This is a genomic window from Hydrogenophaga sp. L310 (genome assembly GCF_055703065.1).
Genome location: NZ_JBVPZA010000010.1, coordinates 55,756 through 111,423 on the forward strand (window position 1 = coordinate 55,756; position 55,668 = coordinate 111,423).

General features: G+C 68.0%; 53 protein-coding genes and 1 pseudogene (2 of these 54 cut by a window edge). 29 read left to right on the forward strand and 25 right to left on the reverse strand.

All coding sequences use genetic code 11. The annotated features are described in order from the left end of the window. The 8 genes from AC0GNO_RS16635 to def form a co-directional block, all read right to left on the reverse strand. On the reverse strand, window positions 1-1,391 hold the 5' portion of the coding sequence (locus AC0GNO_RS16635) for an ArnT family glycosyltransferase (RefSeq protein WP_472904760.1). Its footprint begins 382 nt before the window's first position; only the first 1,391 of its 1,773 coding nucleotides appear in the window; it begins with the start codon at window positions 1,389-1,391; its stop codon lies off the left edge, out of view. Further along, window positions 1,381-2,178: a TVP38/TMEM64 family protein gene (locus AC0GNO_RS16640; protein ID WP_472904761.1), complete on the reverse strand. Its 798-nt coding sequence runs from the start codon at window positions 2,176-2,178 to the stop codon at window positions 1,381-1,383. The genes AC0GNO_RS16635 and AC0GNO_RS16640 overlap by 11 nt, the downstream gene beginning before the upstream one ends. Beyond that, on the reverse strand, window positions 2,168-2,971 hold the full coding sequence (locus AC0GNO_RS16645) for a glycosyltransferase family 2 protein (protein WP_472904762.1): 804 nt from the start codon (window positions 2,969-2,971) through the stop codon (window positions 2,168-2,170). Before AC0GNO_RS16645 ends, AC0GNO_RS16640 begins: the two co-directional genes overlap by 11 nt. 121 nt (window positions 2,972-3,092) lie before the next feature. Continuing rightward, window positions 3,093-3,428 carry an AzlD domain-containing protein gene (locus AC0GNO_RS16650; protein WP_305361797.1) on the reverse strand — a complete coding sequence of 112 codons (336 nt, stop codon included), beginning with the start codon at window positions 3,426-3,428 and terminating at the stop codon, window positions 3,093-3,095. Further along, complete coding sequence (locus tag AC0GNO_RS16655; RefSeq protein WP_472904763.1) at window positions 3,421-4,164, reverse strand: AzlC family ABC transporter permease; 744 nt, start codon at window positions 4,162-4,164, stop codon at window positions 3,421-3,423. The genes AC0GNO_RS16650 and AC0GNO_RS16655 overlap by 8 nt, the downstream gene beginning before the upstream one ends. Next, entirely contained in the window at window positions 4,164-5,147 is a 984-nt protein-coding gene (fmt, locus tag AC0GNO_RS16660) for a methionyl-tRNA formyltransferase (RefSeq protein ID WP_472904764.1), read from the reverse strand. The genes AC0GNO_RS16655 and fmt overlap by 1 nt, the downstream gene beginning before the upstream one ends. 52 nt (window positions 5,148-5,199) lie before the next feature. Next, complete coding sequence (locus tag AC0GNO_RS16665; protein WP_472904765.1) at window positions 5,200-5,700, reverse strand: hypothetical protein; 501 nt, start codon at window positions 5,698-5,700, stop codon at window positions 5,200-5,202. Continuing rightward, a complete protein-coding gene (gene def / locus AC0GNO_RS16670) occupies window positions 5,697-6,218 on the reverse strand; it encodes a peptide deformylase (protein ID WP_472904766.1) in 522 nt (173 codons plus the stop codon). Before def ends, AC0GNO_RS16665 begins: the two co-directional genes overlap by 4 nt. Before the next feature lie 267 nt (window positions 6,219-6,485). On the opposite strand from def, the gene AC0GNO_RS16675 reads away from it, so the two are divergent. Continuing rightward, the gene (locus AC0GNO_RS16675) at window positions 6,486-7,742 is read left to right on the forward strand and encodes a LysM peptidoglycan-binding domain-containing protein (RefSeq protein ID WP_472904767.1); all 1,257 of its coding nucleotides are present in this window, start codon (window positions 6,486-6,488) and stop codon (window positions 7,740-7,742) included. Window positions 7,743-7,748: 6 nt separating this feature from the next. Further along, complete coding sequence (gene dprA / locus AC0GNO_RS16680; RefSeq protein WP_472904768.1) at window positions 7,749-8,843, forward strand: DNA-processing protein DprA; 1,095 nt, start codon at window positions 7,749-7,751, stop codon at window positions 8,841-8,843. 45 nt (window positions 8,844-8,888) lie between these two features. Here dprA and AC0GNO_RS16685 read toward each other — a convergent pair whose 3' ends face one another. The 5 genes from AC0GNO_RS16685 to AC0GNO_RS16705 form a co-directional block, all read right to left on the reverse strand. Next, window positions 8,889-11,276, reverse strand: a complete 2,388-nt coding sequence (locus AC0GNO_RS16685) for a DUF1631 family protein (RefSeq protein ID WP_472904769.1) — start codon at window positions 11,274-11,276, stop codon at window positions 8,889-8,891. Between the two features lie 72 nt (window positions 11,277-11,348). After that, window positions 11,349-12,305: a protein translocase subunit SecF gene (gene secF / locus AC0GNO_RS16690; protein ID WP_472904770.1), complete on the reverse strand. Its 957-nt coding sequence runs from the start codon at window positions 12,303-12,305 to the stop codon at window positions 11,349-11,351. A gap of 24 nt (window positions 12,306-12,329) precedes the next feature. Further along, entirely contained in the window at window positions 12,330-14,210 is a 1,881-nt protein-coding gene (gene secD / locus AC0GNO_RS16695) for a protein translocase subunit SecD (RefSeq protein ID WP_472904771.1), read from the reverse strand. A gap of 125 nt (window positions 14,211-14,335) precedes the next feature. Then, a complete protein-coding gene (yajC, locus tag AC0GNO_RS16700; protein WP_472904772.1) occupies window positions 14,336-14,656 on the reverse strand; it encodes a preprotein translocase subunit YajC in 321 nt (106 codons plus the stop codon). Between the two features lie 156 nt (window positions 14,657-14,812). Next, the gene (locus AC0GNO_RS16705) at window positions 14,813-18,403 is read right to left on the reverse strand and encodes an indolepyruvate ferredoxin oxidoreductase family protein (protein ID WP_472904773.1); all 3,591 of its coding nucleotides are present in this window, start codon (window positions 18,401-18,403) and stop codon (window positions 14,813-14,815) included. 366 nt (window positions 18,404-18,769) lie between these two features. On the opposite strand from AC0GNO_RS16705, the gene AC0GNO_RS16710 reads away from it, so the two are divergent. From AC0GNO_RS16710 to AC0GNO_RS16740, 7 genes are all read left to right on the forward strand, one after another. Beyond that, a complete protein-coding gene (locus tag AC0GNO_RS16710) occupies window positions 18,770-20,053 on the forward strand; it encodes a glycosyltransferase family 2 protein (protein ID WP_472904774.1) in 1,284 nt (427 codons plus the stop codon). Further along, entirely contained in the window at window positions 20,031-20,540 is a 510-nt protein-coding gene (locus AC0GNO_RS16715) for an Lrp/AsnC family transcriptional regulator (protein ID WP_472904775.1), read from the forward strand. Before AC0GNO_RS16710 ends, AC0GNO_RS16715 begins: the two co-directional genes overlap by 23 nt. Before the next feature lie 195 nt (window positions 20,541-20,735). Then, window positions 20,736-21,308 (forward strand): hypothetical protein, encoded by a 573-nt coding sequence (locus tag AC0GNO_RS16720; RefSeq protein ID WP_472904776.1) that lies wholly within the window; start codon window positions 20,736-20,738, stop codon window positions 21,306-21,308. Between the two features lie 143 nt (window positions 21,309-21,451). After that, complete coding sequence (locus tag AC0GNO_RS16725; RefSeq protein WP_472904777.1) at window positions 21,452-22,087, forward strand: hypothetical protein; 636 nt, start codon at window positions 21,452-21,454, stop codon at window positions 22,085-22,087. Next, window positions 22,084-22,569, forward strand: a complete 486-nt coding sequence (locus tag AC0GNO_RS16730) for a hypothetical protein (protein ID WP_472904778.1) — start codon at window positions 22,084-22,086, stop codon at window positions 22,567-22,569. The genes AC0GNO_RS16725 and AC0GNO_RS16730 overlap by 4 nt, the downstream gene beginning before the upstream one ends. Next, window positions 22,566-22,985, forward strand: coding sequence for a hypothetical protein (locus AC0GNO_RS16735; protein WP_472904779.1), 420 nt, complete (start codon window positions 22,566-22,568; stop codon window positions 22,983-22,985). The genes AC0GNO_RS16730 and AC0GNO_RS16735 overlap by 4 nt, the downstream gene beginning before the upstream one ends. Further along, entirely contained in the window at window positions 22,982-23,386 is a 405-nt protein-coding gene (locus AC0GNO_RS16740; RefSeq protein WP_472904780.1) for a hypothetical protein, read from the forward strand. Before AC0GNO_RS16735 ends, AC0GNO_RS16740 begins: the two co-directional genes overlap by 4 nt. Window positions 23,387-23,461: 75 nt before the next feature. On the opposite strand, the pseudogene AC0GNO_RS16745 reads toward AC0GNO_RS16740, so the two are convergent. Beyond that, a pseudogene (locus AC0GNO_RS16745) lies at window positions 23,462-23,608 on the reverse strand (type II toxin-antitoxin system RelE/ParE family toxin); the annotation flags it as partial. A 6-nt stretch (window positions 23,609-23,614) separates the two neighbouring features. Further along, window positions 23,615-23,884: a ribbon-helix-helix domain-containing protein gene (locus AC0GNO_RS16750; RefSeq protein ID WP_472904781.1), complete on the reverse strand. Its 270-nt coding sequence runs from the start codon at window positions 23,882-23,884 to the stop codon at window positions 23,615-23,617. A 116-nt stretch (window positions 23,885-24,000) separates the two neighbouring features. On the opposite strand from AC0GNO_RS16750, the gene AC0GNO_RS16755 reads away from it, so the two are divergent. Then, on the forward strand, window positions 24,001-25,035 hold the full coding sequence (locus AC0GNO_RS16755) for a GSU2403 family nucleotidyltransferase fold protein (protein WP_472904782.1): 1,035 nt from the start codon (window positions 24,001-24,003) through the stop codon (window positions 25,033-25,035). Window positions 25,036-25,045: 10 nt separating this feature from the next. Here AC0GNO_RS16755 and AC0GNO_RS16760 read toward each other — a convergent pair whose 3' ends face one another. Further along, a complete protein-coding gene (locus AC0GNO_RS16760; RefSeq protein ID WP_472904783.1) occupies window positions 25,046-25,378 on the reverse strand; it encodes a helix-turn-helix domain-containing protein in 333 nt (110 codons plus the stop codon). Next, the gene (locus AC0GNO_RS16765) at window positions 25,359-25,754 is read right to left on the reverse strand and encodes a type II toxin-antitoxin system RelE/ParE family toxin (RefSeq protein ID WP_472904784.1); all 396 of its coding nucleotides are present in this window, start codon (window positions 25,752-25,754) and stop codon (window positions 25,359-25,361) included. Before AC0GNO_RS16765 ends, AC0GNO_RS16760 begins: the two co-directional genes overlap by 20 nt. Before the next feature lie 148 nt (window positions 25,755-25,902). Between AC0GNO_RS16765 and galE the strand changes: the two genes are divergently transcribed. From galE to AC0GNO_RS16780, 3 genes are read left to right on the forward strand one after another with little or no spacing between them, the layout of a single operon-like run. Next, window positions 25,903-26,886, forward strand: a complete 984-nt coding sequence (gene galE / locus AC0GNO_RS16770; RefSeq protein ID WP_472904785.1) for a UDP-glucose 4-epimerase GalE — start codon at window positions 25,903-25,905, stop codon at window positions 26,884-26,886. Between the two features lie 42 nt (window positions 26,887-26,928). Then, window positions 26,929-27,204, forward strand: a complete 276-nt coding sequence (locus AC0GNO_RS16775; RefSeq protein WP_472888660.1) for a type II toxin-antitoxin system Phd/YefM family antitoxin — start codon at window positions 26,929-26,931, stop codon at window positions 27,202-27,204. Beyond that, the gene (locus AC0GNO_RS16780; RefSeq protein ID WP_472904786.1) at window positions 27,204-27,545 is read left to right on the forward strand and encodes a type II toxin-antitoxin system RelE/ParE family toxin; all 342 of its coding nucleotides are present in this window, start codon (window positions 27,204-27,206) and stop codon (window positions 27,543-27,545) included. The genes AC0GNO_RS16775 and AC0GNO_RS16780 overlap by 1 nt, the downstream gene beginning before the upstream one ends. A 7-nt stretch (window positions 27,546-27,552) precedes the next feature. On the opposite strand, the gene mltA is transcribed toward AC0GNO_RS16780, so the two are convergent. Next, window positions 27,553-28,776 carry a murein transglycosylase A gene (gene mltA, locus AC0GNO_RS16785; RefSeq protein ID WP_472904787.1) on the reverse strand — a complete coding sequence of 408 codons (1,224 nt, stop codon included), beginning with the start codon at window positions 28,774-28,776 and terminating at the stop codon, window positions 27,553-27,555. On the opposite strand from mltA, the gene AC0GNO_RS16790 reads away from it, so the two are divergent. Beyond that, complete coding sequence (locus AC0GNO_RS16790) at window positions 28,709-28,855, forward strand: hypothetical protein (protein ID WP_472904788.1); 147 nt, start codon at window positions 28,709-28,711, stop codon at window positions 28,853-28,855. The genes mltA and AC0GNO_RS16790 overlap by 68 nt on opposite strands. Window positions 28,856-28,877: 22 nt before the next feature. Here the strand turns inward: AC0GNO_RS16790 and AC0GNO_RS16795 are convergent, their stop codons facing one another. The 4 genes from AC0GNO_RS16795 to AC0GNO_RS16810 all read right to left on the reverse strand — a co-directional run bounded on the left by AC0GNO_RS16795 (window position 28,878) and on the right by AC0GNO_RS16810 (window position 36,838). Further along, window positions 28,878-29,507 (reverse strand): response regulator transcription factor, encoded by a 630-nt coding sequence (locus tag AC0GNO_RS16795; RefSeq protein WP_472888656.1) that lies wholly within the window; start codon window positions 29,505-29,507, stop codon window positions 28,878-28,880. A gap of 61 nt (window positions 29,508-29,568) precedes the next feature. Next, a complete protein-coding gene (locus AC0GNO_RS16800) occupies window positions 29,569-31,653 on the reverse strand; it encodes a two-component system sensor histidine kinase NtrB (RefSeq protein WP_472904789.1) in 2,085 nt (694 codons plus the stop codon). Between the two features lie 103 nt (window positions 31,654-31,756). Continuing rightward, a complete protein-coding gene (locus tag AC0GNO_RS16805; RefSeq protein ID WP_472904790.1) occupies window positions 31,757-32,563 on the reverse strand; it encodes a carbon-nitrogen hydrolase family protein in 807 nt (268 codons plus the stop codon). Between the two features lie 165 nt (window positions 32,564-32,728). After that, window positions 32,729-36,838, reverse strand: coding sequence for a YhdP family protein (locus AC0GNO_RS16810; protein WP_472904791.1), 4,110 nt, complete (start codon window positions 36,836-36,838; stop codon window positions 32,729-32,731). 71 nt (window positions 36,839-36,909) lie between these two features. Here AC0GNO_RS16810 and glnE point away from each other — a divergent pair, with 71 nt between their 5' ends. The 10 genes from glnE (at window position 36,910) to AC0GNO_RS16860 (ending at window position 48,064) form a co-directional block, all read left to right on the forward strand. Beyond that, on the forward strand, window positions 36,910-39,726 hold the full coding sequence (glnE, locus tag AC0GNO_RS16815) for a bifunctional [glutamate--ammonia ligase]-adenylyl-L-tyrosine phosphorylase/[glutamate--ammonia-ligase] adenylyltransferase (protein ID WP_472904792.1): 2,817 nt from the start codon (window positions 36,910-36,912) through the stop codon (window positions 39,724-39,726). Further along, a complete protein-coding gene (locus tag AC0GNO_RS16820) occupies window positions 39,723-40,352 on the forward strand; it encodes a rhomboid family intramembrane serine protease (RefSeq protein ID WP_472904793.1) in 630 nt (209 codons plus the stop codon). The genes glnE and AC0GNO_RS16820 overlap by 4 nt, the downstream gene beginning before the upstream one ends. 409 nt (window positions 40,353-40,761) lie before the next feature. Then, window positions 40,762-42,177 carry an NAD(P)/FAD-dependent oxidoreductase gene (locus tag AC0GNO_RS16825; RefSeq protein ID WP_472904794.1) on the forward strand — a complete coding sequence of 472 codons (1,416 nt, stop codon included), beginning with the start codon at window positions 40,762-40,764 and terminating at the stop codon, window positions 42,175-42,177. Then, on the forward strand, window positions 42,174-42,983 hold the full coding sequence (locus tag AC0GNO_RS16830; RefSeq protein WP_472904795.1) for a DUF1365 domain-containing protein: 810 nt from the start codon (window positions 42,174-42,176) through the stop codon (window positions 42,981-42,983). The genes AC0GNO_RS16825 and AC0GNO_RS16830 overlap by 4 nt, the downstream gene beginning before the upstream one ends. Window positions 42,984-43,008: 25 nt before the next feature. Next, window positions 43,009-44,232, forward strand: a complete 1,224-nt coding sequence (locus AC0GNO_RS16835) for a class I SAM-dependent methyltransferase (RefSeq protein ID WP_472904796.1) — start codon at window positions 43,009-43,011, stop codon at window positions 44,230-44,232. Between the two features lie 5 nt (window positions 44,233-44,237). Next, a complete protein-coding gene (locus AC0GNO_RS16840; protein ID WP_472904797.1) occupies window positions 44,238-44,825 on the forward strand; it encodes a chalcone isomerase family protein in 588 nt (195 codons plus the stop codon). Next, on the forward strand, window positions 44,822-46,186 hold the full coding sequence (locus AC0GNO_RS16845; RefSeq protein WP_472904798.1) for an MFS transporter: 1,365 nt from the start codon (window positions 44,822-44,824) through the stop codon (window positions 46,184-46,186). The genes AC0GNO_RS16840 and AC0GNO_RS16845 overlap by 4 nt, the downstream gene beginning before the upstream one ends. Further along, window positions 46,183-46,716 carry a DUF3833 domain-containing protein gene (locus AC0GNO_RS16850; protein ID WP_472888643.1) on the forward strand — a complete coding sequence of 178 codons (534 nt, stop codon included), beginning with the start codon at window positions 46,183-46,185 and terminating at the stop codon, window positions 46,714-46,716. Before AC0GNO_RS16845 ends, AC0GNO_RS16850 begins: the two co-directional genes overlap by 4 nt. Window positions 46,717-46,741: 25 nt before the next feature. Then, window positions 46,742-47,614, forward strand: coding sequence for an SDR family NAD(P)-dependent oxidoreductase (locus tag AC0GNO_RS16855; RefSeq protein ID WP_472904799.1), 873 nt, complete (start codon window positions 46,742-46,744; stop codon window positions 47,612-47,614). A gap of 6 nt (window positions 47,615-47,620) precedes the next feature. Continuing rightward, window positions 47,621-48,064: a nuclear transport factor 2 family protein gene (locus tag AC0GNO_RS16860; protein ID WP_472904800.1), complete on the forward strand. Its 444-nt coding sequence runs from the start codon at window positions 47,621-47,623 to the stop codon at window positions 48,062-48,064. 107 nt (window positions 48,065-48,171) lie between these two features. Here AC0GNO_RS16860 and AC0GNO_RS16865 read toward each other — a convergent pair whose 3' ends face one another. Continuing rightward, complete coding sequence (locus AC0GNO_RS16865; protein ID WP_472904801.1) at window positions 48,172-48,786, reverse strand: glutathione S-transferase N-terminal domain-containing protein; 615 nt, start codon at window positions 48,784-48,786, stop codon at window positions 48,172-48,174. 168 nt (window positions 48,787-48,954) lie between these two features. On the opposite strand from AC0GNO_RS16865, the gene purB reads away from it, so the two are divergent. Both purB and AC0GNO_RS16875 read left to right on the forward strand, forming a co-directional pair. Then, window positions 48,955-50,382 (forward strand): adenylosuccinate lyase, encoded by a 1,428-nt coding sequence (gene purB / locus AC0GNO_RS16870; RefSeq protein ID WP_472904802.1) that lies wholly within the window; start codon window positions 48,955-48,957, stop codon window positions 50,380-50,382. Between the two features lie 233 nt (window positions 50,383-50,615). Continuing rightward, window positions 50,616-51,383, forward strand: coding sequence for an oxygen-binding di-iron domain-containing protein (locus AC0GNO_RS16875; protein ID WP_472904803.1), 768 nt, complete (start codon window positions 50,616-50,618; stop codon window positions 51,381-51,383). On the opposite strand, the gene AC0GNO_RS16880 is transcribed toward AC0GNO_RS16875, so the two are convergent. Then, window positions 51,372-51,791 carry a DUF3717 domain-containing protein gene (locus AC0GNO_RS16880; RefSeq protein ID WP_472904804.1) on the reverse strand — a complete coding sequence of 140 codons (420 nt, stop codon included), beginning with the start codon at window positions 51,789-51,791 and terminating at the stop codon, window positions 51,372-51,374. The genes AC0GNO_RS16875 and AC0GNO_RS16880 overlap by 12 nt on opposite strands. 370 nt (window positions 51,792-52,161) lie before the next feature. Between AC0GNO_RS16880 and AC0GNO_RS16885 the strand changes: the two genes are divergently transcribed. Together AC0GNO_RS16885 and AC0GNO_RS16890 are read left to right on the forward strand one after the other, a co-directional pair. After that, window positions 52,162-52,881, forward strand: coding sequence for a TerC family protein (locus AC0GNO_RS16885; RefSeq protein ID WP_472904805.1), 720 nt, complete (start codon window positions 52,162-52,164; stop codon window positions 52,879-52,881). Between the two features lie 87 nt (window positions 52,882-52,968). Further along, window positions 52,969-53,319, forward strand: a complete 351-nt coding sequence (locus AC0GNO_RS16890) for a phage holin family protein (RefSeq protein WP_472888635.1) — start codon at window positions 52,969-52,971, stop codon at window positions 53,317-53,319. Between the two features lie 34 nt (window positions 53,320-53,353). On the opposite strand, the gene AC0GNO_RS16895 is transcribed toward AC0GNO_RS16890, so the two are convergent. After that, window positions 53,354-55,111: a M48 family metalloprotease gene (locus AC0GNO_RS16895; RefSeq protein ID WP_472904806.1), complete on the reverse strand. Its 1,758-nt coding sequence runs from the start codon at window positions 55,109-55,111 to the stop codon at window positions 53,354-53,356. Window positions 55,112-55,169: 58 nt separating this feature from the next. On the opposite strand from AC0GNO_RS16895, the gene moaC reads away from it, so the two are divergent. After that, window positions 55,170-55,668, forward strand: partial view of a cyclic pyranopterin monophosphate synthase MoaC gene (gene moaC, locus AC0GNO_RS16900; RefSeq protein WP_472904807.1) — the 5' portion only. 2 nt of this gene lie beyond the right edge of the window; the window shows 499 of its 501 coding nt (coding positions 1-499); its start codon is at window positions 55,170-55,172; only part of the stop codon is in view: it crosses the right edge, with 1 base visible at window position 55,668.

Consider the following 55,668-nt stretch of genomic DNA (forward strand, 5'->3'; position numbering starts at 1 on the left):
TCCACCCTCGGCCAGACCAGCAGCGCGACGAACAGCCAGCCCACCAGGCTGGCAGCGGCCAGACGGACAAACAGGTCGGAGCGGCGCAGCCACAAGAGCACGACGATCAGGGTCACGCCAAGCCCCGTGAGGGGCACGGCGACAGCGCTCACGATGTCGGTGTAGTCCTGCAGCTTGCCGGGCAAGCGCTCGGGTGCCAGCCACATCATCAAACCCAGACCGGTCAGCAAGGCGGCGATGCCCGGCATCAACCAGCGGAAAAACCCGTCCAGCTTCTTCGCCAGCGGGAGCTCCCGGCCGTTCGCCCACAGCACCGCCACCACCAGCGACAACATGGGCAGCGCGGGGAAGATGTAGACCTCGCGCTTGCCCGAGCTGAGCGAGAAAAACAGCAGCACCAGCCCCACCCAGGCCAGCAGCACCCGCAGCTTGGCATCCTGGCGCAGCAGCGCCACCAGGGGCCTGATCAGCACCAGCATGATGATCGGCAAGGGGAACCACACCACCGGGATCGCCTGGGTGAAGAAGTAGTGCCAGGGTTTGACGTGGTGCCAGGCATTGACGAAGCGCTCACCGGTCTGTCGGAACAGCAGGTCGTTGCGGTAGGCCAGCATCGTGTCGGTGCCAACGCTGTGCACCTGCCAGAGCATCGGCCCCAGCCAGAGCGCGATCACCGCCAGCATCACCGGCACACCGAGCAGCAGACGCCAGCTCCAGCACGCACCACGGAACCGGCTTTGCCGGGCCGCAGGTGCGGTCCCCCCTTCGGGGGGAAGACGCGGAGCGGCGCAGGGGGGAGCATGGCTCCACAGGCCCAGCGGCAGCAGCATCAGCAGCGGCAGGAAACCCACGCCCTTGGTCATGATGCCCAGGCCCATGGCCACCCAGCTCACGAAATACCAGCGCCAGTGCGGACCGGTCAGGAAATGGCGCAGCAGGCCGTAGCAGCCCAGCGTGATCCAGAACGTGACCAATGCGTCAATCTGGGCCGCCTTGCCCTGCAACAGGAACTGCGGCGTGAAGGCCAGCACCAGCACGGCGAACAGCGCCGTCTGCGGATTCCACAAGCGGCGCCCGAGGTCGTGCACCAGCCAGAGCGTGCCCATCGAGGCCAGCGCGCTGGGCAACAGGAACGACAGCCTGAGGTCACCGACGAGCTGGAAAAACAGCGCGCTCAGCCACATGAACACGGGTGGCTTGTCGGGGTAGTACTCGCCGCCGCGGGTCGGGAACAGCCACTGGCCGCTCTCCACCATCTCGCGCGCGATCTGCGCAAACCGCGGCTCGTCGGCCGGCCAGGGGTACCGCAGGCCGATGCCGGCCAGCAGCACGAGGGCCATGGCCACCAGCCAGAACAGCGTCTGGCGGCGCACGGTGGCGTCAGAAGTCATGGGTGTTTCGCTCCATCAGGTCCGTTGCACCCGCTTCCCGAGGCAGCCGCGGAACCGGCGTTGCCGGGCCGCTGGCTGCGCCCCCTGGAGGGGGTGACGCCGCAGGCGGCACAGGGGTGGCTTTGAACTGCTGCATCCGCTGCTTGAAACCATGGTGGTAGAGGTACCAGGCCAGCACGCTGGAGCCCACCAGCAGGGCAAAACTCATCCAGATCTTCGAGCTGTCCTGCAGCGCCACGCCACGGCCGGCGTAACTGAACAGCAACGACTGCGGCAGGTAACCCAGCAGGCTGCCCAGGAACACGCCGCGGCGGCTCAGGCCGGCGAGCGCGGCGGCCACGTTGGTCGCCAGATTGCTGCCCACCGGCATGAGCCGGACGATGCAGATCCACAGCCAGGTGTCTTCGGCCAGCACCCGACGCAAGAACTCGATCCGGTCACCGTGACGCTGGCGCATCCAGTGCATCCCCATCTGACGCACCACGGCCATGGTCAGCAGCGCCCCGAATCCGGTGAGCAGGGCACTGACCGCCCCACCCACAAAACCACCCATGAGGTAGCCACAGCTGAAGGCCAGCACCTGGCGCGGGCCGCCCACGGCCGTGTAGAGGATGCCCCCCAGGGCGAACGCCGGCCAGGCGACGGCCCAGTGTTGCTGGAACAGCTGGCGCAGCAGGTCTTCTTCGGTGAAGGAGCCCCACCAGCCGAAATGCAGGGAGACAAAGGCCAGCGTCAGCACAGCCGTCAGCCCCAGCGGCTTGACGAGCAGTTTGGCGCTAGATTTCACCGACGGTTTCCACCCGTTCCAGCACCGGCTGCTTGCTGCGCTGGACCAGCCAGCGCACGCCAAACAGGTCGACGATGCCCACCCACACCCGGTTCCAGGCGGTGTATTTGGACACCCCGGCCGTGCGGTGGCGGTGGTTCACCGGCACCACGGCGATGCGGCCACCCGCGCGACGCACCAGGGCCGGGATGTAGCGGTGCATGTGATCAAAATAGGGCAACAAGGCCCAGGTGCTGCGCGGGATCAGCTTCAGTCCACATCCCGTGTCGGGCACGCCGTCGTCGAGGATCTGGCGGCGCACGGCGTTGGCGATCTTCGACTGGAGCTTCTTCCACTCGGTGTCCTTGCGCTGGTGACGAAAGCCCGCGATGCAGAAATGTTCGCCACCCGCTTCCAGCGCCTGCGCCTGGCGCACCAGGGCCGGGATGTCGGCCGGGTCGTTCTGCCCGTCGCCGTCGATGGTGACCAGGTAGCGCCCGCGGGCGTGGCGCGAAGCGGTCCACATCGCGGTGCTCTGCCCGCAGCTGCGTTCGTGGCGCAGCAGCTGGGCGCGCGCACCGCGGGCCTGGCAGCGCTGAAGGAACTGCTGGTCGGTGCCATCGCTGCTGCCATCGTCCACCAGCACGATTTCAAAGCCGCAAGTCGGCTGCAAGGCGTTCACGATTTCGTCGACCAGGGCACCGATGTTGCCGGCCTCGTCCTTCGCGGGAATCAGCACCGACACCAGGGGTGCGGCCTCGCCGGGCGATGGGGGGGAGGCAGCGGTTGGCCTGGGGTCTGTCATGGGTTTCATCAACATTCACAAAATCGCAACACGGCGTCGCAGCACCAACAAGGCCGCCAGTGGCAAAAAGAGCTGCACCTTATTTTGACGCACCTTGCTTAAGCTGGCCTTAAGCCAGCGCCGCGGTCCCTCACCACCCCAGTCCGATGCGCAGCGGCAGGTACACCAGCATGCCGGCCACGATGGTGCCCAGCACCCCGCGGCGCCAGTAGAACCAGGCGCCCCCGGCGGCGGCGGCGAACAGGCGCGCGTCCTGCCAGGTGCGCACCAGCTCGCCCTGCACCATCACGATCTCGGGCACCACCACGGCGGCCAGCGCGGCGATCGGCGCATATTGCAGGCCACGCTGGGCCCAGTGCGGCAGCGTCCAGGGCTTGTCCGACAGAAAAAAGAAACCGCGCGTGATGACCGTGATGCAGCCCAGCGCCAGGATGGTGAGCAGGGTCCAGGGATCAAGATCAAACATGGGGCGCTCCCTGGGCAGGGCCCTGCGGCAGTGCCTTCTCCAGGACCAGGCAGATCGCCACCGCGCAGGCGATGGCGACCAGGATGTTGAGCCTGAGCGGCAGCGTCCAGGCGACCACGGCGGCCGCCCCGGCCACGGTGGCCGAGACGATGCGCAGCGGCGAAGACGCCAGCGAGCTGAGCACGCCCAGCAGGGCCAGGATGCCGGCGAACCCCAGCCCCCATTGCGTGGGGATGGCGTTGGCCAGCACGATGCCGGCCACGCTGGCCAGCATCCAGGCGATGTAGTTCACCGCGCAATTGCCCATCAGGTAAGCCTGCTGACGCGCCAGTTCGTCGGGCGACTGGCCGGGCCTGGGAAAGCGGCGCGCGAAAAACACGTAGCTCAGGTCGCCGGTCACGTAGCCGCTGGCCAGCCGCTGCCAGCGCGGCAGGTGCATCAGGTAAGGCCGCAGGTGCGCCGAGAACACGACAAAACGCAGGTTGACGCAGAAAGCCGCCGCCAGGATCACCCACAGCGGCGCGCCGGCAGCGATCATGGGCACCGAGGCCAGCTGGGCGCTGCCGGCGTAGACGATCAGCGTCATCAGCAACGCTTCGAGCACCGACAGCCCCGACTTGACCATGGCCACACCGGTCATCAGGCCCCAGGCGCCGATGCCCATGGCCACCGTGCCCTGGTCGCGCACGCCTTCCCAGAATTCCGCCCGCTGGCGGTGTTCGCGCTGGTAGAACATCAGGCCGCGGCGCTTTCCCCGGCCGGGGCGTCCAGCACCTGCCCGGGTGTCAGCGCAAACCCGCGCAGGAAATCGGCCGCGGGCAGGCGCTTGCCGCCCGCGCGTTGCAGTTCGTCCAGCACCAGCACGCCGTCGCCCGTCGCGATCCGGATGCCATGGGGATCGGCGCTCAGCACCTGGCCGGCGTTGGCGGCAACAGGGTTGTCCGGTTCGGCGTGCGCGCGCCAGACCTTGATCGCCTCACCCGCCAGGGCCGTGCCCGCACCCGGAAACGGGTTGAACGCGCGCACGCGACGCTCGATGGTGGCCGCGGGCAGGGCCCAGTTGATCGCCGCCTCGGCCTTCTCGATCTTGTGGGCGTAGGTCACACCGTCGACCGGCTGCGGCACCGGACGCAGTCCGCCACAGGCCGCGAGCTCCAGCGCTTCGACCATCAGGCGCCCGCCCAGCACGGCCAAGCGGTCGTGCAGGCTGCCGGTGCTGTCATCGGCCGCGATGGGCAGGCGCTCGACCAGCAGCATGTCGCCGGTGTCGAGCCCGGCGTCCATCTGCATGATGGTCACCCCGGTGTGCGGATCGCCGGCCTCGATGGCGCGGTGGATCGGTGCCGCGCCGCGCCAGCGCGGCAGCAGCGAAGCGTGGATGTTGAAACAGCCCAGTCGCGGCGCGTCCAGCACCCACTGCGGCAGGATCAGGCCGTAGGCGGCCACCACCATCGCATCGGCGTTCGCCGCTTCGATCGCCTGCCTCGCGGCAGCCGCGTCTTCGGGGTACTTGCCATCCAGGCGCAAACTGCGCGGCTGTGCCACCGCCAGGCCATGCGCCAGCGCGCACTGCTTGACCGGCGATGCCTGCAACTTCATGCCGCGCCCCGCCGGGCGGTCCGGCTGGCTCAGCACCAGCGGAATCTCAAAACCGGCCGCGAGCAGCCGTTCCAGCGCCACGCGGGCAAACTCCGGCGTACCGGCAAAGATGATTTTCATGCGAAGAAGGATAAAGGCCCGGGCACCGACATCGGGCACCGCGGACCCACGCTCAGGGCGTTCGGTCGTCGGGCATCGGTTCGTCGGTGTACATCACCTGCTGCACCACACCGGCCCGGTCCAGGTGGATGTGCACCCGGCGTCGCCAGACGTGATCGATGACGCGGTAGGTCCAGATGTCGCCATCAAACCGCGCCACCTGTTCCACAAGGGCCGGTCGGCCCAGGTGCAGCAGCAGATCTTCGCGGTTCCAGCGTCCGATCTCGATGCGCGCCAGCCAGGCGACATCCATGACCTGCTCCAGGCTGCGCAAACGGCCGTCCGGCCCCAGGTCCAGGTTGTACACCTGCGCGCCCTCCGGCTGGCGGGAGTACTGCAGACGCGTGCCGTCGGGCAAGCGGTATTCCGCCGTCGGTCGCCCGAGCCGCTCTTCGATCTGTGCCCGGGTACTGCCCGGGGGCACGGATTCGGGCATGCCCGCGCAGCCGGCCAGCAACGCCAGCCCGGAGGCCTGCGCCAGCAGCCGGTCACGCATGCCCGATGCGAGGTTCATGCCCGCTCCGTTTCGCGTTGCGCCTTGAGCAACTTGCCCTTGATGCGGTTGCGCTTGAGTGGCGAGAGGTATTCCACGAACACCCGGCCCATCAGGTGGTCCATCTCGTGCTGGATGCAGACCGCGAGCATGTCTTCCGCCTCCAGCGTGCGCTCCACGCCGCTCCCGTCGAGCGCGCGCACGCGCACGGCGATCGAGCGTTCCACGCCGTCATAGATGCCGGGCACGGACAGGCAGCCTTCTTCGCCCTTGCGGGTTTCGGGGCTGGACCACTCGATCACGGGATTGATCAGCACCAGCGGCTGATCGCGGGTTTCACTCACATCGATCACGATCAGCCGCTCGTGCACATCCACCTGCGTGGCGGCCAGGCCGATGCCGCTGGCGTCGTACATGGTGGCGAACATGCGCGCGATCAGCTGGTGGATGCGCTCGTCCACCGCCGCCACCGGCCGGGCAACGGTGTTCAGGCGCGGATCGGGATAACGCAGGATGTTGAGCAGCTCGGGAGCGTTCATGGCGCGATAGAGTCAAAAATGAAACAGGTGTTCCGCATCCACGTCGCCCCGGCAACGCCGGGGTGGTGCGGTGGCCCGGTGACGGGTTTGTCGTTATTTTCGCCACTTTTGAACGCACCCGCCGCACCCAGACGCCATAAACATTGCCTAATCAAGGGCTTGGGCGCAAAATCAAATGCGACTTGTCAAGATAAAAAGCGCCGTCTCACCCCGGTCCCGACCCTTGCGGACTTCCGAGGCGATGGCGTCTGCCCCAGGGGCCCACACATGCCATTGAACACCTGCCAGACCGCCCAACTCCGTTCGCCGCATCGCCTGTATCCGCTGGCTGGAGCGGCTGTCCTTTTTGCCGCGCTGGTCAGCAACAGCGTCTGGGCCCAGAACTTTCCCATCACCGCCGGGCAGCGGGCCACGGCCAACCAGGTCGCCGAGACGGGTGTTGCCCTGTCGGAACTGGCCCCCAATGCGCCCGACAGCTACACCGTTGTGCGCGGTGACACGCTGTGGCGCATCTCCGGCATCTTCCTCAGGAGCCCGTGGCGCTGGCCCGAGCTCTGGGGCATGAACCTCGACGAAATCAAGAACCCGCACCGCATCTACCCCGGCCAGGTGCTGTACCTCGACAAATCCAATGGCCGCGCCCGCCTGAGCACCCGCCGGCCGGGCAGTGGCGAACCCGCCACCGTGCGTGTCTCGCCCCGCATCCGCTCCGAGAGCCTGTCCGACTCAGCCATTCCGCCCATCTCGATGCAGGACATCGAAGCTTTCCTGGCCGAACCCCTGATCGTGGACGAAGCCACCTTCGCGCGCGCGCCGCGCATCGTCGCCACCCCTGAAAACCGCGTGCTGCTCAGCCTGGGCGACCGGGCCTACGCCCGTGGCAGCTATGGCAGCAGCACCGACGGCGCATCCCTGAGCCTGGCCGCCGGCAAACCGCGCCACTTCCGCGTCTTCCGCAACGCGGTGCCACTCAAGGATCCCGGCACCGGCGAGGTGCTGGCCTACGAGGCGCAATACGTGGGCAAGGCCTATCTCGTCCGCGAAGAAGGCCGCGTCGCCGTCCAGCCGGTGCCAACGGCCAACACCTCCGCAGCCCCGGCGACGGAACTGGTGCCCGCCACCATCGACATCGTGCAGGCCAAAGAAGAAATGCGCGTGGGCGACCGCCTGCTGCCCGAGCCGCCGCGCGAGTTCAGCAACTACGTCCCTCGTGCCCCTGGCAGCACCCAGGCGGGGCAGATCGTCTCGGTCTACGGCAACGCGGTGACGTTTGCGTCCCAGAACCAGGTCGTGGCCATCAACCGCGGCCGGGAGCACGGCATGGAAAACGGCCATGTGCTGGCCCTGCTGCGCGACACCAACCTGGTGGCCGACAAGACCGACGAGAGCCGCCCCATGCTGCGACTGCCCGGCGAACGCAACGGCCTGATGATGGTGTTCCGCACCTTCGACAAAGTGTCCTACGCGCTGGTCCTGCAGATCAACGATGGGGTCAAGGTGGGCGACCGCTTCGTCAACCCCTGACACCCCATGGCCAGAGACGAGCTGGCCGCCTGGCTGAGGCTGCTGCTGACTCCCGGTGTCGGGAACGAGACGGCGCGCAAGCTGCTCGCCGCGTTTGGCCTGCCAGAGGCCGTTTTCGCGCAAAGCCCGGCGGCGCTGCAGACGGTGGTCGGCGCCCGCACCGCTCAGGCCCTGCAGCAGATCCCTGACGAACTGGAACCGGCGCTGGAGCGCCTGCAAAGCTGGCTGGCCGAATCCGACCGTCACCACCTGCTGAGTCTGGGCGACGCACGCTTCCCGCCCGAACTCCTGCAGATGGCCGACCCGCCCCTGCTGCTGTACGTGCTGGGGGATCTGCAGGCTCTGAGCCACCCGCGCAAACTCGCCATCGTCGGCAGCCGCAACCCCACCCACCAGGGCGCCGCCAACGCCCACCAGTTCGCCCAGGCCCTGGGTCAGGCCGGCTTGTGCATCGTGTCGGGTCTGGCGCTCGGGGTCGATGGCGCGGCCCATGAAGGCGCCCTGGCGGCGGGTGCCAGGACCATCGCCGTGGTGGGCACCGGACTGGACCGCGTTTATCCCAGGCAGCACCTCAACCTCGCGCACCGCATAGCCGAACACGGGGCCATCGTCAGCGAATTCCCACTCGGCACATCCCCGTTGCCCGCCAACTTCCCACAGCGCAACCGCATCATTGCCGGCCTGTCCCAGGGCACCCTGGTGGTCGAAGCAGCGCTGCAGTCCGGCTCGCTCATCACCGCCCGCATGGCCGCGGAACAGGGCCGCGAGGTGTTTGCCATTCCCGGCTCCATCCATGCACCCCAGTCGCGCGGTTGCCATGCACTCATCCGCCAAGGCGCCAAACTGGTCGAATCGGCCCAGGACATCCTGGAAGACCTTCGAATGGGTACACCGGCGGTTCCGGAGGAAGGTTCCCCCACGGAGCCACCCGCCGACGACCTGCTCGACGCCCTGGGCCACGACCCGGTGAGCCTGGACGCCCTGCAGGCGCGCACCGGACTCGACACCGCGACGCTGCAGGCACGCTTGCTGGAGCTGGAACTGGACGGCTGGGTGGGGCGGCTTCCGGGTGGCCTGTTTCAGCGAACAGGCCAGAGCTGACACCCGCAACGGCCTCCCGAGCGAGCTGCCTTCAAGCCAGAACGATCAGCTCAACAGCCGTTCGGGGTTCGCGTCCAGCTTGGCGAGCGCATCGCGCGTGGCGCGCACGGTCAGCGCCTCGTCTTCGCTCGGCACCAGCAAGCCCGCCTGCAGATAGGCCGCCACGCGACTGGCCTGCACGAGGAAACAGCGCCCGCTGTTGGTCACAAACATGTAGAGCTGGCCACGGTCGCTGCGCCAGGCCAGTTGCACGCTGTTGAGCTTGCCATTGTGGTCCAGACCGAACCACGAGCCGATCTGCAGCTCCACCGCCCAGGCCCGCATCGCCTCGTTGGGCTGACTGCCACCGTGCCTGATCACCTCGATGTTGCTGGAGTCCACGCCAGTGATCATCTCGATGCTCTCGTTGTCCAGGTCCAGATCGCCCGTACCGCTTTCCGGCAGGAAGTCTTCCAGGTTGGCCAGGCGCTCGGAGAGCTTGTCCAGGCTTTCCTGCGAGATCGGCTCCGTGCGCGACATGAACGCATCGGCCAGGGTGTCGCTGACCGACTTGATGTGCTGGTCCTGGAGGCCGGCCGGGTAGCCGAGCAAGCCCATGCCCTGGCGCAGGCGTTGCAGGATGCTGGGCAGTTGCTGGATCACCCGGGCCCGGTCGTTGCGGTTGGGTTTGGCACTCGCTGCCCACAACAGATCGGAGGCGACCCGCTTGAGCGACGTGGTTTCTTCGTGCTTGAGCCCAAACTTGACACTGGCCACCGCCAGCACCTCGACCCAGACCTTGAACAGAAACTGGCGCACCTCGTCGCGCACCGGCAGGTCGTCGAGCAGCTTGCGCAGCTCGATGGTGTATTGCACCGACAGCGTTTCCTTCTGCTCCACCTGCTGGGCCACCGAGACGAACCGGCTGGCGCTGCCCTGTTCGCTGAGGTAGGTGGACAGGAACTTCTGGAACTCGTCGAACACCAGCTGGAACACCCGGCGTCCGGTTTCCGGGTACTGTTCGATCACCTGCACCACGCGTTTGATTTCCATCTCCAGCGCGGTCGAGGTGACATTGGACTCGAAGCCCATGACACAGGAACCCATGCGATCGATCAGGCGACGCGCCGGGTGTTGCAGGGCACTGAAAAACTCGGGTTCGGCCAGCGCCACCCGCAGCACCGGGATCTGCAAACGGGCAAACCAGACCCGCACGGTGGCCGGAATGCGCTCCTCGGCCAGGATGCTCTGGAACATCAGAGCCACCACCTCGATGGTGGCCCTTTCGGTGGGCGTCTCGGCGGCCTGCTTGAGTTCAACGGTGCGCTGGCGCAGGGCCGTGGCCGCACGCTCGACATGGGAGGCGTCCGCATACACCGCGCCCGAACCGGTGCTGCCGGTCTGCGGCAAGCCGGCGTCGACACTGACCACGGGGGCAAGGCGCTGCATCGCCTGCACCAGGTGGGGAGAGGGTGGCAGCAACTGCGTCGCTTCAAAATCACCACCCACGCGGTCGATCAGCATGCGCTTGAGACGACCGACCACGCCCTGAGCCCGCATGCGGGCCCTGGCCAGCGGCGAAGTGCTGGTCATCATGCGGGTTTCTTCGTGCACACCCATGGCCGAGGAGGACATGCCGCTGCGCTGTGCCTGTGCGTCCCTGCTGCCCGGGCTGCCCTGAACGCCACCCGAAGCCGGTGCCGCACCCGACCCGGGACCGTATGGGTCGGTCGCACCGCCACGGCTTTCGCCATCCGCAACCTGCGCAGCCGCATCGCCTCCGGCCGGCGCGTTCGAACGGCTCCCGGGTGCGCGCCTGACCAGTGCCTGCAGGTCGATCTTTTCCATCACCCCACTGGAGACCAGGAGTTCGTTGGCCGCCTGGTAGGCCTCGTGCATTCGCTTGGCCAACATCGGCGCCAGGGCGTCCTGCACCAGCAACCAGCCCTCGCGGGTCATCTGCGCATCCAGCCACTGGTCCACCAGGATGCGGGTCACGACGTCGGGCAACAGCACGTCACCGCGCGGCAGCTCCTGGCGCTTTTCCAGGTGCTGGATGCGCAGGCGCAGTTCGTTGAGTTCGGTGGAAGCCTGGTCCAACACACGCATCGCCAGTCGCGAAGCGAGGATCTGGTCGTCCATGGCGCCTTCGGCCATCAACTCCAGCCGCCCCGGCTCGTTCCTGGCCAGGCTGTCTGAAGCCGCTTGCGGCAGCAGGGTGCGCTGCAGAGCCTTGCGGGACTGGTTCAGCCAGGTGGTCTGGTTTTTCTGGAACGCCAGCCAGGCGTCGCGGCGCTCCTGCATCTCGCGCGCCGGACCGGCCTGATCGAGGATGGTGGCCAGCCGTGTGTCACAGGCCTTGACCACTTCGGGAAGCGCACGCCCCACATGAACCACAAAGAGTTCACGCGCCTGCTTGGCCAGAGAGGAGACGTGCTGATCAGGTAGGGACACGATGGTTTCAGTATGACACGAATGGACTCAGAGCTTTCGACGAACAGGTGGTCTGAGTCCGGGTGTTTGTGCTTAGACCACGGCCCCCCCGTTGGGGTCGCCGGGATCGACCTCGGATGCCTTGTTGCCCGGCTTGATCAGGTCTTCGCGCTTGATGCCCAGCCACATGGCGATGGCCGCGGCCACAAACACCGACGAATAGATGCCGAACAGGATGCCGATGGTCAGGGCCAGCGCGAAGTAGTACAGCGTCGGACCGCCAAACAGCAACATCGACAGCACCATGATCTGGGTCGAACCGTGGGTGATGATGGTCCGGCTGATCGTGGAGGTGATCGCGTGGTCGATGATCTGCGGCGTCGTCTTCTTGCGGTGGCGGCGGAAACTCTCGCGGATGCGGTCAAAAATCACCACGGATTCGTTGACCGAATAACCCAGCACCGCCAGCACCGCCGCCAGCACGGCGAGCGAAAACTCCCACTGGAAGAAGGCGAAGAAGCCCAGGATGATGACCACGTCGTGCAGGTTGGCGATGATGGCCGAGACGGCGTATTTCCACTCGAAGCGCACCGCCAGATAGATCATGATGCCGACGATCACCAGCGCCAGCGCCTTGAGGCCGTCCTCCACCAGCTCCTGGCCCACCTGCGGGCCCACAAACTCGGAACGGCGCAGCTCCACCGCGGGGTTCTGCGCCTTGAGCGCGGCCAGTGCAGCCTCGCTCTGCTCGCCCGAGCTCTTGCCCGCCAGCACCGGCAGGCGCAGCAACACATCGCGCGACGTGCCGAAGTTCTGCACCGGCACATCGGCGTAGCCCAGGGACTCGACCACCTGGCGCACGGCGGCCAGGTCGGCCGGCTGCTCGTAGGCCACCTCCATGACCGTGCCGCCCGTGAACTCCACCGACAGGTTGAGTCCGCGGAGCACGAGGAACGCGACCGCGGCGACGAAAGTGATGGCGGAAATCGCGTTCAGCACGATGGCGTGCTTCATGAACGGGATGTCCTTCTGGATGCGGAAAAACTCCATGCTGGTTCCTTGAAGGTGTGCCGCTCAGTCGGCCTTGATCGCGGGTGCCTTGCCGCCGGCCCGCCACACGGTGCCGATCGACACGGTCTTGAGCTTCTTCTGACGGCCATACCAGAGGTTGACCAGTCCGCGGGAAAACACCACCGACGAGAACATGCTGGTCAGGATGCCGATGCAGTGCACCACCGCAAACCCGCGCACCGGGCCCGAGCCGAAAATCAGCAGCGCCACACCCGCAATCAGGGTCGTGACGTTGGAGTCTAGGATCGTGCCCCAGGCGTGTTCGTAGCCCGCGTTGATGGCCGACTGCGGCGAAGCCCCATTGCGCAACTCTTCGCGCACGCGCTCGTTGATCAGCACGTTGGAGTCGATCGCCATGCCCAGCGCCAGCGCCATGGCGGCAATGCCGGGCAGCGTCAGCGTCGCCTGCAGCATCGACAGCACAGCCACCAGCAACACCAGGTTGAAACCCAGCGCCAGGCTGGAGAACACGCCGAACAGCATGTAGTAGGCGCACATGAAGGCCACGATCACCGCAAAGCCCCACATCACGCTGTTGAAGCCCTTGGCGATGTTGTCGGCGCCCAGGCTCGGACCGATGGTGCGCTCCTCGATGATCTCCATCGGGGCGGCCAGCGAACCCGCGCGCAGCAGCAGCGCCAGGTCGTTGGCCTCGACGATGTTCATGCTGCCCGATATCTGGAAGCGGTTGCCCAGTTCACCGCGGATGGTGGCCACGGAAATCGCCTCGCCCTTGCCCTTTTCGAACAGGATGATCGCCATGCCCTTGCCGATGTTCTCGCGGCTGACGTCGCGCATGACGCGCCCGCCCTTGGCGTCCATGTAGAGCGTCACGCTCGGTTCCTGCTGCTGCGAGTCAAAGCCCGCCTGCGCATCGGTCAGGTTCTCGCCCGTGGCCAGCACCTGCTTCTTGACGATCGCCGGGCGCCCGTCACGCATCGGGAAGCGGTCGGCGCCGAACGGCACCGGCCCCGTGCCGTCGGCGGCGGCGCGCCCTTCGGCGCTCTCGTCCACCAGGCGCATCTCCAGCGTCGCGGTGCGGCCCAGGATGTCCTTGGCCTTGGCCGTGTCCTGCACGCCGGGCAGCTGCACCACGATGCGGTCCGCGCCCTGCTGCTGGATCACCGGCTCGGCCACGCCCAGCTCGTTGATGCGGTTGTGCAGCGTGGTGATGTTCTGCTTGAGTGCCTGGTCCTGCACCGCGCGCGCCGCTTCCGGCTTGATCGTGGCCAGCAGCCGGAACCCGCTGCCGTCGGGCGTGTCGCTGGACACCAGGTCCGGGAACTGGTCCTGGATCACGGCACGCACCGCTTCCAGCGTGGCGGCATCGCGCGCGCGCACTTCGATGTCCACCCCGTTGCGGTTCACGCCGCCGTGGCGCACGTTCTTCTCGCGCAGCGCGGTGCGCAGATCGCCCGCGAACACATCCGCGCGGCGCTGCAGCGCCGCCGGCATGTCCACCTGCAGCATGAAGTGCACGCCGCCACGCAGGTCCAGGCCCAGGTACATGGGCGAAGCGCCCAGCGCCGCCAGCCACGAAGGGGTGCGCGGCAGCAGGCTCAGGGCCACCACGTGGCTCGGGTCGGCCGGATCCGGGTTGAGCGCGCGCTCGATGGCGTCACGCGCCTTCAGCTGGGTGTCGGTGTCTTCAAACCGCGCCCGCACCGACGTGCCCTCGAACTGCACCGTCGAAGCCACCAGTCCCTGCGCGCTCAGCGCCTGCTCCACCCGCGTGACGGTGGAGAGATCCACCTTCACCGCGGTCCGGGCGGCCGACACCTGCACCGCGGGCGACTCGCCAAACAGGTTGGGCAGGGCATACAGAGCCCCGATCACCAGCGCCACCGCGATGATCAGGTACTTCCAGAGCGGGTATCTATTCATGAGAAACAGGCCCTTCGGCGCAGAGATGTCTTCAAACCAGAGTGCCGCAGAACCGGCTTTGCCGGGCTGCAGGCACTGCCCCCTTGAGGGGGTGACGGACCACGCAGTGGCCCGGCGCGGGGGTGTTACTTGATCGTGCCCTTGGGCAGCACCTGCGTCACGGCAGAGCGCTGCATCTGGACTTCCACGCCGCTGGCGAGTTCCACACCGATGTAGATTTCGCCGATTCTGGACACCTTGCCCAGGAAACCACCGGCGGTCACGACTTCATCGCCCTTGGCCAGCGCTTCGACCATGGCCTTGTGCTCTTTCTGGCGCTTCATCTGCGGGCGGATCATCACGAAATAGAGCACCACAAACATCAGCACCAGGGGCAGCAGGCCCATGATCGTGGACTGGGTATCACCGCCAGCGGCGGCCTGGGCGTAAGCAGAAGAAATGAACACAGAGGTCTCCAACAAAAATCAGTTCAAAAAACGCCAATGCCCGGGCAGCCTGCGCACAGGTCACCCGGGCGATCCGGAATCAGCCTTTGATTGTATGCGGCCCCCCGCAGGCCGGTGCGGCCGCCACAAGAGGCCCCGCGGTGGCGGGTGCGGCGGTCAGGCCACGCGCACTTCGGCCTGTTCGCCACGGCGCCACTGTTCGCGCAGCCCCGCCCAGCGGCTGCTCGCCGCCGCCAGGTTGCGCGCCTTCACGTGGCCGTAGCCCTTGATCTGCTCGGGCACGCTGGCGATCTCCAGTGCCAGCGCGTGGTTGCCCGCGTCCAGCGTGTCCAGCAGTTCCTCGATCGCGCTGCGGTATTCGCCGATCAGGGCGCGCTCGGCGCGGCGCTCTTCGGTGCGGCCGAAGATGTCCAGCGCCGTGCCGCGCAGGCCCTTGAACTTCGCCAGCCAGCGGAAGGCGGTGAACATGTAGGGTCCGAACTTCTGCTTCACCGGTTCGCCCTTCTGATTCTTCTTGCCCAGGATCGGCGGCGCCAGGTGCACCCGCAGCTTGAAGTCGCCCTCGAACTGGCTCGCCAGCCGGGCGTGGAACGCCGGGTCGCTGTGCAGCCGCGCCACCTCGTACTCGTCCTTGTAGGCCATCAGCTTGAAGAGGTAGCGCGCCACGGCCGCCGTCAGCGTGGACTTGCCCAGCGGCGCTTCCACCGCCCGCACCTTCTCCACGAAGTGCTGGTAGTCGGCCGCGTAGGCCGCGTTCTGGTAGCCGGTGAGGAACTCGACCCGGCGCGCGATCAGCTCGGCCACGCTCTCGCGTTTCTTGAACTGGATCACCTGCGCCCCGGTGCCCGCCGGCGTCACCAGCGCGGCCACGGCCTGCGGGTTGAAGGCGGCGCGGCGGCCCCATTCGAAGGCGGCCTTGTTCTTCTCCACCTGCACCGCATTCAGCTCGATGGCGCGCATCAGCGCATCGTGCCCCAGCGGCACCCAGCCGCGCTGCCAAGCGTAGCCCAGCATCATGGGGTTGGTGTAGATGCTGTCGCCCATCAGCCTGGTCGAAGCGGCTTCGGCATCGAACACGCCCACCTCGTCCGCGCCCAGGCTGCGGGTCAGGGCGTCCACACAGGCCTGCGCCGGGTTTTGCCAGTCCGGGTTGGTCACGAAGGCGGCCGTCGGCGTGGCGCTGGCGTTGAGCGCCACGTGGCTGCGGCCTTCGCGCAGGCGCTGCCAGGTTTCCTTGTGTGCGGCCACGATCGGGTCGCAGCCGATCACCAGGTCGGCCGAGGCGGCGGACACGCGCGTGGTGCGGATGGTGTCCTGGTGCGCGCCGATCAGCACGTGGCTCCAGGTCGCGCCGCCCTTTTGCGCCAGGCCCGCCGCGTCCTGCGTGACGATGCCCTTGCCCTCGATGTGCGCCGCCATGCCCAGCAGCTGGCCGATGGTGATGACCCCGGTGCCACCGACGCCGGCGACGATGATGCCCCAGGCCTCGTCGCCCAGCGCGGGCAGGGCAGGGGCGGGCACCGCGCCACCAGTCCATTGCGCCGCGCCGGCCTTCTGGTCCTTCTTGCGCAGCTGGCCGCCTTCGACGGACACAAAGCTCGGGCAGAAGCCCTTGACGCAGGAGAAGTCCTTGTTGCAGCTGCTCTGGTTGATGGTGCGCTTGCGGCCGAACTCGGTCTCCAGCGGCTCCACCGAGAGGCAGTTGCTCTGCACGCTGCAGTCGCCACAGCCTTCGCACACCAGCTCGTTGATCACCACGCGCTCGGCCGGGTCCACCAGGGTGCCGCGTTTGCGGCGGCGGCGCTTCTCGGTCGCGCAGGTCTGGTCGTAGATGATGACCGTGGTCCCTTTGATCTCGCGGAACTCGCGCTGCACCGCGTCCAGCGTGTCGCGGTGCTGGATCGCGATGCCGCTCGGCAGGCCCTGCACCGACGCGTATTTCTCCGGCTCGTCGGTCACGATGGTGATCTTCACCGCGCCCTCGGCGCGCATGCTCTGCGCGATCTGCACCACGCTGTGGCCCTCGGGCCGCTCGCCCACCTGCTGGCCGCCGGTCATGGCGACCGCGTCGTTGTAGAGGATCTTGTAAGTGATGTTCACGCTAGCGGCGATGCTCTGGCGGATCGCCAGGATGCCGCTGTGGAAGTAGGTGCCGTCGCCCAGGTTGGCGAACATGTGCTGGTCGTGGCTGAACGGCTGCTGGCCGATCCACGGCACGCCCTCGCCACCCATCTGTGTGAAGCCCACGGTGGCGCGGTCCATCCAGATGGTCATGAAATGGCAGCCGATGCCGGCCATGGCGCGCGAGCCCTCGGGCACCTTGGTGCTGGTGTTGTGCGGGCAGCCCGAGCAGAACCAGGGCTGGCGCTCGGCGCCTTCCACGCCCTGGGTCAGCAGGGTCTGCATCGACTGCTCCTGCGCCGTCAGGATGGCGAGCTGCGCGTCGATGCGCGCCATCACGTCGTCTGGCACACCCAGCTTGCGCAGGCGGCGGGCCACGGCGCGCGCGATGATGGACGGCGTGAGGTCGGCATTCGCCCGCAGCAGGGTGTGGGCGCTCGGGTTGGGCATGGACCATTCGCCGCCGCTGAAGTCGCCTTCGACCTCGTCGAACTTGCCCAGCACGTTGGGCCGCACGTCGCCGCGCCAGTTGTAGAGCTCTTCCTTGAGCTGGTATTCGATGACCTGGCGCTTCTCTTCCACCACCAGGATCTCGCGCAGGCCGGTGGCGAATTCGCGCGTGGTCTGTGCCTCCAGCGGCCAGACCACGTTCACCTTGTGCAGGCGCAGGCCGATGCGCTGGCAGGTGGCATCGTCCAGGCCCAGGTCCAGCAGCGCCTGGCGCGTGTCGTTGAAGGCCTTGCCGCTGGCGATGATGCCGAAGCGATCATTCGGGCCGGCGATCACGTTGTGGTTGAGCTTGTTGGCGCGGATGTAGGCCAGCGCGGCGTACCACTTGTAGTCGAAGAGGCGCGCCTCCTGCTCCAGCGCGGCGTCGGGCCAGCGGATGTGCAGGCCGCCGGGCGGCATGTCGAATTCGGGGATCACGATCTCGACGCGCTCGGGATCGATCATGGCCGTGGCGCTGGATTCGACGATTTCCTGGATCGTCTTCATGCCCGCCCAGACGCCACTGAAACGGCTCATGGCGATGGCGTGGATGCCCAGGTCCAGGATGTCCTGCACCGTGGACGGGAAGAACACCGGCAGGCCACAGGCCTTGAAGATGTGATCACTCTGGTGCGCGGCGGTGCTGCTCTTGGCCACGTGGTCGTCACCGGCCACCGCGATCACGCCGCCCCAGGGCGTGGTGCCCGCCATGTTGGCGTGCTTGAACACATCGGAACAACGGTCCACGCCCGGGCCCTTGCCGTACCAGATGCCGAACACGCCGTCGAATTTGTTGGAGCCGGGCGGGGCAAAACCCAGCTGCTGCGTGCCCCAGAGCGCGGTCGCTGCCAGCTCTTCATTCACCCCCGGCTGGAAGACGATGTTCTGCGCCTTCAGGTAGGGCGCGGCCTTCTGCAGGGCCTGGTCGTAACCGCCGAGCGGCGAACCGCGGTAACCGCTGATGAAACCCGCCGTGTTCTTGCCCTGCAGCGCATCGCGCTGGCGCTGCAGCATCGGCAGCTTCACCAGCGCCTGCACGCCGCTCATGAAGGCGCGGCCGTGGTCGAGGGAATATTTGTCGTCGAGCGTGACGGTTTCGAGCGCGCGGCGGATGTGTTCAGGCAGTGGGGCGTTCATCTTGTTGTCTCCTGGCAAGTCTGGGAGCCGCCTCGTGAGCGGCGTGGAACACCGGCAACCGGCTCCGTCAGCCGCTTTCAGTGTGCCGCACAGTGTATGACCCGGGCGCTGACAGGTGTTTGCTTTTCATGTCCGTGTTTGCCCCGTTCAAGAAAGATCCTTTCCTTCTGCATCCTTTTATTGGAAGATTGAACACGTCTGGTCGCACCGCACTGCAGCAACGTGACCGCGGGAGCCCAGCACCCGGCCTGTTCTGGCGCTCCTGTGCAACAGGCCTTTCATGCCGCTCACCCACCATAGAATCAACTTGTTACGTTTGCTTCCCGCACCGTGCCCCCGCCCCGGTGCCCGTCCGGCTTGATACCCATGAACACACACAAACCCCGTGTCGGCCTGGCCGCCATCATGAAGAACGAAGGCCGGTACCTGATCGAGTGGCTGGCTCACCATCTCCTGATGGGGTTCGACCATTTCTATATCGTCAGCAACGACAGCAGCGACCACACCTGGCCCCTGCTTCAGGCGCTGAGCCAGACACTGCCCATCACCTGCATCACCTATGCCACGGTGCCGGAAACCAACCCGCAGCTCGCCGTCTACGAAGCCATCGTCCGCCGCCATGGCCATGAAGTCGACTGGATGGCCTTCCTGGACGCCGACGAGTTTCTCTCGCCCGGCCAGTACCCGGACACGGTGTCCGGGCTCCTGCAAGACACCCTCCAGGCCCACCCCGATGCCGGGGCCCTGGCGCTGAACTGGGCCACCTACGGTTCGTCCATGCAACTGGCCGAAGAAAGCGGGCTCGTGACGGAACGCTTTCTGCACCATGCCCCGCAGCAGGACCATCTGAACCACCACTTCAAGTCCATCATCCGGATGGACGCCTTTGCCGGATTCGTCTGCCCGCACAGCTGCCAGCTCAAGCCTGGCTACCGCTACCTGCACACCGATGGCTCCGAAAAGCGCGACTACTTTCACGCCGGCCAGCGCAACCCGAGCCAGTCCGGCGATGTGTGCTGGACACGGTTTCGCATCAACCACTATGTCGTCAAGTCCTATGCCGAGTTCGTGCTCCGCAAAGCCCCGCGCGGCAGGGCCTTCCAGGAGGACCACCTGCTCGACGACCAGTTCTTTCTCCACCACGACAACAACGATGTGCCCGCCCCGCCGTGCCCGCAGCACATCGCTGACCTGACCGCCCGGTGCCAGGCCATCGCCGGGCACATCGCCCTGGCCGACCCTGCCGACCTGCTGACAAAATCCGCAGCCCCACCCGAGGCCGACAGCGCCAGCCTCCAGCTGCCCGTGGTGGGCAGTGTCGACATCCTGGAAGAGCAGGCCGGATGCCTCAAGATCACCGGCTGGGCCCTGCTCTGGAAAGTCGAGCCCGCCGCCGGATTCATCGTCACGGTCCAGGGCAGCGCCGTCCCCATCGAAGCCTGGCAGGCCGTCGAGCGGCCCGACGTCCAGCAGCACTACCCCCCGGCCCCATTGAGCAGCGGCTTCGAAATCCGCGTCCGAAAATCCGGCCCGCTCACCGCGCAGGACATCGCCGTCCGCGCATTGACACCCGGTGGACACGTCACCCAGACGATCCCGCCGAACGCCAACGCGAACACCATCCATCATGGAAACACTCGACAAGTTTGACGTCGCCATCCTGAACGAATTGCAGACCGATGGCCGGCTCACCAACGCCGAGCTGGCCAGCCGCGTGGGCCTGTCGGCGGCGCCGTGCTGGCGGCGGGTCCGGGCGCTGGAAGAGGCCGGGTTCATCCTCGGTTACCGCGCCGAGATCAACCGCAGCAAGATCGGCCTGGGCGTGCTGGCCTTCGTGCGCATCGACGCCGAACGCAACAGCGGCGATGCCCTGCGCCAGATGGAAGCGGCCATCCGCGACATCCCCGAAATCGTCTCCTGCCACTACATCAGCGGCTCCGGCACCTTCGAGCTGCAGGTCGTCTGCCCCGACCTGGGCGAATTCAGCCGTTTCGCGCGCGAAGTGCTGATCAACCTGCCCAACGTGAAAGACCTGCACACCAGCTTTTCGCTCGGCGAAGTGAAGGCCGCGGGCGCTTTGCCGCTCTCGCATTTGTTGACTAAATCACCAGCCACGACCGGCGGACGCAAAACTTGAACCTTTTGGATGCCGCCCGTCCTCAAAATTCCACCGTTGGTTGACATATCTGTCGTAAATACTTGAATTTGTGTATTTTTTCATACGTACCCGGTTGTCTGAGACTGTCGCTTTTTGTAACATGCACCCCAGAACACTGCGGTTCATTAACCAGAAAGTGTCCAAGCTGATCTCTCTCAAATCCAAGGAAACGTCGTGAAAAATTCTCTGTTCGTCAAAACCGCAGTGGCCCTGGCGCTGGCCGCCCCCCTGCTGGCTTCGGCCGAATCCCAACTGGTGACCGGTACCGCAACCGATGGCCCCGGTGCGCAGGCGCGTCTGAATTTCCGCATCGAGATCCCCGCTTTCATCGCCCTCAAGGTCGGCACCGGTGACATCCTCTCGAACGACAACACGGTCAATGAAGTGGCCTTCGTGCTGACCGATCCCCAGGTCAGCGTGGACGGCGCGGTGAGCCCCTCCACCGGCAGCCCGGTGCAGGTCGCCCTGCTGTCCAACGTGGGCAGCGTGGACTTCGGATCCGCCGGCGCCGACCTGAGCGACGGCACCAGCACCATCCCGTTGTCGCGAATTGCCGTGACCACCCCAACCGGCAACCTGGCCCACCCGGCCTTCAACGCTGCCGCCGTCACGGTGCCAGCGACCTCGGGCCGCGTCGTCAACCGCAGTGGCACCTGGGCTTTCAGCTACAACCACCAGGGCGCCACCGCTCCCGTGGGTGCCGGCGTCTACACCACGCAAGTCACCTACACCGCCGTCGCTCCCTGATTCAGCGGCAAGCGCAGGCCGGCCGGGCACCCCGACCGGCCACCAACCAACCAGCGGAGGGCCAGCGCGCAGCAGCCCTCCGTTTGTTTTTTGAGCGCCGTCCCGTGCGGAACCGCCAACCCCCTGCCGATCACCACGCGCCCATGAAGCCGCCCGTCCAGCGCCCGCCCACCGCCCGCCAGCTCACCGCCCTGGCGCTGCTCGTGCTGTGGGGTGCCGAAACGGCCACGGCCCACGCCTGGTCGCTCACCATCGCCAGCGCGCCGCGCCGCGTCTTCCTGCACGTCGGTAACGGCACGCTCAACACCACCAACAACACCGTCAACCTGGTCAGCGCCAACCTCAGCACCGCCCAGCTGCTCAGCGGCACGCCCCAGGCCATGACGAGCGACAGCACCCAGTCCCGCAGCCTCTATGGCGACAACTACGCCACCTGCCCCACCCCGGCCACGCAGGTCATGATCGGCGCGTCCTACCGCCGCGACCGCAACAACCAACCCGCGAGCGCCACCCTGCGCGTGACATCGCCCGCCAACCTGACCAACGCCGCCGGCGACACCATCCCCTTCAGCCAGATCAGCTGGACCGTCTCCGCCCCCGGCAGCAGCGTGCCCGGCGTCATACCCGCCGGCACCTTCAACGGCGGCACGCAGAACCTGGCCACCATCCCGGCCAACCGCTACATCGAAAACTGCCACACCTTCCGCTACGCCAACAGCGCCATCCGGGCCGCCGGCACCTACACCGGCCAGGTCACCTACACCCTGACCACCCCATGACGCCCACCGCCCGCCGCACCGCCGCCGCCCTGCTGCTGGCCCTCGCCGCCGGCGCGGCCAGCGCCGAAACCCACCGGCTCGACGACTCGCTCAGCCACACCGTGCCGCCCACCGCCCAGATGCAGTGGCGGCCGCAGACCCGCAGCGACGTCGACGGCGGCATGGAAGCCTGGGTGCGCGTCAACATCCGCATCGACACCCAGGCCTGGATCGGCCACAGCGGCCGCGTCTACATGGTGCTGCCGCGCGACGAAAGCGCCACCCTCGAAGCCGTCTGGACCACCGAAGGCAAGCTGCTCGCCGGGCGCCTCGTCTCGGGTGAACGCGCCCTGGTCTACGCCGGCCCCATCAGCGCCGGCACCCTGAGCGACCAGATGCTCGTGCGCCTGCGCTCCGGCCCCGACTGGCAAAGCGCCAGCCGCCGCCTCCACTTCCATTTCGAGATCGACACCGACTCGACCCCCGGCACCCAGCGCCCATGAACCTCCTGCCCGCCTCCCGCCTGACCGCGGCGCTCCTGACCGCCGCCCCGGGACTCGCTGCCCTGCTGCCCGGCGCCGCGTTCGCCCAGGGCTTCGCCGCCTACATCTCGCCGCCACGCTTTGAAGTGCAGGCCGACGCCGGCAAGCCCCTGCGCCAGGTGCTCGAAATCCAGCACGTCGGCCAGCAAAAAGGCAACTACCGCGTCTACACCGCCGACTGGACCTTCAACGCCGACAACGCCGTCAGCTTCAGCACCGAACTCGCCCCCGACAGCTGCCGCCCCTGGGTCGCCCTCGAACGGCGCGAACTCAGCATCGAACCCGGCGCGCGCTACCGCTTCCGCTTCGAGATCAGCCCGCCCGCCGGCACGCCGCCGTCGGTTCCGCCTTCGCCCAGGCCAACATCACCTCGATGACCGGCATGGTCACGATGTCGACCGGCAACCAGATGGTCAGCGTCACCCCCGGCATGGCCGTGCCCACCGGCGCCAACCTGGTCGCCACGGGTTCCGCCACCGTGACCTTCGCCAGCGGCTGCGTGGCCGTGCTGACCGCCGGTCAGTCGATGCCCGCCACCGAAGCGGCCTGCCAGGCAAACGTGGCCGCCCGCGCAGGGCAAGGCAGCAACTTCGCCGGCAACAGCAACCTGCTGATCGGTGGTGGCATCGCCGGTGGCTTGGCGGTGGCGTACAAGGTGAAAGAAAACCGCAAGCCCAACAACGGCGCCACGGTGACCCCACCCACCCAGACCCCCGTGGTGACCCCGCCCGTGGTGGTGGTCCGTCCACCCGCACGCCCCCCGATCAGCCGCAGCTGATCCCCGGCCAGCAGCCCCAAAAAAAGCCCTTCGGGGCTTTTTTTGCGACTGGGCGGCCAAGACGTTGACGTCGGCTCAGGCGTCTTGATCGTCCTGCAAAATCGTTTCGTAGTCCTGCCCGCCGTAGTAGACGCCAATGACGGAAATCACATCAGCATCTACATCGAATGCGATCACGGCCCGCTTCTTGTAGTTGGTGATGCGCAGACCGGGCCGCACGTCGATAGCTCATCGCGCCTTGGCATGCTCGGATGCAAGGCGGGCACGCATCTGGTCCACGGTGACGGCGCGGGATGGATCTGCCTTGAGCGCATCGTAGGCGGGGCCTACCTGGTGGTGCAGCCAGCTTTCAACGGCTCGATCGCGCGCCAGGAGCGCACGCAGGCCGTCGCGAATGACTTCGCTCTCGGTGGCGTACTCCCCCATCCGCACCTTGGTTTTCACCACATCCGCCATGTCGTTGGGGAGGGTGATGCTCATTTGCTGGGTGGTTCGCATGGTTGGCCCCTTGAAACGAATAGGATTTAATCCTACGCTTTTGCAGCAAGGCCGTCCAGACTGTCGCTGTCGCGATGTCAAAGTTATACTTCCATTAATTTTTTCGGCGTATAACCATGCCCTTGTTCGTTGAACAGTCCGCTGCTGCTCAGACCGCCTATGCCGGCCTGGTGCAGGCGGCTCGCCAGCGCGACCTGCATCGTTCCATGGCCGACCTGCCCGGTGGCTTTGTCAGCAAGAAGATCAAGGGGCAGCGGTATTGGTACTACCAGTTCAAGCTGCCCGATGGCAAGCCACAGCAGATTTATGTGGGCCCCGACGACGAGGCGACGCAAGCGCTCATGGATGAGCGGGCCGACCCGCTGGCCCGGCAGGCGAAGGCGCACCTGGGGGCCATGTGTGAGGCGGCGATGGCCCTGGGCTGCTACAGCGTCATCCCGAAACATGCCCGGGTGTTGACCCGCCTGGCCGATCATGGGCTGTTTCGCGCGGGTGGGGTGCTGGTGGGCACCCATGCTTACCTGGCCTATCAGAACCGCATGGGCGTGCGCTGGACCGGCGGCGACACCACAGTGGACCTGGACTTCGCGCACCCGGGGCGAAACATCTCTCTCGCCATCAACAACGACTTGAAGATCGACGGCCATGGCGCCATCAATTCACTGAAGATGGGGTTTCTGCCGGTCAACGAGGGCACGCGCTACATCAAGCAGGACGAGCCGGACTTTGACCTGGACTTCCTGACGTGCATGCACCGCGAGAGCGATGCGCCAGTCCACATGAAGCAGCTCAACCTGTCGCTGCAGCCGCTGAAGTTCATGGAGTTTTCCATGCCGGATCCGGTGGTGTCGGTGCTGGTCGCCTCCAGCGGCCCGATCGTGGTGAATGTGCCGCGCCCGGAGCGGTATGCGCTGGCCAAGCTCTTGCTGTACCGGGAACGCCTGGCAGGACAACAACCCGAAAAGGCTTCGAAGGACCTGATGCAGGCAGCGACCTTGATCGACTACCTGAGCAACAGGGAGCCGGACGCGCTGCAGGAGGCGTGGAACGATCTGCTGGCGCGCGGCCCGGGCTGGCGCAGCAGGGCCCAGGAGGGCTTTGAGGCCTTGCAGCAGCGGCATCCACACATCGATTGCGCGATCGCAGCTTGAACTACGCGCATCAGGCGAGCAGCGCGTCTACACCCTTGGTTTCAACCAGTTGGAGGAGTTTTGCGGCAGCGCCGCTGGGGTGTTTGTTGGCGGTAGGGGATTCCCATTTTTGAACCGTCGAAACACTGACATTCAGGAAGGCGGCAAACACCGCCTGGCTCATTTTGGCGACCTGAGTGCGCAGGGCGGCAACGCGCTCTGGTGTGTATTGGGGCGGCTCCGTGCAAAGCGTCCGCACGGCATCCAAACTGGTCTTGGACACCACACCATAGCTGTTGAGTTGCTCGGCGGTTTCCAGCAGCTCGCGCAGCATGCGGGCTTCCTCATTGCTCTTTTTTGCCATGACAAATCTCCTTCAGTACGCCTTCAGCGGCAAGCTCGTTCAACTTGGAAATGGGCTGTTTCTGCAACCCGTTTGCGATGCCCTTGGCAGCAGCAACCACAACATCGGAAAAATCAGTCCCGGGTTCATTTTTCTCTCGACCAACCAGGAAAATAATGGCGCCGGCATGTCGGTTGGCAACCAGTGTTCGGGTAGACCCGCTTTTGCCTTGCCCTTCGACAGCCACACGTTTCTTGCAGATGCCTCCACCCAAATCGGCCTCATACAGGCCCTGCTCTATTTCACGTGCGGCTTGGCAAAGCAGTTTGTCGGTCAGAACCTTTTTTGCCCACCGGTCGAACGACTTGGTTTTGAAAATTCTCTTGTGGGTTGGCATGTTCAAAGTGTAGCACCATGTGCTATGGCAAGATGGTCATTTGAAGAACGAACCGCATGTCGAAGTCTTGTATGGAATGCGCGGTTGGCTGGCCATCAGGCGACACTTCTGAAGGCATCCAGCATTGATTTATCTGAAGGAGAACAACTTGAACATTCTGGTGGTGGGCGGCGCGGGCTATATCGGCTCGCACATGGTGAAGCACCTGGGCCTGGCGGGCAACGCGGTGACGACGCTGGACAACCTCTCGGGGGGGCACGCCGACGCGGTGTTGCACGGCACGTTCGTGCAGGGCGACATCGCCGACCGGGCGCTGCTCGACCGGCTGCTGGCCGAGGGCCGGTTTGACGCGGTGATGCATTTCGCCTCGTTCATCCAGGTGGGCGAGTCGGTGGTGGCGCCGGCGAAGTATTACCAGAACAACGTGGTGAACACGCTGAACCTGCTGGACGCGATGGTGGCGGCGGGGGTGAAGCGGTTCATCTTTTCGTCCACGGCGGCGATCTTCGGCGAGCCGCAGAGCGACACCATCGACGAGCAGCACCGGCAGCAGCCGATCAACCCGTATGGCCGCACGAAGCTGATGGTGGAGCAGGCGCTGGCGGATTACGACCGGGCGTATGGGCTGAAGTCGGTCTGCCTGCGCTATTTCAACGCGGCCGGCGCCGACCCGGCGGGCGAACTGGGCGAGCGCCACGACCCGGAGACGCACCTGATCCCGCTGGTGTTGCAGGCGGCTTCGGGGCGGCGGCCGCAAATCAGCGTGTTCGGCCGCGACTACGACACGCCCGACGGCACCTGCATCCGCGATTACGTGCACATCAACGACCTGTGCCAGGCGCACGGGCTGGCGCTGCAGAGCCTGATGGGCGGCGCGGGCAGCCAGGCCTACAACCTGGGCAACGGCAGCGGGTTTTCGGTGCAGGAAGTGATCGACACGGCGCGCGCGGTGACGGGGCGCGAGATCCCGGTGGTGTACGCCGAGCGCCGCGCAGGCGACCCGGCGCGCCTGGTAGCCGACTCACGCGCCGCGACGGCGCAACTGGGCTGGAAACCGCAGTTTGCGGCGCTGGAGACGCTGATCGGGCACGCCTGGGCTTGGGAGTTGAAGGCGGTGGTGACAAGACTATAAAAAGACTATATTTAGTCTTATTTGAATCCCAAAGGCAAAACCATGCGCTACTCGTCTCAAGTCAAGCCCATCAGCTATCTGAAGGCCAACGCCGCGGAGGTGCTGGCTCAGTTGTCCGAGCAGCGTGAACCCTTGGTCATCACTCAGAACGGTGAGGCCAAAGCAGTGCTTCAGGATGTCGCATCGTTCGAAGAAACCCAGGCGACTCTCGCCTTGTTGAAGATCCTGGCACTCGGCAGCCAGGAGGTTGAAGCCGGCCGGGTCAAACCAGTGGCTGACGTTGTGGAGCGCCTGCGCGCGAAACGGGCGATGGCCTGATGGCCGGCAAACCGAAACGCTACGAGGTCCTGCTCACCCATGGTGCTGAGCAGGACCTGGAATCCATCCACGAGTACATCGCCGAGTTCGACAGCCAGGCCAACGCCAACCACGTTCTCGATCAGTTGATGGAGGTTGTGCAGAGTCTGGCCCGGTTTCCCGAGCGAGGCAGCTACCCCAGGGAGTTGGTGGCTCTGGGCATCAAGGCATATCGCCAAACGGCGTTCAAGCCCTACCGGGTGATCTACCGGGTCGGCGGCAACCAGGTTGTCATCTACCTGATCGTCGATGGCCGCAGGGACATGCAGTCGGTGTTGTCTCGACGCCTGCTCGGCACCTGACTGCGGCCTACCGCGGCCACAGCGCCCACAGCTGCAGCGGCTGCTTGAGCCGGCCGGCGAGCTGGTAGGCGGGGTCGGTCCAGCCGCCCCAGCCGGTGAAGAGGTCGGCGCGCACGGCGCCGACGATGGCGCCGCCGGTGTCTTGCGCGAGCACGAGCTTCTGCTGGTTGAGCGCGCTGCCCTGCGTGGCGAGCCAGACCGGGGTGCCGTAGGGAATGCTTTGCGGATCGACGGCGATGGAGCGCCCGGGCGTGAGCGGCACGCCTTGCGCGCCGCGCGGGCCGAAGCGGGCGTCGAGCTCGCTCAGGGCTTCTTCGCGGAAGAACACGGTGCGCGGGTTGCTCCAGAGCATCTCGTTGACGCGGCCCGGATTCTGCGCGGCCCATGCTTTAGTGGCCTCCCAGGATCCATCACGGATGGCACGCTGATCAAGCAACCATCGAATGGCGCTCTGGTAGGGCTGGCCGTTGTGGGCGGCGAAGGCGACGCGCACCTGGCGCTGGCGGCCGTCGGGCTCGGTGATGTCGAGCCGGCCGGAGCCCTGGATCTGCAGGATGAGCGCGTCGATGGGGTCGGCGAGCCAGGCGATGGCCTTGCCTTGCAGCGCGGCCTGGGCGGCGGGCAGGGTGTCGATGTCTTTGCGGCTGTACCAGGGCTGACCCGGGCGAAAGCCGGCGGGCAGCGCGTAGAGCGGCGTGCGGTGGCTGGCGCTGGGCTGGCGGCGGGCGCCGAGGATGGGTTCGTAGTAGCCGGTGAGCAGGCCCTGGGGCAGGCTGCCGTCGCGCTCCATGACGCGGTAGGGCTGGAAGCGGCGCTCGACCCAGGCGCGCTGTTCGGCGGGCGTGGCGATGGCGAGCGGGCGCGCTTCGTTGCAGAGCACGGCATGCCCGGCGACAGGCCGTTCACAGCCGCGCAGCCAGGCGTTCCAGGCTTCGTGCAGGCTGTCTTGTCCCCAGCCGGGCAGTTCGCTCCAGCGCACGGGGGTCCAGAGGCTCTTGCCGCGCTGCAGGGCGGGCGGCAGCGGGCCGCTGTCGACCACGCCGGGTGCGTCCACCGGCGCGCGCGGGGGCATGGGAACGGAAGAGCACGCCGCGAGCAGGCTGCCTACAATGCAGGCCGCCAGCCAACCTCTCCACCCATTTCCCCCACCGGACCGACCTGCCATGACTTTGCTGTTGCTTGAAGCGCTGGGCGCGCTGGTGTTGCTGGTTTTCATTGTGTGGTGGACCATGTTTTCCGGGCGCAAGAAGGGCGAGCTGCCCGAGGATGTGCAGCGCGAGCGGGACCAGGACGGTCCGCCCAGGCCCTGAGACGGCGCGGCCGCTCGTTCACTCACGCGAGCCGCAGGGCGTTGGCCAGCTCCACCGCCGATTTCACCCCCATCTTGTCGAACACGCGCGAGCGGTGCACTTCGACCGTGCGCACGCTGATGTTGAGCTGGTCGGCGACGAGCTTGTTGGGCAGGCCGGCGATGACGAGGTTCATGACGTCGCGCTCGCGCTCGGTGAGCGAGTCCAGCCGCTGCTGCATCTCGCGCTGCGCGCGGCGCGCGGCGAGCACCTGGGCCGACTGGTTGAGCGCCTGCTCGACGCGATCGACCAGGGCGTTGTCGGAGAACGGCTTTTCGCAGAAGTCGAAGGCCCCGCGCTTGACGGCGTCGACGGCGGTGGGCACGTCGGCATGGCCGGAAAGAAAGATCACCGGCATGACGGCCTGCCAGGGCAGGGTGAGCAGGTGTTCGAACAGCGCGAGGCCGCTGGTGCCGGGCATGCGCACGTCGAGCAGCAGGCAGCAGGGTGAATGGGGTTCGCTGTGCCAGCGCGCGATCTCGGTCAGGAAAGCGTCGGCGCTGTCGAAGCCTTCGCTGAGCAGGCGGCGCGTGCGCAGCAGCCAGGCCAGCGCGTCGCGCACGCCGGCGTCGTCATCGACGAGAAAGATCCGGGCGTCGGGGTGCTGGGTCATGGCGGGATGATAGAGGAGGCAGCGACCCGCACAACGGTGGATCGAACCGTGCGCTCCATCCTCAGGCGCCCGGCAGCGTGAACCGGAACACCGTGCCCCGGGGCAGCGCCGGTTCGTAGGTGAGCGCGCCGCCGTGCTGCTCGATGACGGTGCGGCACAGGCTGAGGCCGAGGCCCATGCCTTCGGCCTTGGTGGTGAAAAAGGGCGTGAAGAGCTGCTGGCGCACCGCTTCGCTCAGGCCGTGGCCGTGGTCGGTGACGGCGAATTCGACCCAGACCTTGCGCGGCGGTGTGGCGGGGGTGTCGTCGTCGCTGGCGTGCAGGCGCGTGCGGCTGACCGCCAGCGTGAGCACGCGCAGGCCGGAGGCGGCCGGCGGGTCGTTGGCGGGCATGGCCTGCACGCCGTTGCGCGCGAGGTTGAGCAGCACCTGCTCGACCATGGTGCGGTCGCACAGCACGGGCGGGCAGCCGGGCGCGATCTGGGTCTGCACGCGGATGCCCTGCTTCTTGGCCTGCAGGCCGAGCAGGGGCAGGATGGCGTCGATCAGGCTGGCGGGGGCGACGGCTTCGCGCACCTGTTCGCGGCGGCGCACGAAGTCGGCCACGCTCTTGATGACGCGCCCGGCGCGCTCGGCCTGTTCACCGATGCGCTGGATGGCCTGGCGCAGCTCGCCCGACGGCAGGGCGGGCCCGCTGGCGCCGGGCGGTTCGTCGAGCAGGTTGAGCGTGCCGCTGGCGTAGCTGGCGATGGCCGCGAGGGGCTGGTTGAGTTCGTGGCTGAGCAGCGAGGCCATTTCGCCCACGGTGGCGAGGCGGGCGGTGGCCTGCAGGCGTTCCTGCGAGGCGCGGTTGAGCTCTTCGATGCGGCGCTGTTCGCTCAGGTCGAGGATGGCGCTCATGAAGCCGGTCTGGGTGCCCTGGGCGTCGATCAGCGGGGCTTCGATGATGAGCACGGGGAAGCGGGTGCCGTCGCTGCGCTGGAAGACGGATTCGTAGCCCTCGCGCGGCAAGGTCTGCCCGGCCAGGCGCACGGCCTGGCGCTGCTGGTATTCGTCGACCAGCTCGGGTGGCCACCAGGGTGCGGGCAGGCCGGTGCCGATGAGTTGCTCGGGCGGCAGGCCGACCATCTGGCAGAAGGCGGGGTTGACGTAGGTGATGCGACCGCTCATGTCGCGCGCACGCAGGCCGGTGACGAGGGAGTTTTCCATCGCCTTGCGAAAGGCCAGGGCGTCGCCGAGTTCGTGTTCGGCGCGCTGGCGCAGGCGCATGTCGCGCCCGAGCAGGCCCAACACGGCGAGCAGGGCCAGCGAGAGCGCGCCGACGACGGCGGTGAGCACGTTGGGCAGCAGTCCGAAGGCCGCGCCGGTGCCCAGGCGCGGGCTCTCCAGGCGCAGCAGAATGGTGTGGCCGGGCAGGTCGAGCAGGGCGCGCGCGACCTGGGTGCGGCGGCTGCCGCTGACGCTGCTGTAGAGCGCGAGGCGGGTGCCGTCGGTGTCGATGAAGGCCAGGCCGCGCCCGCGCAGCAGGTTCTTGTTGCCCAGCTCGGCGAGCAGGCCGGGCAGCGAGTAGGTGGCGACGAGGAAGCCGGCGGGCTTGCCGTTGCGCACGACGGGCAGGCACATGTCCATGAGCTCCAGGCCGAGGCCGCCGTTCATGGGCCAGAAGTAGCTCGGGGAATACGAGGGACCGGAGCTGCGCTGCGCGTTGTCGCAGGCCTGGCGCATGTCGGGCAGGGCCTGGGAGCGGTCGAGGTAGCTGAAGAGGTCGGCGAGGTAGGGCGTGTCACGGTGGGCGATGAGCGCGCGGCTGTTGTCGCGCCACTCCAGGCGCACGATCTCGCGGTGTTCGGCCAGCACCTCGCCGGCCGGCGCGGACCAGGCGCCGGGGCTGGCCGCGATGCTGTAGAGCGACTGCAGGGTCTGCACGTTGCGCACCAGGGCGCTGCGAAGGTCGCTGGCGAGGGCTTCGGCATCGGCTTCGAGCGCACTCTGGTCGCGCACTTCTTCGTATTCAGCGGCCAGGTAGGCCAGCACGCCCAGCAGGGCCAGCACCAGCAGCAGCAGCGCGCCCCACAGCAGCCGCCGGCGCGGGCGCAGGCTGCTGCCTGCGGACGGCACCGGGGGGGAAACGGTATCGGGAACAGTCACGGTCGAGCGAGGTGGTCCACCCAGCACACACCGAAGAACCGGCTTTGCCGGGCCAAAGGTGTGGTCCCCCTGGGGGGAAGGCGCGCAGCGGCGCAGGGGGGATTCACAACCTGCGGTGCTGGAGGGCGGGCAGTTGTTCGCGCACGCTGTGCAGGCGCGCCATGTCGAGATCGGCGAGCACGACACCGGGGCCTTCGGCCTGCATCGCCATGACCTGGCCCCAGGGATCGATGACCATGCTGTGACCCCAGGTGCGGCGGCCGTTGTCGTGGTTGCCGCCCTGGGCGCTGGCGATGACGTAGGCCTGGTTTTCGATGGCCCGCGCGCGCAGCAGCACCTCCCAGTGGGCCTGGCCGGTGGTGTGGGTGAAGGCGGCGGGCACCAGCAGCAGGTCGGCGGCGAGCATGCGGTAGAGCTCGCCGAAGCGCAGGTCGTAGCAGACGCTCATGCCGACGCGCCAGCTCTGGCCCTGGCGCGAGGGACAGTCGAAGACGGTGGGGGTTTCGCCCGCGCGCAGCACGGCCGCTTCGTCGTAGCTCTCGCGGCCGTTGTCGTAGCGGAAGAGGTGGATCTTGTCGTAGCGGCTGACGCATTCGCCCTTGGGCGAGTAGACCAGCGAGGCGTTGGCGGCGTGGTGGGGGTCGTCGGTGGCCATGGGCAGGGTGCCGCCGACGATCCAGAGCTTGAGTTCGCGCGCGGTGTCGGACAGAAAGTCCTGCACCGTGCCCAGGCCCGGGGTTTCGGCCAGCAGCAGCTTGTCGGCGTCGCTCTGGCCCATGAAGCAGAAGTACTCGGGCAGCACGGCCAGCTCGGCACCGCAGTGGGCGGCCTGGTCGAGCAGGGCGCGCGCTGCGCTGAGGTTGGCGTCGAGGCTGATGCCCGAGACCATCTGGATGGCGGCGACTTTCATGAGAACTCCTTTTTTTTGAACCCAGCTACAAATCTGTTTGTACCGCAGTAACAGAAACCAGTCGCGCATCCGGCGCAAGTGCCTCACCCAGAACGCCGCGGAACCGGCTTTGCCGGGCCGCCAGCGTTGCCCCCTGGGGGGTGACGCCGCAGGCGGCGCGGGGGGCTACTTCTCAACCTTGTCCACTTGCGGGTCGGCCCAGCTGCCGGTGATGTGGAACTGCTGCGTGGTGGCGCTTTGCAGCGGTTGGCGCAGCAGGAACTGGGCCAGAAAGGTGCCCAGCCCGATGGCGGGGTTGATGGCGGTGGCGATCAGGGCCGCGGTGCCGGCGTTGATCTCGGGCACGACGACGACCTTGAGGTCCTGCTGCTCGCGCGCGATGTCGGCGCTGCCTTCCATCAGCACGGCGGCGTTGATGCCCTTCATCTGCAGGTTGTTGGTGCGGGCCACGCCCTGGATGATGGTGGCGTCGCCGCGCACGAAGTCGAAGGTGAAGCCCTCGGAAAACACGTCGCGGAAATCGAGCACCAGGCGGCGCGGCAGCGCCTGCAGGCTGAGCACGCCGAGCAGCTTGGCGGCGCCGGGTTCGACCTTGAGGAACTGGCCGCTCTGCACGTCGGCCTTGAGCTGGCCGGAGAGGCTGGGGTAGTCCAGCGTCATGGGCGAACCGACCCAGGCGATGTGGCCGCTGATCTGGCCTTTGGCGCCGCGCACGACGCCGGGGCGGCCAAAGCGCGTGAGCAGCAGGCCGGCGTCCTGGATGTCGAGCTTGAAGTTGAGCGCGGTGCGCCGCACGGCACCCGCGCTGTTGTCGGGCACGGCCCAGCTGCCGGAGGCGAAAAGCTGCGCTTCGGGGGTGTCGATGTTGAGCCTGGTGAGCTGCCATTCGCGGGTGCGCGCGGCGGTGCCGCGGTTCTGCGCCACGATCTCCACGCGCGAGAGCCGCCGGTTGGAGAGCACGAGGTCTTCGATCGCGATGTCCAGCGCGGGCATGCTGGTGGGCTGCTGCAGCAGTTGCTCGACGTCGGCGGCGGCGGCCGGCGCGAGGTTGAGGTGGGCCAGGCGCGCGTAGATGTTGCCGGCGGTGTTGCCGGCGGGCTGGCGGTATTCGACGTAGCCGTTGAGTTCCTCGGCGTCGACGTTGGCGCGCCAGTGGTTGCCTTCGCGCGAGCCGCCGACCACCACGTTGGTGAAGCTGCGCCCGCTGACGATGAGCTGGCCGGCGCGCACCGCCAGGCTCGACGGCAGGTAGCCCAGGCTGGCGTTGTCGGTGGCGTCGGGCGCCTGCACGCTGGCGCGCACGTCGGTGCCGGTGGTGGCGGTGAAGACACGCTCCCAGGCGTCGGCGTCGACCCGCTGGAAGCGGATGTTGGCCTGCACGCCGGTGGCCGGCTGGGTGACGGTTTCGCCGGCATCGAGCCCGGCGGCCATGCTGCCGCGCAGCACGCGCGGCTCGCTGGTGGTGATGTCGCGCTCGTAGCGCAGCTCGGCCAGCGGCTGGCCCGGCGGGCCGAGGGTGACGGCCAGGCTGTCGGTGCGCGCGATTTCGCCCGAGGGATCGGCCAGCACCGAGAGCACGCGGTTCTCGTAGCGCAGGGGCAGGCTGTCGGCGGCGGCCTTGGCCAGCGGCGCGGGCAGGTTGATGGCGAGCCCCTGCAGGGTGCTGGTGACCATCAGTTCGGGCACGCCGGCGCGAAAGCCCAGTTCGGCGCTGTAGCTGGCGGTGCCGCTGGCCTGGCCGAACAGGCGCGAGACGAAGCCCAGCCCGCCGTCGCTCAGGCCCTGGGCGCTGGCGCTGCCCTGGCCACGGAACTGGATGCGCGGCGTGCCCCGGGGCACGGGCACCATGCCGCCGTCGAAGCGCAGCTCGCCGCCGTAGAGGCGGGCCTGGGCATCGGCCACGGTGAAGCCGCTTTCACTGAAGCTCAGGCGCCCGGTGGTGCGCCCGAGCAGCGGGGCCTCGGGCGTGAGCTGCAGGTCGTTGCCGCTGAACTGGACGCTGCCCTGCACGGTGGTCTTGTCGATCTGCTCCAGCGGCAGCTGGAGCTTGAACTGCACCTGGGCGGGGCCGTTGACGGTGGCGCGCTCCAGCACCCGGTCGGTGAAGAAGTTGACCGGCGAGCTGCGCACGAAGCCCAGCACCTCGGTGGCCGGCCCCTGGGCGCTGGCGCTCACGCTGAGCACGGGGGCGCGGACCAGATCGGCGATGGCCACCTCGGCCTGGCTCAGGCGCACGCCGGGCGCGCCGTCGAGCCCGGCGTCGAGCCGGCTCAGGCGCAGGGCGGCGCGGTCGAGAACGAGCTGGCCGTTGACGCCCTTGAGGGCCGGCCAGGCGGCATCGCCCTCGTCCTGCAGGAAGGGCGGCACATAGGCGAAATCAACCTCTTTGAGCTGGGCGGTGATGCGGAATTCGCCGCGCGCACCGGGCTGGTTGAACGGGATGTCCCAGAGATCGCCCTGGATGCGGAAATCGACCGGACCCACCGCCCCGCCTTTCACAGCCTCGCGCACGTAGCGCAGCGCGTCCGGGCCGACGGCGAGCGGCAGGTAGCGGTGCACGCGGGTGGCCTCGCCGCGGGTCAGGCGCGCGGTCAGGTCGAGCACGCCGGGGAAGCGCGCGTCCGAGGGGCTGGTGGCGGGGTCGCTGGTGTGCCAGTGGGCGCTGGCCGTGCCTTCGGCGTCGGCGTTGGCCAGGCGCACCTTGTCCAGCCAGGCGTCGATGCGCTCGCCCTGGATGCGCCAGCGCGCGTCGGCTTCGAACCGGGTGAGCGGCACGCGCACGTCTTCGAACACACCGGGCAGGTCGACCGAACCGTCGGCGATCTGGAGTCGCGCATGGCCGCCGTCCTGGTTGAACTCGAAGTCGGCGCTGGCGGCCTGCACACCGGGGCGCCCGGGCAGCGGACGCTGACCGTTCACGGCGGCGCGCGCCTGCGCCGCCAGCGCGAGACCGGACACGCGGCCTTTGGCGCGGTAGCGCTCGGGGCGCCAGGCGGCGGGCGCGGGTCCGTCGCTGGCCTGCGCTTCGGCGCTGGCCGGGGCCACGCCCTGCCAGCTGGCGTCAAAGCCTTCGAGGCGGCCGGCGGGCTGCAGGCTGCTCAGCAGCGCGCGGCTGGCCCCGGGCAGGGGCAGGCGCGTGGCCACGGCGGCCAGCGCGGCGAGTTCGATGCGGTCGGCGTTCAGGCTGGTGCTGGCCGGGTTGTTGCCACGCGCGGCCTGGTGCCGCAGCCGCAGTTGTCCGCCCGGCCAGTCTTCACCACCCTGGGTGCGAAAGCGCAGGTTGTCGCTGGCGATCTCGAAACCGGCGGCGCTCCACTGGGCACTCAGGCGGCCCTGCAGCCCGGCCAGCGTGAGTTCGGGCAGCTTCGGCCCGAGCCGGGTGGCCACGTCCTGCAGCGCCAGGTCGGTGACGACGCCGGTGATGCGGCCTTTGGCGACGTCGGCCCAGGCGCGCACGGCACCCTGGCCGGAACGCACGTCGACCTGCCAGGCTGACAGGTCGAGGTAGCCGCGCAGGCGCGAGACGTCGGCCTTGGGGAAATCGGCGTAGAGCTCGCCACTCCAGCTGTGCCAGGGGGTCTGTTCGCTGGACCCCCGCACGAGATCGAGCAGCGGCTCGCGCAGGCGGCCGCGCAGGCTGAAGCGGTCGCCCCATTCGGTGCTCGGGGTGGCATCGAGGCGGAACTGGTGGCGGCGCGCGCTGTTGCGGGCCACGAAGTCGAGGTCCGTCAGGATGATCGGCGGCTGCGCGCGCAGATCGTCGGTCCAGCGCACGACGCCGTTCTGGATCACGAACTCGGTCTGGGCAAAGAACCAGTCGGCGGCGGCGTTGTCCTCGGGCCTGGGGCCGGAGAAGTCCAGGCCCGCCACTTCGATGCGGCCTTCGGCGGTGCGCCGCACGTCGAGCACGGGCGAGACGATCACCAGTTGTTCGAAGCCCAGCCGCCACAACGAGGGGACGGACACCGAGGCCTGCACGCTGGGCAGGTGCAGGGCCTCGCGCCCCGCCGGGTCGAAGAGCCGGACGTCGGCGAGCTCGAAGGCCGGCACCAGGCTGGGCAGGAAACCGGCGCTTGCGCCATCGCCCGAAACCGCCGTCTGCGCACGGATGGCACCGACCTTCACGGGTACCCCCACAGCCCGGGTGGCCCAGCTTTCCAGCTCGGGGCGCCAGTCGTTGATTCGCGGCACAATCCACCCATGCAAGGCGCCGAAGGTGAGCGCAAACAGGCCCCAGGCGGCCAGCACCATCCACAACAAAAGCCGCGCGGTCACGGAAAGGGTTCTGGGGGTTCTCGTGGCAGACGCGAGAGGTGCCGGGCTTTGATTCATATCCACTGCAAATTATGACGGCCAGCCCCAACATCGGTTCCCCAGCACTCGATTCCGCCCTGTCAACCCATGTGCCGCCGGTCGCACCCTGCCTGGATGCCCTGACACTGGCCCACCGCGAGGCCGCCTACTCCCGTTTCGTGCAGCGCGTGCGACGGCGCTACGCCAGCGAGCTGGACTGCCTGCCGCCGGGGGCGCCGGTGCACGCCAGCATGCAGGCCTGTCTGGCGCAATTGCTCGCCCGCAGCCTGGCCATGCCCGCGGCGCTGCGCGTGTTGCGCCAGCTGGTGCTGGAGCGCCTGGTGGTGCTCGACTGCGAGCAGGACGCCCCGCTGCAGGCGGTGACGCGGGCGGTCACCGAGCTGGCCGAACTCGCGCTCGACGCCGCCTGCACCCTGGCCTTTGCCGAGCTGGACGACCTGTACGGCGCGCCGCTGGCCGAGGGCGGCACCCGGGCTCAGCTGTGGGTGATCGGCATGGGCAAGCTCGGCGCGCGCGAGCTCAACGTGTCGAGCGACATCGACCTGATCTATGTCTACGACGCCGACGGCGAGACCGCCGGGAACGCGCAGGGACGCAACCGCATCAGCAACCATGAGTATTTCGGCAAGGCCGTCAAACACATCTACAACACGGTGGGTGAGACCACCGAACACGGCAATGTGTTCCGTGTTGACCTGGCCCTCCGGCCCAACGGCAACTCGGGACCGAGCGCGGTGTCGCTGGGTGCGCTGGAAGAGTATTTCCTGGTGCAGGGGCGCGAGTGGGAGCGGTTTGCCTGGCTCAAGAGCCGGCTGATCGCGCCGGCCGCCTGCGTGCGCGACAAGAGTGCGAACGGTTTGCGCGGCGCGGTGCTGCCCTTCGTGTTCCGCAAGTACCTGGACTACAACGTCTTCGATTCGCTGCGCAGCCTGCACCGCCAGATCCGCGAGCACGCGTCCAAGCGCGCAGCGGGCAACCCGGGCCGGGCCAACGACGTCAAGCTCTCGCGCGGCGGCATCCGCGAGATCGAATTCACCGTGCAGCTGCTGCAGGTGGTGCGGGGTGGCCAGTTCCCCGAGCTGCGCACGCGCCCGACGCTGGACGCGCTGCAGCGCCTGTGCAAAGCCAACCTGATGCCCCCGGCCACGGCCGAGGCGCTGGCCACCGCCTACGACTTCCTGCGCCGGGTGGAACACCGCATCCAGTACCTGGACGACCAGCAGACCCACGTGATGCCCACGCGCGACGACGACCTGGCCTGGCTCGCCGCCACCATGGGCTGCGCCACGGTGTGCGAGTTCCTGCGCACGCTGGACGCGCACCGCGAAACCGTGGCACAGGAGTTCGACATCCTGCTCGGTGGCACGTCCGGCGGCGGCTGCAACGGCGCGGGCTGCAACGGCAAGAACGGCGCCACCCGCAGCGCGGTCGACAGCCTGCAGGGCGTGTTGCCGCAGCTGCCCGAGGCCTTTGCCGCCAAGGTGGCGCAGTGGTGCGAACACCCACGCGTGCTGGCGCTGCGCGAAGACGCCCGCCTGCGCCTGGTGCGGCTGGTGGAGCGCACCGGCGCCTGGCTGGAAGAAGGCCGCGTCAACGAGCAGGCGGCGCTGCGCCTGGCGGACTGGATCGAGCCGCTGCTGCGGCGCGAGAGTTATCTGGCGTTGCTGCAGGAGCGGCCTTCGGTGCACGAGCGGCTGCTGCGCCTGCTGGGCGCGGCCAAATGGCCGGCGCGCTACCTGCTCAAACACCCGGGGGTGATCGACGAACTGGCGAGCCAGCAGCTGCTGACCGACCGTTTCGATGCGCTGCAGTTCGAGGCCGAACTGGAAAACCGCCGCGACGCGCTGCGGTCCACCGACGAAGACGACGAAGAGACCCTGCTCAACCTGCTGCGCCGCGCGCACCACGCCGAGGTGTTCCGCACGCTGGCGCGCGACCTGGAAGGGGTGCTCAGCGTCGAGCAGGTGGCCGACGACCTCTCGGCCCTGGCCGACACGATGCTGCGCGTGACGGCGCGCTGGTGCTGGGGCCGCCTGAAGAACCGCCACCGCGAAGAACCGGCCTTTGCCATCATTGGCTACGGCAAGCTGGGCGGCAAGGAGCTGGGCTACGGCAGCGACCTCGACATCGTGTTCGTCTACGAAGACGAAGACGAGAACGCCGGTGAAATCTACGCCGCCTTCGTGCGCAAGATGATCAACTGGATGACGGTCAAGACCGGCGAGGGCGACCTGTTCGAGATCGACACCGCGCTGCGCCCGAACGGCAACTCCGGCATGCTCGTGACCAGCTTCACCGCCTACGCCAACTACCAGCAGCAGCGCGGCAGCAACACGGCCTGGACCTGGGAACACCAGGCGATGACGCGGGCACGCGCGGTGCTGGGCAGTCCGGCGATGTTCGCGCGCTTCGACGCGATCCGCGAATCGGTGATCACCGCCGAACGCGACAGCACTGCGCTGGCGGCCGAGATCGTGGCGATGCGCGAGAAGGTGCGTGCGGCGCACCCGGTGCGCGGCGACATGTTCGACGTCAAGCACAGCCATGGGGGCATGGTGGATGTGGAGTTCGTGGTGCAGTTCCTGGTGCTCTCGCAGTCGCGCGCGCACCCCGAGTTGCGCCTCAACACCGGCAACATCAACCTGCTGCAGCGCGCCGAAGCGGCGGGGCTGCTGCGGCCGGGCATGGGCCAGGCCGCGTCGGACGCCTACCGCGTGCTGCGCCAGATCCAGCACCGCGCCCGGCTCGATGAAGCGCCCACGCAGGTCGACGCCGCGATGGTGGTGTCGGAATCGGCGGCGGTGCAGGCGCTCTGGCAACACGTGCTGGGCACGCCCCCCGGCGCATGAAACGGTCGGGCAGCTGGCTGCTGCTGTGTGCGCTGCACGCGGTGGCCAGCATGTTGTTGTGGTGGACGCGCGAGGGCACGCTGGACGCCTTCATCTGGCGCGCCGATGGCTGGACCGCCCAGCCCTGGACGCTGTGGACCAGCGCCTGGGTGCACCTGAACACCCCGCAACTGATCCTCAACCAGATGGCGCTGGGCCTGCTGACCGCCTTCGCCTGGGTGATCCGGCCCAACTGGACCTGCACGCTGGCCTGGCTGCTGGCCTGGCCGCTGGGGCAGCTGAGCCTGTTGTGGTGGCCACAGATCGGCTATGCGGTGGGTCTGTCGGGCGTGCTGCACGCGGGCATCGCGGTGCTGGCGGTGCAGTTGCTGCGCCAGCGCATAGCGATCCCGAAAGCGCAGCGCTGGGGCGGTCTGCTGGCGCTGGTGTTGCTGGGCAAGCTGCTGCTGGAGCGCGGCTGGGCGTACCCGGTGGTGTGGGACGGCGCCCATGACATGTCGGTGGTGCAGGCGGGTCACCTGAGCGCCGCGGCCTGGGGGCTGCTGCTGGGTCTGATCGCGACCTGGGGCCCGATCTGGCGCTTCAGCGGCCTGCCGCCCAGGCCACCACACACCGCGGGCCGCTGATCCCGCCGCCTCCGGTCGCCCTTGGGGGCAGGGGCACCGGTTGAAACCATGCTCACGGCATGGTCATGGATAAAAATCTTTCGGACAAATAGTGACCGATCAGTCACAATAGAAACGTTGAAGTTCAAAACAAGAACTCGACGACTTCTCTGACCACCGATCACACGCCGGAAAACCCATGAACACACGGTTACGGAACTTTTTTCAACCGCCGGCCCTCCATACACCAAAGGCTGCGCGTCATGGTGCGCGACAGACAGCCCACGTTTTTGCACTGCGAAGCCTTCCGGACATGTGTCCGGATGCAATCCCGAGGCGGAACTCCTCCTCCTCCCTCCCTCCCTCCTTCGTCTCGGGGCGCTTCGCAGGCCTTTGTATTCCAGCCCACCGGGCTGTGGGGGTCTGAGTCATGCGCTCCGACCACCACCCCCAGCCCATCGGTGGCAAAGCCCCCCGGCGCCCCCGCATCGCCATCATCGGCTCGGGCATCTCGGGCCTGGCAGCGGCCCACACGCTTCAAGGCCTGGCCGACATCACCCTGCTTGAAGCAGGCGCTTATTTCGGCGGACACACCCACACGGTCGACATGACCCTGCCCGACGCCGAGGGCCTGCCGGTTACCTTCGGCGTGGACACCGGCTTCCTGGTGCTCAACGAGCGCACCTACCCCAACCTGCTGGCGCTGTTCGCGCAGCTCGGCGTGCCGGTCGCGAAGTCGGACATGTCGTTCTCCGTGCAGGCGCCCGGGGCTGCGCCCGACGGCTCGGCGCTGGAATGGAGCGGCTCCAGCCTGGCGACCGTGTTCGCGCAGCGGCGCAACCTCGGCAACCCGCGTTTCTGGCGCATGTTGCGCGACATCGTGCGCTTCAACCGCATCACCACCAGGCTGGCACAGCGCGGCGAAGACCTGGTGCCCGGCAGCCCGCTGCTGCAGCCGCTGGGCGACTTCCTGCGCGCACAGCGTTTCTCCGACGAATTCCGCGACTGGTACTTCCTGCCCATGATGGGCTGCATCTGGAGCTGCCCGACGGACCAGATGCTGCGGTTCCCGGTGGCGACCATGGTGCGCTTCTGCCACAACCACGGCCTGATCCAGATCACCAACCGCCCGCAGTGGTACACCGTGGCCGGCGGCGCGCGGCAGTACGTGGAGAAGATCGTGGCCGGCATCGCCGACAAGCGGCTGAACACACCGGTGCAGCAGGTGCTGCGCGACGCCGAGGGCGTGCGCGTGGTGACCGAAGGCCGGGTCGAACGCTTCGACGCCGTCGTGATGGCCTGCCACAGCGACCAGGCGCTGGCCATCCTGGGCGATGCCGCCACGGCCGACGAACGCGCCGTGCTCGGCGCCATCCGCTACCAGCCCAACCGCGCCGTGCTGCACACCGATGCGTCGGTGCTGCCCGGCGAACGCAAGGCCTGGGCGGCCTGGAACTACGAGCGCGCGCCCAGCGCGGACAAAGAGTCCGCCCGGGTCTGCCTGCACTACTGGCTCAACCAGCTGCAGCCGCTGCCGGTGCAGCAGCCGGTGGTGGTGTCGCTCAACCCGCAAAACCCCATTGACCCGGCGCTGGTGCACGGCGAATTTGAATACGCCCACCCGGTGTTCGACCTCGCTGCCATCCGCGCGCAGGCCCGGGTACCGGCGCTTCAGGGCCGGCAACACACGTATTTCGCTGGCGCCTGGATGGGCTACGGCTTCCACGAAGACGGCCTGAAAGCCGGCCTGCACGCGGCGCGCGCGCTGATCGACGCACACGGCCTCGTGCCCGCGAGCAGCGAAGCCGCGGCCCGCCGCGCCGCGCTGCCGGGGGTGTTCGCGTGAATGCCGTGCGCAGCACGCCCTTCGAGCCACCACAGATCGGCTTCGGCCAGGTGCGCCACACGCGCCACCGGCCGCAGCGCCACGCCTTCGCCTACCCGACCTACTTCCTGATGTTGCCGATGCGCAGCCTGCGCGCGCACGGCAGCGGCACGCTGGCGCGCAACCGCCGCGCCGCGCTCGCCTTCCACGACGCCGACCACGGCGACGGCCGCAGCGACAGCCTGGCCTGGCTCGACGAACTGCTGCAGCAACACGGCATCACCGACGCCGCCGGCGAGGTCTGGCTGCACACCTACCCGCGCGTGTTCGGCTACAGCTTCAAGCCGGTGAGCTTCTGGTACGCCCACCGCGCCGATGGTTCGCTGCGCGCCGTGGTGGCCGAGGTCAACAACACCTTCGGCGAGCGCCACTGCTACCTGCTGGAAAACCCGGTCTACGGCGTGCCCTGCACGGCAGACAAGGTGTTCCACGTCTCGCCCTTCTGCCCGGTGCGCGGCCAGTACCGCTTCGTCTTCATGCGCAGCACCGTCGACGGGCAGGACCGCACCGTGGCGCGCATCGACTACTTCGACGCACCCGGCGAAGCGGTGCTGATCAACACCAGCGTCAGCGGCCAGCTGCAGCCGCTGGATGCGCAGAGCGTGCGCCGCGCGCTCTGGCGCTACCCCGCCATGACCTTCGGCGTGATCGCACGCATCCACTGGCAGGCGCTGCGCCTGTGGATCAAGCGCGCGCCCTTCTTCCGCCAGCCCGAGCCACCGCGCGACTTCGTCACCGCGGGCGACGCCCCACCGCCCGCCCTCTGATCCTTCACCGCTGCCCACCGCCGCCATGAACAGCACCACCGCCCCCAACGCCGGTTTCGCCCTGCCACGCAACGCGCCCGCCGCCGCCCGCAGCACGCTGCAACTGCTGCAGCGCCTGCGCCACGGCAGCCTCACGCTGCAACTGCCCGATGGCTCCCTGCAGCGCTTCGGCCATGGCGAAGGCATCCACGCCAGCCTGTCCCTTCACAACTGGAACGTGTTCGGCGCGGCCCTCAAATCGGGCGACATCGGCTTCGCCGAAAGTTACCTCGCGGGCGACTGGCACACGCCCCACCTGACCGACCTGCTGCGCCTCTTCATCGCCAACCGGCGCGACATCGAAGACGTGATCTACGGCTCGTGGTTCGGGCGGCTCGCCTACTGGATCCGCCACAAGCTCAACCGCAATTCCAAGACCAACAGCCGCAAGAACATCCACGCCCACTACGACCTGGGCAACGCCTTCTATCAACTCTGGCTCGACGGCACGATGAACTACTCGTCGGCCCTGTTCGAAACGCCGGACCAGGACATGGTGGCCGCGCAACACGCCAAGGTGCGCCGCGCGCTGAGCATGGCCGGCGTGCAGAGCGGCGACCGCGTGCTGGAGATCGGCTGCGGCTGGGGCGCGCTGGCCGAGATGGCGACCACCGAGTTCGACGCCTCGATCACCGGCGTGACCCTGTCCACCGAGCAGCTGGCGTTTGCACAGCAGCGCATGGAGAAGCTGGGCACGTCGTCCCGCGCCGATCTGCGCTTGCAGGATTACCGCGACATCAACGACGAGCCCTTTGATGCCATCTGCTCGATCGAAATGGTCGAGGCCGTGGGCCGCGAGTACTGGCCGACCTACTTCCAATCGGTCGCGCGCCTGCTCAAACCCGGCGGCCGCGCCTGCATCCAGAGCATCGTCATCGCCGACGAGCACTTCGACCGCTACATCCAGGGCACCGACTTCATCCAGCAGTACATCTTTCCCGGCGGCTGCCTGCCGTGCCCGCGCGCGTTCCGCGCCGAGGCAGAACGCGCCGGGCTGGAAGTGGTCGACCAGTTCGCTTTCGGTCCCGACTACGCACACACGCTGCGCCTCTGGCGCGACGCCTTCCTGCACCAGCAGGAGCGCGTGCTGCAGCTCGGTTTTGACCAGCGTTTCCTGCGCATCTGGGAGTTCTACCTCGCCTACTGCGAAGCGGCCTTCGCCGAGGGCAACGTCGACGTCGTGCAGTTCACGCTGCGCAAACCCGCCTGACCGCCATGAACACCCATCGCCTGCGGCCCCGCCGCCCAAACACCCGAGCCCTCTGGCTGGCGCTCGCGCTGGCCGGTGCGCCCGGCGCTGCCCTGCTCGCCAACACGCCGGAACCCACGCTGGACACCGCGCTCAAGGACCACCAGGCCGTGGGCCAGGCGCGGCTGCGGGTGTGGGGCTTCGAGGTCTACGACGCCAGCCTGTGGACCGCGCCGGGCTTTGACGCACAGCGCTACGCCGAACACCGCTTCGGCCTGGAGCTGAGCTACCTGCGCCCCTTCAAGGGGCGCGACATCGCCGAACGTTCGATCGACGAAATGCGCGGCCTCGCCAGCGTCAGCCCGGCGCAGGCCGCCCAGTGGCTGGCGGCCATGAGCGCGCTGTTTCCCGATGTGCAGCGCGGCGACCGCATCACCGGCGTGCACGTGCCGGGCAGCGGAGCCCGCTTCTACCTGAACGGCCAGTGGCGTGGCGAGATCGCCGACGCCGGCTTCGCCCGCCTGTTCTTCGGCATCTGGCTCTCGCCCAGGACCTCGCAGCCGCGCATGCGCGACAACCTGCTGCAGCCGCTGGCCCAGGCGCGCCAGCCATGAGCTTCCCAACGCCAGCCGCCGAACCCGCCGCGCGCTTCACCGCGCCCGGTGGCTGGCGCTACGGGCTGGGCTACGGGCTGCTGGGCCTGCCGCTGGCGTTTGTGGCGCTGCCGCTGTACGTCATCCTGCCCAACCACTACGCCCGCGAGTTCGCCGCGCCGCTGGCGGCGCTGGGGGCTGTGCTGCTCGGCGCGCGCCTGATCGACGCCGTGCTCGACCCCTGGATCGGGCGCTGGTGCGACCGCCTCTTTGCGCGCTCCACCGGCGCGGTGCTGGGCGCTGCGGCGCTGGCCGCGGTGGTGCTGGCGCTGGGGTTGTGGGGCCTGCTGTTTCCGCCCGCCGCCGTGCTCGACCACGGCATGGCGGCCCTGCTGGGCTGGGCCGGCGGCGTGATGGCGATCACCTACACCGCGTTCAGCATCGTGAGCGTGGCCCACCAGGCCTGGGGCGCGCGGCTCGGCGGCAACGAAGCGCAGCGCAGCCGCGTGGTGGCGTGGCGCGAGGGGCTGGCGCTGCTGGGCGTGCTGCTCGCCGCGGTGCTGCCCGGCACGCTGGGCCTGGGCGCCACGGTGACCAGCTTCGCCGTGTTGCTGGCGCTGGGCTGCTGGGTCTGGAGCCGCTCCGTCGCGCCCGTCGCATCAGCCACCGATCAAGGTGCGGCGCCCGCTGCCGCGCTGCAGCCAGGCCGCTCGCCGCTGCGCCAGCCCGCGTTCCGGAAACTGCTGGCGGTGTTCGTGCTCAACGGCACGGCGAGCGCCATCCCGGCCACGCTGGTGCTGTTCTTCGTGCAGGACCGGCTGCAGGCGCCGCCCGCGCTGGAGCCGGCCTTTCTGGCCACGTACTTCCTGTTTGCCGCGCTCTCCCTGCCGCTGTGGGTGCGCGCGGTGGCCCGGTTCGGACTGGCGCGCACCTGGCTGGCCGGCATGGCGCTGGCGGTCGCGGTGTTCATCTGGGCCGCCACGCTCGGCGCGGGCGATGCCGTGCCGTTCCTGATCGTCTGCGCGCTCTCGGGCGTGGCGCTGGGCACCGACCTGGCGCTGCCGGGCGCCATGCTCGCCGGTGTGATCGGGCAGCTGGGCGAACGCGGCCAGCGCGAGGGCGCCTATTTCGGCTGGTGGAGTTTCGCCACCAAGCTCAACCTGGCACTCGCCGCCGGACTCGCCCTGCCGCTGCTGGCCTGGTTCGGCTACACGCCGGGCGCGCGCTCGCCCGAAGCCCTGCAGACCCTCACCGCAGCCTACTGCCTGCTGCCGTGCGCGCTCAAGCTCGCCGCGGGTGCTCTGCTCTACACCCTGCTCATCCGCCCGGAAACCGCGGCCGCGGCCGCCCCCACGACCAACCCGTTGAAAGCCCACCCATGAAACGTCGCCTCCTGCTCACCACCGGCGTGGCCTCGCTGGCCGTCCTGACCGGCTGTGCCGGCCCGCAGATCGCGGACTACGCGAACGACCGCCCCACACTCGATCTGCGCAGCTACTTCAACGGCATGCTCGACGCCTATGGTGTCTTCACCGACCGCTCGGGCCAGGTGGTCAAACGCTTCACCGTGGTGATGCGCTGCAGCTGGACCGGCGACGACGGCGTGCTCGACGAAGACTTCACCTATTCCGACGGCACGACGCAGAAACGCATCTGGCGCCTCAAGCACCTGGGCAACGGCCGCTACACCGGCACGGCCGACGACGTGGTCGGCACGGCCCAGGGCGAAGCGCGCGGCAACGCCTTCCGCTGGGGCTACACGCTGGCGCTGCCGGTGGACGGCAAGGTCTGGAACGTCGAGTTCGACGACTGGATGTACCTCATGAACGACCACGTGATGCTCAACAAGGCCCGCATGAGCAAGTTCGGCATCCACCTCGGCGAGGTCACGCTCTCTTTCGTCAAGAGATGAAGCCTTTGTCCCACCGGCCACTCCCATGACACCCCAACGCAGTTTTGTCGAACCCGGCACCGCGCGCACGGACCACCCCGCGCAGCAGCGGCGCGGCTGGTCTCTGCTGCGCCCGTTCAACCCGCCCATCACCGACTGGGGGGGGCAACGGGTCTGGGTGATCGGCGCGTCCAGCGGCATCGGCCTGGCCACGGCCGAAGCGCTGATCGCGCGCGGTGCCAGCGTGATGGTTTCGGCACGCGGTGCGGCGGCGCTGGAGCGCCTGGTGGCGCAACACACCCGCACCGGCGAGCCGCCTCCGGCGCAGGCCTGGCCGCTGGACGTGACCGACACCGCCGCCGTGGCGGCCACCGCGCGCGCCATCCTCGCGCAAGGGCCGCTGAATCTGGTGCTCTATTGCGCCGGCCACTACCGCGAGATGCGCGCCACCGAGTTCGACCTGGGCGAGCTGCAGCAACACCTGGCGATCAACTACAGCGGTGCCCTGAACGTGCTCGACGCCGTGCTGCCCGCGCTCATCGCGCGCGGCAGCGGCCACATCAGCCTCATCAGCAGCGTGGCGGGTTTTCGCGGCCTGCCCAAGAGCCTGGCCTACGGCCCGACCAAGGCCGCGCTCACCAACCTCGCCGAAACGCTCTACCTCGACCTGGAGCCGCTCGGCCTGGGCGTGAGCGTGGTGCACCCGGGTTTCGTGCAGACGCCCCTGACAGCGCAAAACGACTTCAGCATGCCCTCGCTCATCACACCCGAGCAGGCCGCCGCGGCCATGCTCGACGGCTGGGCGCGCGGCGCCTTCGACATCCACTACCCCAAGCGTTTCACGCGCTGGATGAAGCTGCTGCGCCTGCTGCCCTACCGCGCCTACTTCCCGGCCGTGCGCCGCTTCACCGGGCTATAAGGCGGCATGAACACCACCGATTCCCGCGCCGCCGTGGCCCGCATCACCGCGTACTTTGAAGCGCTCACGCCGCAGAGCGTGGCGCAGATCGGCGACTTCTACACACCGGACGCCCGCTTCAAGGACCCGTTCAACGAGGTGCAAGGCATCCCGGCGATCACACGCCTCTTGGAACACATGTTCGTGGCGCTGCACGAACCGCGCTTCGTCGTGACGCAGCAGATCGTCGATGGTGCACAGGCTTTTCTGGTGTGGGAATTCCGCTTCCGCTTCAAACGCTTCGACACCGTGACCGAGCAGGTCATCCGCGGCGGCTCACACCTCACGCTGGCCGAAGACGGCCGCATCCGTGAACACCGCGACTACTGGGACGCGGCCGAAGAGCTGTATGAAAAGCTGCCCGGGCTGGGCGTTCTCATGCGCTGGCTGAAACGACGCGCCAACACGTAGGCCAGAAGGGAAGTTGAACCCAGGGCACCGCGGAACCGGCTTTGCCGGGCCGCCAGTGCCGCCCCCTTGAGGGGGTGACGCGCCCTTGGGCGCGGCGCGGGGGGGGGTCAATCCGGCCGGGTGTCCGAGAAACTCTGGCGCAGCGCCAGCTTGTCGGCCAGGCGGGCCAGGTTCGGGTAGGTGGTGCGCCACTCGATGCCGGGAAAGCGGAAGCCCAGGTACCCCAGGGCGCAACCCACGGCCACGTCGGACAGGCTCATGTGGATGCCCGAGCAGAAGGGTTTGTCACCCAGGCCCTGGCTCATGGAGGCCAGGGCGGCGTGGATCTTGCCGATCTGGCGCTCGATCCAGGCGTCGCAGCGCTGCGCATCGGTGCGGCCGGGCCAGGTGGCTTCCAGCCGCGCAAGAATGGCGGCGTCGAGCACGCCATCGGCCAGCGCTTCCCAGGTTTTCACCTCGGCGCGTTCGCGCCCCTGGGTCGGAATCAGCTTGCCCACCGGCGACAGCGTGTCCAGGTATTCGACGATCACGCGCGAGTCAAACACCGCTTCGCCGCCTTCCATGAACAGGCAGGGCACCTTGCCCAGCGGGTTGGACGCGGCGATGGTCGTGTCGGCGGACCACACGTCTTCCGGCAGGAACTGGTAGTCCAGCTTCTTCTCGGCCATGACGATGCGCACTTTGCGCACGTAAGGGCTGGTGATGGCGCCGATGAGTTTCATGAAGCAGGCATGTTGCACGGTAGACCGCGGATCGGCCATTTTAGCGAGCGATTCCCGGCCCGCGGCTGACACGCATGACAGGGAAAACACCCGGCCGCTGCGGGCGCTCCGCGCGACCCAGCCGCCCGGCGGTGGCCCGCTCACGGGACCGCCTCCTACAATGGCGGGATGCGCCCGACCTCTCCTTCCCCCTCTGCCTCGTCCACCCCCGCCACCTCGGCCCTGTCGCCGATTTCCGCCCTCTCGCCGCTGGATGGCCGCTACGCCGGGCGTCTGGCCCAGCTGCGCCCTTTCATGAGCGAACAGGGCTACATGCACCGCCGCGTGCAGGTGGAAATCGCCTGGTTCATCGCCCTGTCCGACGCCGGGTTTGCCGAATTCCCCGCGCTCTCCCCCGGCGCCCGCACCTACCTGATGGGCCTGGTGAAGAACTTCAACGAAGCCGATGCGGTGGCCATCAAGGACATCGAAAAAGTCACCAACCACGACGTGAAAGCCGTCGAGTACTGGATCAAGTCGAAATTCGACGCCCGACCCGAGCTGGAAAAAGCCGCCGAGTTCGTGCATTTCGCCTGCACCAGCGAAGACATCAACAACACCAGCCACGCGCTGCAGCTCAAGGGCGGGCGCGACGCGGTGCTGCTGCCCGCGCTGGACGGCGTGATCACCCGGCTGCGCGAGATGGCGCACGCCTTCGCCGCCGTGCCCATGCTCAGCCGCACCCACGGCCAGACCGCCAGCCCCACCACGGTGGGCAAGGAGATCGCCAACGTCGTGGTGCGCCTGGTCGCGGCGCGCGAGAAGATCGCCAGCGTCAAGCTCATGGGCAAGATGAACGGCGCCGTGGGCAACTACAACGCCCACCTGTCCGCCTGGCCCGATTTCGACTGGGAAGCCTTCAGCCGCCAGGTCATCGAAGCGCCCGAGCCGCTGGGCCTGGGCCTGAGCTTCCAGCCGTATTCGATCCAGATCGAACCCCACGACTACATGGCCGAGCTGTTCGACGCGGTCGCGCGCACCAACACCATCCTGATCGACCTGGCGCGCGACATCTGGGGCTACGTGAGCGTGGGCTATTTCAAGCAGCGCCTGAAAGCCGGCGAGATCGGCAGCTCGACCATGCCGCACAAGGTCAACCCGATCGACTTCGAGAACGCCGAAGGCAACCTGGGCCTGGCCAACGCCCTGCTCAAGCACCTGTCCGAAAAGCTGCCGATTTCCCGCTGGCAGCGCGACCTGACCGACTCCACCGTGCTGCGCAACATGGGCGTGGCGCTGGGCTACGCCGTGCTGGCCTACCACTCTATGGGCGTGGGCCTGGGCAAGCTGGAACTCAACGAAGAAGCGCTGGCCGCCGATCTCGACGCGTCGTGGGAAGTGCTGGCCGAGCCGATCCAGACCGTGATGCGGCGGTTCGGCGTGGCCGGTGCCTATGAAAAGCTCAAGGAAGTCACCCGCGGCAAGACCGTGACCGCCGAGGCCCTGCACGCGCTGATCCGCAGCCTGGACATCCCGCAGGCCGAGAAGGACCGCCTGCTGGCCATGACGCCGGGCAGCTACGTCGGCAAAGCCACGGAACTGGCGCAGCGCGTCTGATCCCTGTGCCCCGCCCGGACGGCCCGGGCAGCCCCGGCTGCCCCGAAATGGCGTGACATAATTCTCGGACCGATCTGTTTTTGTGACCTGTTTGTGTGGCCTGTTGGCTTGAACATGCGGCTTTGCTGGCAAAGTGCACCGACCAGTTGATGTGGCGCAACCAGCATTCATGATGGCAGCGCCCACCGTCCCGCGCATGCATCGCGCCTTCAGAAGAACCCACAACCATCCCCATGGCCATTGAATTGTTCAACCAAGACGGCCATGTGTGCCTGATGTTCGCGCACCTGAGCGACGAGGGCGGTGAAGCGGTGCAGGCCAACCAGTTCCTGGTGATCGATGGCCAGCAGGGCGCCATCATCGACCCGGGCGGCAACGTGGCCTACAACGAGCTGCTGCTGACCATCGGGCGCTACTTCCAGCCCAGCAAACTGACCGAGATTCTGGCGTCGCACGCCGACCCGGACATCATCGCCTCGCTCGACCGCTGGATGACCAGCACCCAGGCCACGCTCTACATCTCGACCCTGTGGGAACGTTTCGCGCCGCATTTCTGCAAGCCGGGCAAGACCGCGGGGCGCATCATCGGCATCCCCGACCCGGGCATGCGCATTCCGCTCGGCCGGTCCGAGCTGGTGGCATTGCCGGCGCACTTCATGCACGCCGAGGGCAATTTCCAGTTCTGGGATCCGGTGAGCCGCATCCTCTTCTCGGGCGACCTCGGTGTGTCGCTGGGCACCTCGGCCGACGCCGCCCAACCCATCACCTCGCTGGCCCCCCACCTGCCGCGCATGGAGGGTTTCCACCGCCGCTACATGGTCTGCAACAAGGTGCTGCGCCTGTGGGCCAACATGGCACGCACGCTGCCGATCCACATGATCGTGCCGCAGCACGGCGCACCCATCGCGGGCGCCGCGGTGCAGGAGTTCCTCGACTGGATCGTCACGGTGAACTGCGGCGTCGACAACATGACGCAGGCGAACTACACCCTACCAGCCTGAAGGCTGTTCCATCGCCCGCTCGGCGTAGCGGTTGAAGCGCCAGGCGGTGCCTTCCAGCGTGATGCGCCGCCAGCTCGCGCGCTTTTCGCCCGGCGTCATCCCGGTCCAGCGCTGCACTTCGTCAAAGGTGCGGCCGCAGCCCTTGCACACGGCATCCCCCTGGCTGGTGGAGCAGATGGCGATGCAGGGGGTGTCCGGCATGGTCTGGAACCAGGCCAGCCAGGCCTCGCGCACCGGTGGCAACAGGCTGGCTTCCTCGACCTCGGTTTCCTGACGGTACGCCATGCCGGCATACAGCTCGGCCAGCGCGCGCGTGGGCTCAGCCAGCGCCAGGCCATCCGACGAGGGTGAGCGCTCGCGCCAGTAGTTGATCGCGGCTTCGAGATCGGAGATGTGGATGCTGGCCATGGGGACTGGATGATAGCCAGCCCCCCGCTGCAGGTTTGTGGAAAGTCCGTATGCCCCTGACAGCCGCTGACAGCCACGCCTCTATACAATCGCGGCACTCGAAGGGGAGTAGCTCTCCGGTCAGGGTGGCGGCCAACCGGCCCGCCGATCATGACCGTTCGGACCGTCGTCAGGACGAAGCATCTGCTTCCGGCGATCCGAGACCGGTGATCCGTCACCGGCCTGAGCAAGACCTTTGATAGGCCCGCCCAGGCCGATCAAGGCCTGCCTGCCCTTGCCACGGTGCGTTCGCAGCGTGCGCCAAGCGACCGGTCGGCGCCCGTCGATCGGCCGAGGTCTGGGCCTCATTCCCCAACACCAAGAGGACCACATGGATTTCCTGACATCACCCCAGTTCTGGGTCGCCCTGGGACAGATCATCATCATCGACATCCTGCTCGGCGGCGACAACGCGGTCGTGATCGCGCTGGCCTGCCGCAAGCTGCCGCCCGCGCAGCGCACCAAGGGCATCCTCTGGGGCACCGCGGGCGCCATCGTCCTGCGCGTGATCCTGATCGCCTTCGCGATGACGCTGCTCAACGTGCCTTTCCTCAAGCTGGTGGGCGCGGTGCTGCTGGTGTGGATCGGCGTGAAGCTGATCGCGCCCGACGAAGACGGCCACGGCGACATCCAGGGCAGCGACAAGCTGTTCGCGGCCATCAAGACCATCATCGTGGCCGACCTGGTGATGAGCGTGGACAACGTGATCGCCATCGCCGGTGCCGCGCAGAACGCGGGCGAACACTCGATGCTGCTGGTGGTGCTCGGCCTGCTGATCTCCATCCCCATCATCGTCTGGGGCAGCACGCTGGTCATCAAGCTGATGGCGCGGTTCCCCTCCATCATCGTCGCGGGTGGCATGCTGCTGGGCTGGATCGCGGGCGGCATGCTGGTGTCCGACCCGGCCCTGGCCGACCCGGCCAACATGGCCTGGATGCCCAAGCTGTCCCAGAGCGCCACCTTCCACTACGCCGCCGCCGTGGCCGGCGCGCTGCTGGTGCTGGCCATCGGCAAGATCGTGGCCTCGCGCCAGAAGCCGGCCGAGGCATAAGCCAAGCGCCCGAACCGGTGAACGGAAAACGGGGCGGCACCTGCGGGTGGCCGCCCTTTTTCGTGCGCCCGATGCTATGCTGCCCGCATGAAACTCATCCTCAAATGGCTGCTCGCGGCCTGCGCGCTGTTGCTGGTGGCCTACCTCTACCCCGGCGTGCAGATCCAGAGCTTCACCTCGGCCCTCATCGCGGCGGCCGTGATCGGCCTCTTCAACATCGTCCTGCGCCCCGTGCTGGTGATCCTCACCCTGCCGGTGACGGTGATCACGCTGGGCCTGTTCCTGTTCGTCATCAACGCCCTGCTGTTCTGGGCCGCCGCCAGCCTGCTCAATGGCTTCGGTGTCAACGGCTTCTGGGCCGCGCTGCTGGGCTCGCTGATCTACTCGGCGCTGATGCTGGTGGTGGACGCCGCGCTCAAGACGGTATCACGGGGTTGAACGGCTTGTCCGGTCCTGGCGACCGGGTGCGGCCCTAACGCTTCTCGCTCTCCAGTTCCAGCGCCAGCTCGCGCTGCAGGCGCTCCACCTCGCGGCGCCGGCTGTCCACGATGGCGAGCTCCATCGGGTCCGCTGCGCGCTGCGCCGCCGGCAAGGCCTGCGCGGCCCGGAAGCGGTCCGCGGCCCCCTCGAAGTCCAGGTGCGCGGCGCGCGATTCGGCTTCGGCGCGGATCGACCGCAGCGTGTGCCCCTGCGCCTGGTGTGCCCGCGCCAGCACCTGCCAGGCCATGGCGTCGCGTGGGCGCTGCACCACCCAGGCCTGCAGGCGCACCACCGCGCGCTCCGGGACGCCGGTCGCCAGCGCGGCCTGCGCACCCAGCAAGAGGTCGGCCCGCGAATCGCCCGCCAGGGCCTGGTCGCGCAGGGCCGCCAGCAAGGCACCGCTGGGATCCACGCGGCTGTTGCTCTGGCCGCCCGCGGCGGGTGCGCTCAGCAGCAACTCCAGCATCAGCGCGTCGGCGGCAGGCCGGGCGCTCGCCGCCACCGCGCCCCGCAGGCGCTGCGCCAGCTCCAGCGCCAGATCGCGCTGCCCCAGGCGCTGCGCCGACAGGGCGGCCGCATAACGCACACCGGGCGTGGCGCTGGCGCCCTGGCCAATCTGCAACCAGGCGCGCAGCCGGTCCGGCCCGTTTTCGGCCAGCACGCGGGCACGCGCCGCCATGAGGGCATGCCGCTCGACGCTGACGGTGGGGGTGCTGGAAAGGGACGTCACCCGCCCGGAAGGGCCCGGTGCGGCGCTGGCCAGCGCCGGCAGGTCCAGCCGCAGGCCGGTTGACCCACCGGCCGCGGGCGTTTCGGCAGCAGCGCCGGGCACCGCGGACCGGAGCGGCCCCACGCCCGGCCGGGCGCTCGCCGTCGCCAGCGGCAGGCGCGCGCGCATGTCGGCGATGCGCTCGCTGGTCAGCGGGTGGCTGCGCAGGTAAGGAAAGGAACCGTCGTCGTTCAGGCGCGCGGCCTGCTGCAGGCGGTCGAACATGTCGACAAAACCCTGCCCCTCGAAACCCGCACCGGTCAGCACGCCAAAGCCCACCCGGTCGGCCTCGCGCTCCATGTCGCGCGAAAAATTCAGCTGGGTCTGCATCGCCACCGCATGGCTGCCCATGATGGCGGCGTTGGCCACCTCGGTGTTGGCGCGCGCGGCCAGCGCGCCCAGGATCAGGGCGCCCAGCATCCAGGGCGCCATGCGGTCCTGGTTCGACACCAGGCGCGCAATGTGGCGCTGCGACACGTGGCTGAGTTCGTGCGCCATCACCGAGGCCAGCTCCTCCGGCCGCTCGGTCACCGCCAGCAGGCCCAGGTTCACGCCCAGGTAACCCCCCGGCAAGGCGAAGGCGTTCACCCGCCGGTCGCGCGAAATCATCAGCTCCCAGGCCAGCCGCTCCGACAACTCGGGCGGCACATCGCCGCGCGCGCGCGCCGCGCCCAGCAGCGGCTGCCAGATCGCCGCCAGGTAGTCGCCCAGCACCGGGTCGTCCAGGTAATCCGGGTCGCGGTAGATGTCGCGCGCGATGCGGTCGCCCAGGCGGCGCTCGGCCGCGATCGACATGCCCTGCTCGTCCCCCAGGCTGGGCAGCCCGCCGCGCGCTGCAGCCGCTCCCGGCGCGCCACCGGCCGCGGGGTTCGTCTGGGCGTTCGACAGGGACACCGGCACCGCGACCAGCGCGGCCAGCAGCACGGGCACGGAAAAGAGGCGTCGGGGCAGCGGGAATCGGGGGGTCGTCAGCAGGCGCATCCCCGTATGATGCCGCCAACGCCCCCAGGTTTCTGTAAAGACTGCGCAAAAGCCCGCCATGAACCACCCGACCACCCCGACCCCCAGCCCGCTCACCCATTTCGACGCCGAGGGCCAGGCCCACATGGTGGACGTGGCCGCCAAAGCCAGCACGCACCGCGTGGCGGTGGCCGAAGGCCGCATCCGCATGGAGCCCGCCACGCTGGCGTTGATCCAGAGCGGCAGCGCCAAAAAAGGCGACGTGCTCGGCATCGCCCGCATCGCCGGCATCCAGGGCGCCAAAAAGACCAGCGACCTGATCCCCCTGTGCCACCCGATCGCGCTCACGCGCGTGGCGGTCGAGTTTGAGGTGGAGCCTGAGTCAAACAGCGTGCTGTGCCGCAGCACCGCCGAATGCACCGGCCAGACCGGCGTGGAAATGGAAGCCCTCACCGCCTGCAGCGTGGCCCTGCTCACGATCTACGACATGTGCAAGGCGGTGGACCGGGGGATGACGATGGACGGGATGCGGTTGATGGAGAAGCGCGGCGGGAAGAGCGGGCACTTTGTGGCGGGCT

Excerpts from the sequence above, each read along its gene's own strand:
- AC0GNO_RS16725 (WP_472904777.1), top strand. The coding sequence starts at position 21,452 with ATGAAGCCGCCCGTCCAGCGCCCGCCCACCGCCCGCCAGCTCACCGCC.
- AC0GNO_RS16655 (WP_472904763.1), bottom strand. The coding sequence starts at position 4,164 with ATGTTCTACCAGCGCGAACACCGCCAGCGGGCGGAATTCTGGGAAGGC.
- AC0GNO_RS16730 (WP_472904778.1), top strand. The coding sequence starts at position 22,084 with ATGACGCCCACCGCCCGCCGCACCGCCGCCGCCCTGCTGCTGGCCCTC.
- dprA (WP_472904768.1), top strand. The coding sequence starts at position 7,749 with ATGGCCAGAGACGAGCTGGCCGCCTGGCTGAGGCTGCTGCTGACTCCC.
- AC0GNO_RS16845 (WP_472904798.1), top strand. The coding sequence starts at position 44,822 with ATGAGCTTCCCAACGCCAGCCGCCGAACCCGCCGCGCGCTTCACCGCG.
- AC0GNO_RS16865 (WP_472904801.1), bottom strand. The coding sequence starts at position 48,786 with ATGAAACTCATCGGCGCCATCACCAGCCCTTACGTGCGCAAAGTGCGC.
- AC0GNO_RS16880 (WP_472904804.1), bottom strand. The coding sequence starts at position 51,791 with ATGGCCAGCATCCACATCTCCGATCTCGAAGCCGCGATCAACTACTGG.
- AC0GNO_RS16715 (WP_472904775.1), top strand. The coding sequence starts at position 20,031 with ATGGAAACACTCGACAAGTTTGACGTCGCCATCCTGAACGAATTGCAG.
- AC0GNO_RS16790 (WP_472904788.1), top strand. The coding sequence starts at position 28,709 with ATGACTTTGCTGTTGCTTGAAGCGCTGGGCGCGCTGGTGTTGCTGGTT.
- AC0GNO_RS16710 (WP_472904774.1), top strand. The coding sequence starts at position 18,770 with ATGAACACACACAAACCCCGTGTCGGCCTGGCCGCCATCATGAAGAAC.
- AC0GNO_RS16835 (WP_472904796.1), top strand. The coding sequence starts at position 43,009 with ATGAACAGCACCACCGCCCCCAACGCCGGTTTCGCCCTGCCACGCAAC.
- AC0GNO_RS16780 (WP_472904786.1), top strand. The coding sequence starts at position 27,204 with ATGGCCGGCAAACCGAAACGCTACGAGGTCCTGCTCACCCATGGTGCT.
- AC0GNO_RS16665 (WP_472904765.1), bottom strand. The coding sequence starts at position 5,700 with ATGAACCTCGCATCGGGCATGCGTGACCGGCTGCTGGCGCAGGCCTCC.
- AC0GNO_RS16805 (WP_472904790.1), bottom strand. The coding sequence starts at position 32,563 with ATGAAAGTCGCCGCCATCCAGATGGTCTCGGGCATCAGCCTCGACGCC.
- AC0GNO_RS16850 (WP_472888643.1), top strand. The coding sequence starts at position 46,183 with ATGAAACGTCGCCTCCTGCTCACCACCGGCGTGGCCTCGCTGGCCGTC.
- AC0GNO_RS16705 (WP_472904773.1), bottom strand. The coding sequence starts at position 18,403 with ATGAACGCCCCACTGCCTGAACACATCCGCCGCGCGCTCGAAACCGTC.
- AC0GNO_RS16890 (WP_472888635.1), top strand. The coding sequence starts at position 52,969 with ATGAAACTCATCCTCAAATGGCTGCTCGCGGCCTGCGCGCTGTTGCTG.
- purB (WP_472904802.1), top strand. The coding sequence starts at position 48,955 with ATGCGCCCGACCTCTCCTTCCCCCTCTGCCTCGTCCACCCCCGCCACC.
- AC0GNO_RS16760 (WP_472904783.1), bottom strand. The coding sequence starts at position 25,378 with ATGGCAAAAAAGAGCAATGAGGAAGCCCGCATGCTGCGCGAGCTGCTG.
- AC0GNO_RS16855 (WP_472904799.1), top strand. The coding sequence starts at position 46,742 with ATGACACCCCAACGCAGTTTTGTCGAACCCGGCACCGCGCGCACGGAC.
- AC0GNO_RS16895 (WP_472904806.1), bottom strand. The coding sequence starts at position 55,111 with ATGCGCCTGCTGACGACCCCCCGATTCCCGCTGCCCCGACGCCTCTTT.
- AC0GNO_RS16765 (WP_472904784.1), bottom strand. The coding sequence starts at position 25,754 with ATGCCAACCCACAAGAGAATTTTCAAAACCAAGTCGTTCGACCGGTGG.
- AC0GNO_RS16735 (WP_472904779.1), top strand. The coding sequence starts at position 22,566 with ATGAACCTCCTGCCCGCCTCCCGCCTGACCGCGGCGCTCCTGACCGCC.
- glnE (WP_472904792.1), top strand. The coding sequence starts at position 36,910 with ATGACGGCCAGCCCCAACATCGGTTCCCCAGCACTCGATTCCGCCCTG.
- AC0GNO_RS16755 (WP_472904782.1), top strand. The coding sequence starts at position 24,001 with ATGCCCTTGTTCGTTGAACAGTCCGCTGCTGCTCAGACCGCCTATGCC.
- AC0GNO_RS16750 (WP_472904781.1), bottom strand. The coding sequence starts at position 23,884 with ATGCGAACCACCCAGCAAATGAGCATCACCCTCCCCAACGACATGGCG.
- AC0GNO_RS16795 (WP_472888656.1), bottom strand. The coding sequence starts at position 29,507 with ATGACCCAGCACCCCGACGCCCGGATCTTTCTCGTCGATGACGACGCC.
- AC0GNO_RS16820 (WP_472904793.1), top strand. The coding sequence starts at position 39,723 with ATGAAACGGTCGGGCAGCTGGCTGCTGCTGTGTGCGCTGCACGCGGTG.
- AC0GNO_RS16775 (WP_472888660.1), top strand. The coding sequence starts at position 26,929 with ATGCGCTACTCGTCTCAAGTCAAGCCCATCAGCTATCTGAAGGCCAAC.
- AC0GNO_RS16840 (WP_472904797.1), top strand. The coding sequence starts at position 44,238 with ATGAACACCCATCGCCTGCGGCCCCGCCGCCCAAACACCCGAGCCCTC.
- AC0GNO_RS16825 (WP_472904794.1), top strand. The coding sequence starts at position 40,762 with ATGCGCTCCGACCACCACCCCCAGCCCATCGGTGGCAAAGCCCCCCGG.
- secD (WP_472904771.1), bottom strand. The coding sequence starts at position 14,210 with ATGAATAGATACCCGCTCTGGAAGTACCTGATCATCGCGGTGGCGCTG.
- AC0GNO_RS16675 (WP_472904767.1), top strand. The coding sequence starts at position 6,486 with ATGCCATTGAACACCTGCCAGACCGCCCAACTCCGTTCGCCGCATCGC.
- AC0GNO_RS16860 (WP_472904800.1), top strand. The coding sequence starts at position 47,621 with ATGAACACCACCGATTCCCGCGCCGCCGTGGCCCGCATCACCGCGTAC.
- AC0GNO_RS16875 (WP_472904803.1), top strand. The coding sequence starts at position 50,616 with ATGGCCATTGAATTGTTCAACCAAGACGGCCATGTGTGCCTGATGTTC.
- AC0GNO_RS16740 (WP_472904780.1), top strand. The coding sequence starts at position 22,982 with ATGACCGGCATGGTCACGATGTCGACCGGCAACCAGATGGTCAGCGTC.
- fmt (WP_472904764.1), bottom strand. The coding sequence starts at position 5,147 with ATGAAAATCATCTTTGCCGGTACGCCGGAGTTTGCCCGCGTGGCGCTG.
- secF (WP_472904770.1), bottom strand. The coding sequence starts at position 12,305 with ATGGAGTTTTTCCGCATCCAGAAGGACATCCCGTTCATGAAGCACGCC.
- AC0GNO_RS16650 (WP_305361797.1), bottom strand. The coding sequence starts at position 3,428 with ATGTTTGATCTTGATCCCTGGACCCTGCTCACCATCCTGGCGCTGGGC.
- AC0GNO_RS16645 (WP_472904762.1), bottom strand. The coding sequence starts at position 2,971 with ATGAAACCCATGACAGACCCCAGGCCAACCGCTGCCTCCCCCCCATCG.
- AC0GNO_RS16885 (WP_472904805.1), top strand. The coding sequence starts at position 52,162 with ATGGATTTCCTGACATCACCCCAGTTCTGGGTCGCCCTGGGACAGATC.
- mltA (WP_472904787.1), bottom strand. The coding sequence starts at position 28,776 with ATGGTCCACCACACAATGAAAACCAGCAACACCAGCGCGCCCAGCGCT.
- def (WP_472904766.1), bottom strand. The coding sequence starts at position 6,218 with ATGAACGCTCCCGAGCTGCTCAACATCCTGCGTTATCCCGATCCGCGC.